This is a genomic window from Vibrio maritimus (assembly GCF_021441885.1).
Classification (GTDB): Bacteria; Pseudomonadota; Gammaproteobacteria; order Enterobacterales; family Vibrionaceae; genus Vibrio; species Vibrio maritimus_B.
Genome location: NZ_CP090438.1, coordinates 519,042 through 576,712 on the forward strand (window position 1 = coordinate 519,042; position 57,671 = coordinate 576,712).

General features: G+C 47.1%; 53 protein-coding genes (2 of these 53 cut by a window edge). 26 read left to right on the forward strand and 27 right to left on the reverse strand.

The genetic code is table 11. The features are described 5' to 3' along the window. A protein-coding gene (locus tag LY387_RS02360) for a PhoH family protein (protein ID WP_042473421.1) crosses the window boundary here: on the reverse strand, window positions 1-394 show its 5' end (the start). Its footprint begins 983 nt before the window's first position; 394 of the gene's 1,377 nt are visible here — the first part of the coding sequence; the start codon lies at window positions 392-394; its stop codon lies beyond the left edge, outside the window. A gap of 565 nt (window positions 395-959) precedes the next feature. Between LY387_RS02360 and rapA the strand changes: the two genes are divergently transcribed. The 3 genes from rapA to LY387_RS02375 all read left to right on the forward strand — a co-directional run bounded on the left by rapA (window position 960) and on the right by LY387_RS02375 (window position 5,708). Next, a complete protein-coding gene (gene rapA / locus LY387_RS02365; protein ID WP_234495190.1) occupies window positions 960-3,869 on the forward strand; it encodes an RNA polymerase-associated protein RapA in 2,910 nt (969 codons plus the stop codon). A gap of 103 nt (window positions 3,870-3,972) precedes the next feature. After that, on the forward strand, window positions 3,973-4,710 hold the full coding sequence (rluA, locus tag LY387_RS02370; protein ID WP_234495191.1) for a bifunctional tRNA pseudouridine(32) synthase/23S rRNA pseudouridine(746) synthase RluA: 738 nt from the start codon (window positions 3,973-3,975) through the stop codon (window positions 4,708-4,710). 35 nt (window positions 4,711-4,745) lie between these two features. Next, a complete protein-coding gene (locus LY387_RS02375) occupies window positions 4,746-5,708 on the forward strand; it encodes a D-2-hydroxyacid dehydrogenase (protein WP_234495192.1) in 963 nt (320 codons plus the stop codon). A 97-nt stretch (window positions 5,709-5,805) separates the two neighbouring features. On the opposite strand, the gene LY387_RS02380 is transcribed toward LY387_RS02375, so the two are convergent. From LY387_RS02380 to argR, 4 genes are all read right to left on the reverse strand, one after another. Then, on the reverse strand, window positions 5,806-6,246 hold the full coding sequence (locus LY387_RS02380; protein ID WP_042473429.1) for a universal stress protein: 441 nt from the start codon (window positions 6,244-6,246) through the stop codon (window positions 5,806-5,808). A gap of 121 nt (window positions 6,247-6,367) precedes the next feature. Then, window positions 6,368-8,947, reverse strand: a complete 2,580-nt coding sequence (locus LY387_RS02385) for a TRAP transporter permease (RefSeq protein ID WP_234495193.1) — start codon at window positions 8,945-8,947, stop codon at window positions 6,368-6,370. A gap of 251 nt (window positions 8,948-9,198) precedes the next feature. Then, window positions 9,199-10,167 carry a TAXI family TRAP transporter solute-binding subunit gene (locus LY387_RS02390; RefSeq protein WP_042473432.1) on the reverse strand — a complete coding sequence of 323 codons (969 nt, stop codon included), beginning with the start codon at window positions 10,165-10,167 and terminating at the stop codon, window positions 9,199-9,201. Window positions 10,168-10,501: 334 nt separating this feature from the next. Beyond that, window positions 10,502-10,972, reverse strand: coding sequence for a transcriptional regulator ArgR (gene argR / locus LY387_RS02395; RefSeq protein WP_042473435.1), 471 nt, complete (start codon window positions 10,970-10,972; stop codon window positions 10,502-10,504). Window positions 10,973-11,310: 338 nt separating this feature from the next. Here argR and mdh point away from each other — a divergent pair, with 338 nt between their 5' ends. Together mdh and LY387_RS02405 are read left to right on the forward strand one after the other, a co-directional pair. Continuing rightward, window positions 11,311-12,246, forward strand: a complete 936-nt coding sequence (mdh, locus tag LY387_RS02400; protein ID WP_042473438.1) for a malate dehydrogenase — start codon at window positions 11,311-11,313, stop codon at window positions 12,244-12,246. A gap of 126 nt (window positions 12,247-12,372) precedes the next feature. Continuing rightward, entirely contained in the window at window positions 12,373-12,564 is a 192-nt protein-coding gene (locus tag LY387_RS02405) for a hypothetical protein (protein ID WP_128648801.1), read from the forward strand. Window positions 12,565-12,621: 57 nt separating this feature from the next. Here LY387_RS02405 and ispB read toward each other — a convergent pair whose 3' ends face one another. Continuing rightward, complete coding sequence (gene ispB / locus LY387_RS02410; protein WP_234495194.1) at window positions 12,622-13,593, reverse strand: octaprenyl diphosphate synthase; 972 nt, start codon at window positions 13,591-13,593, stop codon at window positions 12,622-12,624. A 272-nt stretch (window positions 13,594-13,865) separates the two neighbouring features. Here ispB and rplU point away from each other — a divergent pair, with 272 nt between their 5' ends. The 6 genes from rplU (at window position 13,866) to folA (ending at window position 17,807) form a co-directional block, all read left to right on the forward strand. Then, window positions 13,866-14,177 carry a 50S ribosomal protein L21 gene (rplU, locus tag LY387_RS02415; protein WP_006074830.1) on the forward strand — a complete coding sequence of 104 codons (312 nt, stop codon included), beginning with the start codon at window positions 13,866-13,868 and terminating at the stop codon, window positions 14,175-14,177. A 20-nt stretch (window positions 14,178-14,197) separates the two neighbouring features. Beyond that, window positions 14,198-14,455, forward strand: a complete 258-nt coding sequence (gene rpmA / locus LY387_RS02420; RefSeq protein ID WP_004409945.1) for a 50S ribosomal protein L27 — start codon at window positions 14,198-14,200, stop codon at window positions 14,453-14,455. 256 nt (window positions 14,456-14,711) lie between these two features. Then, window positions 14,712-15,881, forward strand: coding sequence for an Obg family GTPase CgtA (gene cgtA, locus LY387_RS02425; protein WP_234495195.1), 1,170 nt, complete (start codon window positions 14,712-14,714; stop codon window positions 15,879-15,881). A 189-nt stretch (window positions 15,882-16,070) separates the two neighbouring features. Further along, complete coding sequence (locus LY387_RS02430) at window positions 16,071-16,838, forward strand: threonine/serine exporter family protein (protein WP_234495196.1); 768 nt, start codon at window positions 16,071-16,073, stop codon at window positions 16,836-16,838. Next, entirely contained in the window at window positions 16,838-17,311 is a 474-nt protein-coding gene (locus tag LY387_RS02435; protein ID WP_042473450.1) for a threonine/serine exporter family protein, read from the forward strand. The genes LY387_RS02430 and LY387_RS02435 overlap by 1 nt, the downstream gene beginning before the upstream one ends. Window positions 17,312-17,327: 16 nt before the next feature. Then, complete coding sequence (gene folA / locus LY387_RS02440) at window positions 17,328-17,807, forward strand: type 3 dihydrofolate reductase (RefSeq protein ID WP_234495197.1); 480 nt, start codon at window positions 17,328-17,330, stop codon at window positions 17,805-17,807. Window positions 17,808-17,870: 63 nt separating this feature from the next. Here folA and LY387_RS02445 read toward each other — a convergent pair whose 3' ends face one another. From LY387_RS02445 to lptD, 6 genes are all read right to left on the reverse strand, one after another. Beyond that, window positions 17,871-18,674, reverse strand: a complete 804-nt coding sequence (locus LY387_RS02445; RefSeq protein WP_234495198.1) for a symmetrical bis(5'-nucleosyl)-tetraphosphatase — start codon at window positions 18,672-18,674, stop codon at window positions 17,871-17,873. Window positions 18,675-18,682: 8 nt separating this feature from the next. Next, entirely contained in the window at window positions 18,683-19,063 is a 381-nt protein-coding gene (gene apaG, locus LY387_RS02450; RefSeq protein WP_234495199.1) for a Co2+/Mg2+ efflux protein ApaG, read from the reverse strand. 98 nt (window positions 19,064-19,161) lie between these two features. Next, window positions 19,162-19,968: a 16S rRNA (adenine(1518)-N(6)/adenine(1519)-N(6))-dimethyltransferase RsmA gene (gene rsmA, locus LY387_RS02455; RefSeq protein WP_234495200.1), complete on the reverse strand. Its 807-nt coding sequence runs from the start codon at window positions 19,966-19,968 to the stop codon at window positions 19,162-19,164. Continuing rightward, window positions 19,965-20,954 (reverse strand): 4-hydroxythreonine-4-phosphate dehydrogenase PdxA, encoded by a 990-nt coding sequence (pdxA, locus tag LY387_RS02460; RefSeq protein ID WP_234495201.1) that lies wholly within the window; start codon window positions 20,952-20,954, stop codon window positions 19,965-19,967. Before pdxA ends, rsmA begins: the two co-directional genes overlap by 4 nt. Next, window positions 20,941-22,245: a peptidylprolyl isomerase SurA gene (gene surA, locus LY387_RS02465; protein ID WP_128648796.1), complete on the reverse strand. Its 1,305-nt coding sequence runs from the start codon at window positions 22,243-22,245 to the stop codon at window positions 20,941-20,943. The genes pdxA and surA overlap by 14 nt, the downstream gene beginning before the upstream one ends. Window positions 22,246-22,335: 90 nt before the next feature. Further along, complete coding sequence (gene lptD, locus LY387_RS02470) at window positions 22,336-24,657, reverse strand: LPS assembly protein LptD (RefSeq protein WP_234495202.1); 2,322 nt, start codon at window positions 24,655-24,657, stop codon at window positions 22,336-22,338. Between the two features lie 159 nt (window positions 24,658-24,816). Between lptD and djlA the strand changes: the two genes are divergently transcribed. Together djlA and LY387_RS02480 are read left to right on the forward strand one after the other, a co-directional pair. Next, window positions 24,817-25,671 carry a co-chaperone DjlA gene (gene djlA, locus LY387_RS02475; protein ID WP_128648797.1) on the forward strand — a complete coding sequence of 285 codons (855 nt, stop codon included), beginning with the start codon at window positions 24,817-24,819 and terminating at the stop codon, window positions 25,669-25,671. Further along, window positions 25,671-26,213: a DUF924 family protein gene (locus LY387_RS02480; RefSeq protein WP_234495203.1), complete on the forward strand. Its 543-nt coding sequence runs from the start codon at window positions 25,671-25,673 to the stop codon at window positions 26,211-26,213. Before djlA ends, LY387_RS02480 begins: the two co-directional genes overlap by 1 nt. Before the next feature lie 3 nt (window positions 26,214-26,216). Here the strand turns inward: LY387_RS02480 and LY387_RS02485 are convergent, their stop codons facing one another. The 5 genes from LY387_RS02485 to leuA form a co-directional block, all read right to left on the reverse strand. Beyond that, window positions 26,217-26,996 (reverse strand): DUF547 domain-containing protein, encoded by a 780-nt coding sequence (locus LY387_RS02485; protein WP_234495204.1) that lies wholly within the window; start codon window positions 26,994-26,996, stop codon window positions 26,217-26,219. A 150-nt stretch (window positions 26,997-27,146) separates the two neighbouring features. After that, window positions 27,147-27,749, reverse strand: a complete 603-nt coding sequence (gene leuD, locus LY387_RS02490) for a 3-isopropylmalate dehydratase small subunit (protein WP_042473468.1) — start codon at window positions 27,747-27,749, stop codon at window positions 27,147-27,149. A 13-nt stretch (window positions 27,750-27,762) separates the two neighbouring features. Beyond that, window positions 27,763-29,163: a 3-isopropylmalate dehydratase large subunit gene (gene leuC, locus LY387_RS02495; RefSeq protein ID WP_234495205.1), complete on the reverse strand. Its 1,401-nt coding sequence runs from the start codon at window positions 29,161-29,163 to the stop codon at window positions 27,763-27,765. 61 nt (window positions 29,164-29,224) lie between these two features. Beyond that, the gene (gene leuB / locus LY387_RS02500) at window positions 29,225-30,313 is read right to left on the reverse strand and encodes a 3-isopropylmalate dehydrogenase (RefSeq protein WP_234495206.1); all 1,089 of its coding nucleotides are present in this window, start codon (window positions 30,311-30,313) and stop codon (window positions 29,225-29,227) included. A gap of 115 nt (window positions 30,314-30,428) precedes the next feature. After that, window positions 30,429-31,976, reverse strand: coding sequence for a 2-isopropylmalate synthase (gene leuA, locus LY387_RS02505; protein ID WP_128648798.1), 1,548 nt, complete (start codon window positions 31,974-31,976; stop codon window positions 30,429-30,431). 405 nt (window positions 31,977-32,381) lie between these two features. Here leuA and LY387_RS02510 point away from each other — a divergent pair, with 405 nt between their 5' ends. The 7 genes from LY387_RS02510 (at window position 32,382) to LY387_RS02540 (ending at window position 42,727) form a co-directional block, all read left to right on the forward strand. Continuing rightward, window positions 32,382-33,032 (forward strand): TetR/AcrR family transcriptional regulator, encoded by a 651-nt coding sequence (locus LY387_RS02510; protein WP_042473471.1) that lies wholly within the window; start codon window positions 32,382-32,384, stop codon window positions 33,030-33,032. Between the two features lie 17 nt (window positions 33,033-33,049). Then, complete coding sequence (locus LY387_RS02515; protein ID WP_234495207.1) at window positions 33,050-34,369, forward strand: efflux RND transporter periplasmic adaptor subunit; 1,320 nt, start codon at window positions 33,050-33,052, stop codon at window positions 34,367-34,369. Next, window positions 34,366-37,467 (forward strand): efflux RND transporter permease subunit, encoded by a 3,102-nt coding sequence (locus tag LY387_RS02520; protein ID WP_234495208.1) that lies wholly within the window; start codon window positions 34,366-34,368, stop codon window positions 37,465-37,467. The genes LY387_RS02515 and LY387_RS02520 overlap by 4 nt, the downstream gene beginning before the upstream one ends. Before the next feature lie 153 nt (window positions 37,468-37,620). After that, entirely contained in the window at window positions 37,621-38,154 is a 534-nt protein-coding gene (locus LY387_RS02525; RefSeq protein WP_042473476.1) for a phosphatase PAP2 family protein, read from the forward strand. Between the two features lie 14 nt (window positions 38,155-38,168). Continuing rightward, on the forward strand, window positions 38,169-39,212 hold the full coding sequence (locus LY387_RS02530) for an MJ1255/VC2487 family glycosyltransferase (RefSeq protein ID WP_234495209.1): 1,044 nt from the start codon (window positions 38,169-38,171) through the stop codon (window positions 39,210-39,212). Between the two features lie 545 nt (window positions 39,213-39,757). Beyond that, complete coding sequence (leuO, locus tag LY387_RS02535; protein WP_042473481.1) at window positions 39,758-40,717, forward strand: transcriptional regulator LeuO; 960 nt, start codon at window positions 39,758-39,760, stop codon at window positions 40,715-40,717. A gap of 204 nt (window positions 40,718-40,921) precedes the next feature. Beyond that, a complete protein-coding gene (locus tag LY387_RS02540; protein ID WP_234495210.1) occupies window positions 40,922-42,727 on the forward strand; it encodes an AMP-dependent synthetase/ligase in 1,806 nt (601 codons plus the stop codon). A 61-nt stretch (window positions 42,728-42,788) separates the two neighbouring features. Here LY387_RS02540 and LY387_RS02545 read toward each other — a convergent pair whose 3' ends face one another. Next, window positions 42,789-44,078 carry a peptidoglycan DD-metalloendopeptidase family protein gene (locus LY387_RS02545; RefSeq protein WP_234495211.1) on the reverse strand — a complete coding sequence of 430 codons (1,290 nt, stop codon included), beginning with the start codon at window positions 44,076-44,078 and terminating at the stop codon, window positions 42,789-42,791. Window positions 44,079-44,206: 128 nt separating this feature from the next. Between LY387_RS02545 and tyrS the strand changes: the two genes are divergently transcribed. Beyond that, entirely contained in the window at window positions 44,207-45,394 is a 1,188-nt protein-coding gene (gene tyrS / locus LY387_RS02550) for a tyrosine--tRNA ligase (protein WP_234495212.1), read from the forward strand. Window positions 45,395-45,593: 199 nt separating this feature from the next. On the opposite strand, the gene grcA is transcribed toward tyrS, so the two are convergent. Beyond that, window positions 45,594-45,971 carry an autonomous glycyl radical cofactor GrcA gene (gene grcA / locus LY387_RS02555; RefSeq protein ID WP_112459559.1) on the reverse strand — a complete coding sequence of 126 codons (378 nt, stop codon included), beginning with the start codon at window positions 45,969-45,971 and terminating at the stop codon, window positions 45,594-45,596. Window positions 45,972-46,343: 372 nt separating this feature from the next. Between grcA and nfo the strand changes: the two genes are divergently transcribed. The 3 genes from nfo (at window position 46,344) to LY387_RS02570 (ending at window position 48,875) form a co-directional block, all read left to right on the forward strand. Continuing rightward, window positions 46,344-47,192, forward strand: a complete 849-nt coding sequence (nfo, locus tag LY387_RS02560; protein ID WP_234495213.1) for a deoxyribonuclease IV — start codon at window positions 46,344-46,346, stop codon at window positions 47,190-47,192. 356 nt (window positions 47,193-47,548) lie between these two features. Next, window positions 47,549-48,226, forward strand: coding sequence for a uracil-DNA glycosylase (gene ung / locus LY387_RS02565; RefSeq protein ID WP_234496039.1), 678 nt, complete (start codon window positions 47,549-47,551; stop codon window positions 48,224-48,226). 97 nt (window positions 48,227-48,323) lie between these two features. After that, window positions 48,324-48,875: a hemerythrin domain-containing protein gene (locus LY387_RS02570; protein WP_234495214.1), complete on the forward strand. Its 552-nt coding sequence runs from the start codon at window positions 48,324-48,326 to the stop codon at window positions 48,873-48,875. A gap of 80 nt (window positions 48,876-48,955) precedes the next feature. On the opposite strand, the gene LY387_RS02575 is transcribed toward LY387_RS02570, so the two are convergent. The 7 genes from LY387_RS02575 to LY387_RS02605 all read right to left on the reverse strand — a co-directional run bounded on the left by LY387_RS02575 (window position 48,956) and on the right by LY387_RS02605 (window position 54,339). Then, window positions 48,956-50,140: a tetratricopeptide repeat protein gene (locus LY387_RS02575; RefSeq protein WP_234495215.1), complete on the reverse strand. Its 1,185-nt coding sequence runs from the start codon at window positions 50,138-50,140 to the stop codon at window positions 48,956-48,958. After that, complete coding sequence (locus LY387_RS02580; RefSeq protein ID WP_234495216.1) at window positions 50,137-50,763, reverse strand: energy transducer TonB; 627 nt, start codon at window positions 50,761-50,763, stop codon at window positions 50,137-50,139. The genes LY387_RS02575 and LY387_RS02580 overlap by 4 nt, the downstream gene beginning before the upstream one ends. Further along, complete coding sequence (locus tag LY387_RS02585; RefSeq protein ID WP_042473501.1) at window positions 50,764-51,168, reverse strand: ExbD/TolR family protein; 405 nt, start codon at window positions 51,166-51,168, stop codon at window positions 50,764-50,766. Beyond that, window positions 51,165-51,752 (reverse strand): MotA/TolQ/ExbB proton channel family protein, encoded by a 588-nt coding sequence (locus tag LY387_RS02590; protein ID WP_042473504.1) that lies wholly within the window; start codon window positions 51,750-51,752, stop codon window positions 51,165-51,167. The genes LY387_RS02585 and LY387_RS02590 overlap by 4 nt, the downstream gene beginning before the upstream one ends. Beyond that, the gene (locus LY387_RS02595) at window positions 51,742-53,085 is read right to left on the reverse strand and encodes a MotA/TolQ/ExbB proton channel family protein (RefSeq protein ID WP_234495217.1); all 1,344 of its coding nucleotides are present in this window, start codon (window positions 53,083-53,085) and stop codon (window positions 51,742-51,744) included. The genes LY387_RS02590 and LY387_RS02595 overlap by 11 nt, the downstream gene beginning before the upstream one ends. Further along, on the reverse strand, window positions 53,085-53,852 hold the full coding sequence (locus LY387_RS02600; protein ID WP_234495218.1) for a DUF3450 domain-containing protein: 768 nt from the start codon (window positions 53,850-53,852) through the stop codon (window positions 53,085-53,087). Before LY387_RS02600 ends, LY387_RS02595 begins: the two co-directional genes overlap by 1 nt. A gap of 301 nt (window positions 53,853-54,153) precedes the next feature. Then, window positions 54,154-54,339, reverse strand: a complete 186-nt coding sequence (locus tag LY387_RS02605) for a DUF3545 family protein (RefSeq protein ID WP_234495219.1) — start codon at window positions 54,337-54,339, stop codon at window positions 54,154-54,156. 705 nt (window positions 54,340-55,044) lie between these two features. Here LY387_RS02605 and LY387_RS02610 point away from each other — a divergent pair. Together LY387_RS02610 and yaaA are read left to right on the forward strand one after the other, a co-directional pair. Then, the gene (locus LY387_RS02610; RefSeq protein ID WP_234495220.1) at window positions 55,045-56,484 is read left to right on the forward strand and encodes an alanine/glycine:cation symporter family protein; all 1,440 of its coding nucleotides are present in this window, start codon (window positions 55,045-55,047) and stop codon (window positions 56,482-56,484) included. A 106-nt stretch (window positions 56,485-56,590) separates the two neighbouring features. Further along, the gene (gene yaaA, locus LY387_RS02615) at window positions 56,591-57,364 is read left to right on the forward strand and encodes a peroxide stress protein YaaA (RefSeq protein ID WP_234495221.1); all 774 of its coding nucleotides are present in this window, start codon (window positions 56,591-56,593) and stop codon (window positions 57,362-57,364) included. A gap of 246 nt (window positions 57,365-57,610) precedes the next feature. On the opposite strand, the gene srmB is transcribed toward yaaA, so the two are convergent. After that, window positions 57,611-57,671: the 3' portion of an ATP-dependent RNA helicase SrmB gene (srmB, locus tag LY387_RS02620; RefSeq protein WP_234495222.1), read on the reverse strand. 1,169 nt of this gene lie beyond the right edge of the window; 61 of the gene's 1,230 nt are visible here — the last part of the coding sequence; its start codon lies beyond the right edge, outside the window — the gene reads right to left on this strand; its stop codon occupies window positions 57,611-57,613.

Here is a 57,671-nt window from a genome sequence, read left to right on the forward strand (position 1 = left end):
ACACGACTTCACGTGGTGAGCGCTTGTTCTGTAGGTACAATACGGCATTAAGAATGCGGTTATCACCCTCTTTGTCGGCAAATGCTTTGACCGTTTCTTGCAAGACATAGTCTGCCAAGATAGAGATGGTTCCAGTTGCATCTAAATTACTCGAAAAAGGAATGCCCTCAGAAATTTCATCTGGGGTGGCGTCTTTGAAAATATCTTCAAGTGCTCGTATGGCGACTCGAGCATCTCGCGCTACGTCTCGCTTACTGTCTTTTATGCGATCGAGCTCTTCGAGTACCGTCATTGGAATGACGACGTCGTGTTCTTTGAATGAAAAAATGGCGTGAGGTTCGTGGAGAAGAATATTGGTGTCGAGAACGAAAATTTTACGGTCGGTATCGCCCATAGAGTCTCCTTGCCGCAACTGGCGCTGGTCCTTTGCGGTTAACTCGGATGGGGATCGAGTCAGACTGTCCTTCCGTGTTGCATTCATTTACTGCGCTAATCGCTCGTAAACGGTGCAGGGGATCTACGCTGGCTCTGATTTCCTATCCTAGTGAGTCAACCGTGATGCGTTCAATCTGACAAAGTCGATTGAACCTGATTCCCTGTAAACCATGCGAGAGATGCCACTATCAGGGCTTGGCGAGTAGTGGCATATCGCTTAGGTTCACAATTTGAGTATAAGTGAAAAATCTCACTTAGGTTCTCAGAAATGACACTCTTTTTTTGCAGTTTGATGTCAACCACGACAATTCAAAAAAAACTCAGGTTTTCCTTGTAATTGGCGTGACCTGTATCACGCCTTCGAGTAAGATTAGCGACCTTTCATCCAAGGGATGGCGCGAGCAAAATTTGCGCGATCACCTACTATTATTTGGGCGGAGTTTTGAGCGCAGTTTGTAGGCAATTGCAAGCTGAGTTACCGCCGAAATAAAAAAGAAATCGATACGAATTGAGGTAGTCTCTCTATGACATTTGCTTTAGGGCAGCGCTGGATTAGCGATACGGAAAGTGATTTAGGTTTAGGTACGGTCGTCGCATTGGATGCGAGAACAGTATCACTTATGTTTGCAGCATCAGAAGAGAATCGCGTTTACGCACGTAATGATGCGCCTGTTACCCGAGTTACGTTTAATGTCGGTGATGTCATAGAGTGCCAAGAAGGTTGGTCACTAGAGGTTGAAGAGGTCATTGAAGACCAGGGTGTGTTTACTTATATAGGTACACGTCAGGATACTGAAGAGACCAATGTCGCGCTGCGCGAGATTTTCTTAAGCCACCAAATTCGTTTTAACAAACCTCAGGACAAGTTGTTCGCTGGTCAGATTGATCGTATGGACAACTTTGTGCTGCGTTATCGAGCCCTCAGTAACCAGTATGAGCAGCACAAGAGTCCAATGCGTGGACTATGTGGTATGCGTGCTGGTCTGATTCCGCATCAGTTATTCATCGCACACGAAGTCGGTCGCCGTTTTGCGCCTCGCGTACTGCTAGCGGATGAAGTGGGTCTGGGTAAGACCATTGAAGCGGGTATGATCATTCACCAACAAGTACTTTCAGGACGTGCTCAGCGCATTTTGATTGTGGTACCAGAGACGCTTCAGCATCAATGGTTAGTTGAGATGATGCGCCGCTTTAACCTGCATTTCTCTATCTTTGATGAAGAGCGCTGTATTGAAGCCTACGCCGAGTCAGACAATCCATTTGATACTCAGCAACTTGTATTGTGTTCACTGGACTTCCTACGTAAGAGCCGCAAGCGTTTCGAGCAAGCGCTAGAAGGGGAATGGGACCTATTGGTTGTCGATGAAGCGCACCACCTAGAATGGAGCCAAGAGCAGCCAAGCCGACAATATCAAGTTGTTGAAGCACTAGCGGAAAAGACACCTGGTGTCCTTCTACTGACTGCAACGCCAGAGCAACTTGGTCGCGAAAGTCACTTTGCCCGTTTGCGTCTTCTCGATGCTGACCGATTCTTTGATTACGAAGCTTTTGTTAAAGAAGAAGACCAGTACGCACCCGTCGCAGATGCAGTAACGGCTTTGTTCTCTGGTCAAGCCTTGGTTGATGATGCGAAAAACCAGATCACTGAACTGCTTTCAGAGCAAGACGTTGAGCCACTGTTCAATGTGCTTGAGAGCAACGCAAGTGATGAAGAGAAAGCGACGGCGCGCCAAGAGCTTATCGATAACCTGATGGATCGCCACGGTACGGGGCGTGTTTTGTTCAGAAACACACGAGCAGCAATCAAAGGGTTTCCTACCCGTAACGTGAATCTGATTCCGATGCCGATCCCTCAGCAGTACACAACGTCAATGCGTGTCTCTGGCATGATCGGTGGCAAGATGACGCCTGAAGCGCGCGCGATGAAAATGCTCTATCCAGAGGAGATCTTCCAAGAATTTGAAGGGGAAGATTCAAGCTGGTGGCAATTCGATTCTCGTGTGAATTGGTTGATTGAAAAGATTACCGCGAAGCGCAGTGAAAAGGTATTGGTGATTGCTTCACGCGCTAGTACTGCGCTGCAGCTCGAACAGGCTCTACGTGAGCGTGAAGGTATTCGTGCCACTGTGTTCCACGAAGGCATGTCTATTCTTGAACGTGATAAAGCCGCGGCTTACTTTGCGCAGGAAGAGGGCGGTGCTCAGGTGCTGATCTGTAGTGAAATTGGCTCTGAAGGTCGTAACTTCCAATTTGCTAACCAGTTGGTCATGTTCGATCTCCCATTTAACCCAGATCTACTGGAGCAGCGCATTGGTCGTTTGGACCGTATTGGTCAAAAACGTGATATTGATGTGCATGTTCCTTATCTTGAAGGCACCTCTCAGGGCATTCTTGCGCGCTGGTTCAATGAGGGGCTCAATGCGTTCGCAGAAACCTGCCCAACGGGGCGTATGGTGTATGACCGCTATGAAGAGAGCATCATTAACATGCTGGCAAGCGGTGATACAAGCGAGCTCGATGATGTCATTGAGGGCTCACGACAGTACAACCAAGAACTCAAGCATGAGTTGGAGCAAGGTCGTGACCGCCTGCTCGAAATGCATTCTAACGGTGGTGAGGCCGCGCAAGAAATTGTTGAGAAGATCTCGGCAACGGATGGCGACACTAACCTAGTGACTTTTGCCCTTAGCTTATTTGACACCATAGGTCTTAACCAAGACGACAAAGGTGAGAATGCCCTCGTTGTGACGCCATCTGAGCATATGATGGTACCAAGTTATCCAGGTCTTCCATATGAGGGGGCAACCATCACCTTTGACCGTGATACTGCCTTATCTCGCGAAGATATGAACTTTATCAGCTGGGAACACCCAATGATTCAAGGTGGTATCGACTTGGTGATGAGCGAAGGCGTTGGTACCTGTGCGGTATCGCTTTTAAAGAACAAAGCACTGCCAGTAGGAACCATCTTGCTTGAGTTGGTTTACGTTGTCGATGCTCAGGCACCAAAGAAGAGCGGTATTAGCCGCTTCCTGCCACCAACACCAATTCGCATGATGATGGACGGGCGTGGTAATGACCTCTCGGCACAGGTCGAGTTTGAAGGCTTTAATCGCCAGCTAAGCCCAGTAAACCGCCATCTAGCAAGTAAGCTCGTTACCTCGGTTCAAGCGGATGTACATCGTTTGATTGAAGCGGGTAATGGTGCCGTGGAAGAGAAGCTAACCGTGGTTCGTGAAGAGGCTCATAAAGCCATGTATGCGAGCCTAAATGGTGAGCTTGAGCGTCTACAAGCCCTCAAGGCGGTTAACCCAAATATTCGTGATGAAGAGATTGATGCCATTGAATCTCAAATCTCTGAGCTAGATGAGTACATCAACAAGGCTCAGGTTCAGCTGGATTCACTTCGCTTGATTGTGGTCAGTCATAATTAAGCGTTTCGCTGACACATTATTTAACTGATAGAATGGCGCAGCGAAAGTTGCGCCTTTTGTTTTTCCTACTTTTTTACCCAGCTATACAGCGCGAGACCTATATATGGCCATGCTAAGTTACACTCCGCCAACTGATCCTTGGATTGATATCGTCTATGAGGATGAGACCATCCTTGCGGTTAACAAGCCATCAGGGCTTTTATCCGTGCCAGGGAAAGCGGCTGAGCATTACGACAGTATGTGGAGTCGACTGGTGGTCGACTATCCGGAGATTCAGGTGGTACATAGATTAGACATGTCGACCTCTGGACTTATGCTTTTAGCCAAGACGAAGGAAGCCGAGCGTTCACTCAAAAAGCAGTTCCAATACCGCCTGACTCATAAGATCTACTACGCGCGAGTGTGGGGGACGCCTTCCGAGCGCGAAGGGCTTATCGATTTACCCTTGATCTGTGATTGGCCAAACCGTCCACGTCAAAAGGTATGTTACGAGCATGGCAAACCCTCGCAGACTTATTATCAGGTCGTTAAGCAAGAAGAGAAAACCAGTGTTGTTCGATTGTTTCCTATCACGGGGCGCTCACATCAACTGCGAGTGCATTTGCTTGAGTTAGGGCACCCTATTGTTGGCGATGAATTTTACGCTCATGAAGACGCGATGAATTATTCTCAGCGACTTGAGCTGCATGCTTCAGAGCTGTGTTTCTATCATCCGCAATCAGAGCAGTTACAATCGGTTTTTGTTCCTTGTGATTTCTACGAGCAGACTGAACAACTTGTGATTGAGCACTTTGACCCCGCGCCGCATTTACCCGATTATAAGAGCCTGCCTCGGCCATAAATTGTTTGTCGGCCGTGAATATCAAAGGAGACATCATGGCCGCCAAAAAGATTGTGTTTTTAGACCGAGACACGATTCCAGCACATATTCTTATTCCCCAGCCTACTTTTGAGCACCAATGGGTCAATTACCCTGAGACAGCACCTCACGAGGTCGCGCAACGGATCTCCGATGCCGATATTGTGATCAGCAATAAGGTGTATCTTGGAGAAGATGCGCTAAATACTGCGTCTCGACTGGAGCACATCGCCGTTGCTGCGACTGGAGTCAATAATGTTGATTTAGACTACTGCCGAAAACATCAGATCCGAGTCACTAATATCCAAGGTTACGCGACCCAATCGGTCCCGGAGCACATCATCGGGCTGCTATTTGCCCTTAAACGTAACCTGTTTGCTTATCACAAAGACATTGCTGATGGGGAATGGCAGCGTCAGAAAAAGTTTTGCTTCTTTACTCATCCTATACAAGATATGGCGGGATCGACTCTCGGCATCATTGGCAGTGGCACACTAGGTCAAGCTACCGCCGCGCTAGCACGCGCTATTGGTGTTAAGGTGCAGTTTGCTGAGCGTCGGGGCGTAAGCGAGTGCAGATCAGGGTATGTTTCATTTGAGGACTGCCTTGAGACGAGTGATGCGATAGCTCTGCTGTGTCCGTTAACGGATGAAACCCGCAACCTTATTGATGCGAATGCACTTAGTAAGATGAAATCAACGGCTTTGCTCATCAACACGGGTCGAGGTGGTTTAGTTGATGAGAGCGCATTGGTCAGTGCATTGGAACGTGGCGAAATTGCTGGTGCTGGTGTCGATGTATTTACAAAAGAGCCGGCACCGATGGATAACCCATTGGTTGCGAATCAACACCTGCCAAACTTGATTCTAACGCCTCATGTCGCGTGGGGGAGTGATTCATCGATTACTAGACTGTGTGAGATATTGGTCAGTAATCTAGAGGCGACTAGCCAAGGTGTTGAGCAGAATCGAGTTGTATAGAACATTCCAAGCTAGTGCGTTAAAAGTAAAAAGTCCCACGTAAGGTGGGACTTGTCTAACAGAGCTAACTCGAAGCACGCAGAGGTAGCCGCAATGTCTAATTGGCTTGTGGTTTCACAACGAGCACATTGATTGGGGAGTTCTGCACTACCTTACTTGCCACTGAACCCAAGACCACTTTATCTATCTTCGAACGTTTATGGCTTGGCATGACAATAAGATCAGCGCCAAGACGCTCAGCGTAGTCTAGGATGGTCGCGTACGGCTTGCCTTCTGCGACATGCACCTTATACACCACGTCGTCAGAGATGTGTTGTTCGGCGAACGCTTTAAGCTGCGCCTTAACATCATTCTTCATTTGCGCAGCAGCGTCCTTAGGAAAGTAGGTCGCGACCATAGACATGTGAATGCCAGGCAGCACATTCAGTAGATGGACTTCTGCGTTTGAGTGTTTGGCGTGCCAAACCGCAATTTCGACGGCTTTGTCAGAAAAGCCTTTGTCATTCAGATCGACAGGAACAAGGATTTGCTTGTACATGTTATTTCTCTTTTTGGTTCCTACCCTACTAGCATAGGGTAAAGCATAAGCTTGGCTAGTATTATCCGTTCCGTTTTAAGGTAGAGGGCCCCAAGTTTAAATACTTGGAGCCAAAATTACCTTAGGCGCTCAAACTCTCACGACGAGCGCGGCGCTTTTGATTCATCGCCATAACGAGAAGCAAAAGTAGGGCAGGTACAAAGACCCACTCTTTCATTGGTCTATCTGCTTCCTGCACGATAGATTTGATTTCCCAGTCGAAGTCCAAACCAGATGCTTCAGCAGGGCTACCAAACTCAACCATATCGACAATCATCTTGCCGTCGGTCTCGTTAAGCATTAGACCCATAGAAGCAATACGGTCGTCTGCGCTGACAGCATCATCCTCAAATGGTAGGCGAACTGTTTTCTCAACGTATTTGCCTTCAAGGGTTTCGCCAGCGACTCTCAACTCGAGGGATTGTCCAACATTTAAGTTTTCAGTAACTTGAGCTATCTCAACCCCAGGTGAAAGAACTTTCGCTGGATAGACCATATCCCACCAGAAACCTGGTCGGAAGAAGGTGAACGTTAGCGCGAGTAGCAGCACGGTTTCCCACCATTTGTTCTTAGTGAACCACCACCCTTGCGTCGCTGCAGAGAAGATCAACATCGCGATGACCGCAGAGATAACGGTGAGAGCTAAGTGCCACCATGAGTCGATGCCCATCATCAACAACTGAGTGTTAAAGATAAACATAAACGGCAGAATCGCGGTACGAATATCGTAGGTGAAGCCTTGGATACCAGTACGGATAGGGTCTGATTTAGCAATGGCTGCCGCAGCGAAGGCTGCAAGACCTACCGGTGGCGTATCATCCGCCAGAATACCGAAATAGAATACGAACAGGTGAACGGCAATCAGAGGAATAATCAGACCGTGTGCTGCGCCAAGTGTCACAATAACAGGTGCCATCAAGGTTGATACCACGATGTAGTTCGCTGTCGTCGGCAGGCCCATACCTAAGATAAGCGAGATAACGGCCGTAAATAGCAGCATCAAGATGATGCTTCCGCCTGAGATGAACTCAACAAAGTCGGTCATTACAAGGCCGATACCCGTGAGGGTAACAACACCCACAACCGTGCCCGCTGCAGCAGTAGCTACACCGATACCAATCATGTTTCGAGCGCCGGAAACAAGACTTTCGGCTAGGTCCACAAAACCCGCTTTGAGCTCCTCAGTGACGTCACTGGTTTTTGCCATCAAGGCAATGAGCGGACGTTGGGTGATTAGGATGAAGATCATAAACACCGTTGCCCAGAATGCAGATAGACCTGGAGAGAAGCGCTCAACAGTCAAACACCAAACAAGGACGACGATAGGCAGTAGGAAGTGCAGACCAGATTTAATGGTTGGACCTGGATCAGGGACTTCATTGAGTTCAGCATCGATCTCCATACCACCTTCTTTGGCGTATTTAGCGGAGACGCGTAATAAACCTATGTATGAAAGTAGTAGAGCTACACTAACGATTGGGGTGGCGGCATCACCAAACACATCTTTAGTCCAACCGATACCGTAGTAAACCACAGCACTAATCACGCAAAGCCCTAAGATGGTGCCTGTAAACGACAGCAGACTTTGTACTAGCGTTGGGTTATGGCGACGCGGCAGTCCCGTCATGCCCGCTTTACAGGCTTCAAGGTGCACGATGTAAATAAGCGCTATGTATGAGATAAGCGCAGGCAGCAAGGCCGCTTTGATAACCTCAACATAAGAGATACCCACGTACTCAACCATCAAGAAGGCCGCGGCACCCATGATTGGTGGAGTGAGCTGACCGTTAGTTGATGCTGCGACCTCTACTGCACCAGCCTTGGTGCCAGGGAAGCCTACTCGTTTCATCAGCGGGATTGTAAATGTACCGGTCGTTACTACGTTAGCGATGGAAGAACCAGAAACAAGTCCAGACAGGCCTGATGCGACAACTGCAGCTTTTGCTGGGCCGCCACGCATGTGACCAAGTAGTGAGAACGCTACTTTGATGAAGTAAGCCCCCGCACCGGCACGTTCAAGCATGGCGCCGAATAGTACGAACAGGAATACAAATGAGGTGGATACGCCTAGAGCCACACCAAACACACCCTCTGTGGTGAGCCATAGGTGTGACATCGCTTTGTTAAGGCTAGCGCCTTTGTGAGCGATGACATCCGGCATATAAGGACCACCGAACGTATATAGCAGGAATACTGCTGCAACGACCATTAGCGGTGGACCGAGTGCACGGCGTGTTGCTTCTAATAAAAGAATCATACCCGTTACGGCAACGACGATATCCATTGTCGTTGGTGCGCCAGATCGACCAGCGAGCTGGGTATAGAATAGATAGATATAAGCGGCAGAAAAACTGCCCGCAAGCGCTAAAATCCAGTCAATGGCAGGAATTCGGTCACGAGGAGAATTCTTCATTGCTGGGTAAGCAGTAAACGCTAAAAAGATAGCAAATGTCAGGTGGATAGAACGCGCTTCAGTGTCGTTCAGTACGCCAAAATTGAACACAAATGGTAGTGGTGATGCGTACCAAAGTTGAAATAGCGACCAACAAAGCGGAACAAACCAAAGGATCTTGGCGGGTATCCCTTTCGGGCTTCTTGCTCCAGTGTCAGCTTGTGCGACCATGTCTTGCACATCTTGCGACGGTTGTGTTGTCTGCGTCATGTACGTTGTCCTTTATTATTTTTAGGTCTGTGACTTTAGAACAAAGGCACAGAACCGTATTTCGCATTTAACATTGTAGTCAATGGATGCAAACGTGTAGTTTTCGTTGTGTTTTTTTAGGGCTCTAAATGACGGGCTTGGAAAGAGAGCCCAAATAGCCACACCAGTCGGGTGTACTAGTGTTTGTTGTTCTGAGTGTTACTCATGATAGAAAGAGGCAGGGGAAGCGCTGCTTCCCCTGCGAAGTGGTCTTATTTTAGAAGGCCAACTTCTTTGTAGTACTTCTCAGCACCTGGGTGAAGAGGGATTGAAAGACCAGCTTTCACCATGTCTTCTTTCTTCAGGTTTGCAAATGCTGGGTGTAGACGTTTGAATGTGTCGAAGTTTTCAAACACAGCCTTGGCAACGTTGTAAGCTGTTTCGTCAGAAACGTCTGACGTGGTTACCATAGTTGCTGCTACACCGAAGCTGTTTACGTCACCCTCTGTACCACGGTACATGCCAGCAGGTACTGTGCTGTAAGCGTAGTATGGGTTTGCTGATACGATGCCATCGATTTTCTCACCAGTCGCTGAGATTAGCTTCGCGTCACAAGACGTTGTTGCTTCTTTGATTGATCCGTTTGGATGACCAACAACATACACAAATGCGTCGATTTTGTTGTCACAAAGTGCTTGAGAACGTTCAGAACCTTTTAGCTCAGAAGCCAGTTTGAAGTCGTCGTTGGTCCAGCCCATTGCATCCATAACCACGCCCATAGTTGCGCGGTCACCAGAGCCTGGGTTACCGATATTGACGCGCTTACCTTTAAGGTCTGTTACGTTTTCAATACCTGCATCAGCACGAGCGATGATGTTGAACGGTTCGGTGTGTAGAGAGAACATTGCACGAAGCTTTTTGTAAGGGCCTTGCTCTTCAAATTTGCTTGTGCCGTTGTAGCCGTGATATTGCCAGTCAGATTGAACGATACCGAAATCTAACTCACCAGCACGGATAGTGTTGACATTGTAGATAGAACCACCAGTGGACTCTACTGAACAACGAATGTTGTGTTCCTTACGGCCTTTATTCACAAGTTTACAGATTGCGCCACCTGTCGGGTAATAAACACCCGTAACAGAACCAGTACCAATTGTGATGAACTCTTGAGCATTAACAGCGCCCGCGCCCATTACTGCAGCGGCAATAGCACCGATTTTAACAAGTTTCTTAAATGCCATGAATTTCCCTTCCTTATTCATTATTAGCCCTGAATAACTATAGTTGTCTTCAGAGGTTTCCTATGTGGAAACGGCATCTTTTTCAATCCATATGTTGAAAAAGTGGCGCAATCATACCAAATAATTTGGAAGAAAATTACTGGATTGTTAATAGAAATAGGGGAATTGTCTGTGCTAGAGATGAAAGGGGATGTATATATTTTGGAATATAAATCAACAAAAACAAACAATTAAGGTTTATTTTTGGCCAATTCTTTGATTTTTCAAGATGTGATTCAAATCACGGAACACTGAGGTTCCGTGATAGATTGTTCTAAATGTTAATGTTTAAAACTTAACCAGCGTATTCAAATAGGTCGCACACTGAATCAAACAACTGCTTGGTCGAAACGGTTAACGTTGGAGTGATGAAGATAGTGTCATCACCAGCTACGACCCCAAGAATGCCCTCTGCCTTACCTAGGGAGTCCAACAGTCGAGCAATGAGCTGTGCAGCGCCAGGTCCCGTGTGAATGACAACGAGCGCATTATTATGGTCAATATCAAGAACCAACTCTCGAAGTGAGCTTGAGACAGTTGGGACGCCAAGTTCTGCTGGTAGGCAGTAAACCATCTCCATTTTGGCGTTGCGGGTTCTCACTGCGCCAAACTTAGTCAACATACGTGACACTTTGGATTGGTTAATATTTTCAAACCCTTCGTGTTTTAATGCATCGACAATCTCACCTTGAGAACCAAATCGTTCTTCTTTTAATAGCGCTTTAAAGGCGCGAACCAGATTGTCTTGTTTGTCGTTATTGCGCATATACGCCTCTTATTCTTCGTTCTACTCGCAGTGATCGCCGTATTGTGGCACAGAACCCGTATCTTAACCAACTTATCCATGGTTTCTGCCAACGATATCACTTTAAACCATACTTGTTGTAGGTGCTATAACCTCATAATTACCAAGGGGAAAAGTGGGTTTTATCGGCGGACTTTACGTGCTAGTTTAGTGGCACGTATTTGGCGAGTTGCGCGAGCTCGCAAAGCTGAGGTTAATTGATTGTAATCGATTAGTGATTACTATAGCTTTTTACTAACTGATGAAAAATTACCCTACAAGACTATTAATAAGAGATACCAATCTCAAGGAGAACTACCATGAAAGTAGCTGTTATTGGTGCCGCGGGTGGCATCGGTCAAGCCCTAGCTCTACTACTTAAAAACCGTCTTCCTGCCGGTTCTGATTTAGCCCTATATGATATTGCCCCTGTGACTCCTGGTGTTGCTGCTGACCTAAGTCACATCCCGACACCTGTCTCTATTAAGGGATATGCAGGTGAAGACCCAACACCGGCACTAGAAGGTGCAGATGTTGTGCTTATCTCTGCTGGCGTTGCTCGTAAGCCTGGCATGGATCGTTCAGATCTATTCAATGTTAACGCGGGTATCGTAAAATCATTAGCAGAAAGAATCGCGGTAGTTTGTCCAACAGCGTGTATCGGTATTATCACTAACCCAGTAAACACGACTGTGCCAATTGCAGCCGAAGTTCTGAAAAAAGCGGGCGTTTATGACAAGCGCAAGCTATTCGGTGTCACTACGCTTGATGTTATCCGTTCAGAAACTTTCGTTGCTGACCTAAAAGCAAAAGATCCAGGTGACATTCGTGTACCAGTGATCGGTGGTCACTCAGGTGTGACAATTCTTCCACTGCTATCCCAAGTTGAAGGTGTTGAGTTCACTGCTGAAGAAGTTGAAGCTCTGACTAAACGTATTCAAAATGCTGGTACAGAAGTCGTTGAAGCTAAAGCGGGTGGCGGCTCTGCAACGTTATCTATGGGTCAAGCAGCCTGCCGCTTTGGTCTTGCTCTTGTTAAGGGCCTACAAGGCGAAGAGAGCGTTATTGAATGTGCTTACGTTGAAGGTGACGGTGAACATGCCCCATTCTTCGCTCAGCCTGTGAAGCTTGGTAAAGACGGCGCAGAAGCTATTCTTAGCTATGGTGAGTTAAGCGACTACGAGAAAGCGGCGCTTGATGGCATGCTAGAAACGCTAAACAAAGATATCGAAATCGGTGTCGAGTTCGCTAAATAATTTCGCCTAGACGCATTAAGCGTCGTTAGAACGTGATTAAAAGACAAACCCAGCTTTCATAAGCTGGGTTTTTTGATCTATACCCTATATAAGCGCGTAAGCATTGGCGTTAGGGGAGGGGATAAAATGGAAATTAAAAACGTTCGTAAAGGCATGTGGGTCGAGTCTCAGCATGGCGTCGGAAAAGTGTTGGTGGTTGACGAAGTGTCAAACTCCGTGCTTGTGGAGCCGCTAGGCAGCGACATTCAGTGGGCGCTCGGCGCTGAGGAAATTGAGGAAGACCAGCAATTGCACAACGGATGCGAACAGTACTATTGAGTCGCATCCGACCGGTAACTGCAAAAAGGGGTAGCAACTCGAGCCGCTACCTCTTTTTTATGCGGTACGTTTAACAGCCATGTAAGCAAGAGCAACTAGCGCTTCTTTATAGTCACTCTCGGGAAGGATAGAAATCGCCTCTACGGCTTTATCCGCTTCTCTAAATGCGATGTCTTCAGTGTATTTAAGCGAGCCGACACGCTTCATTGTGGCCATGATATCTTCTATCTTATCGAGACCATTGCCTTTCTCAATCGCTTCACGAATCATTTCAGCCTCATGGGCTTCACCATGTTGCATCGCGTGGATAAGCGGAAGTGTTGGCTTACCTTCTGCCAAATCATCACCGACGTTTTTGCCCATGTCCTCACCTGATGAGGTGTAGTCCATCACGTCGTCGATGAGCTGGAACGCAGTGCCTAAGAACTTGCCGTAGTTTTGTAGTGCGGCTTCTACTTCTGGCTCGGCATCATTGAGAATGGCACCTACCTGAGTTGCCGCTTCAAACAGGCGGGCGGTTTTAGAGTAGATGACCTGCATGTAACTCTCTTCAGTGGTGTCTGGATCATTACAGTTCATTAACTGCTGAACTTCACCTTCTGCGATTACGTTAACGGCGTCACTCATGAGCTCTAAAATGCGCAAAGAGCCAAGACCAGTCATCATTTGGAAAGAACGAGTATAGATGTAATCTCCGACCAGAACGCTCGCTGCATTGCCAAATGCTGCGTTTGCGGTCGCTTTACCACGGCGCATGTCAGACTCATCAACGACGTCATCGTGCAGTAGGGTTGCCGTGTGAATAAACTCAATAAAGGCTGCAGCAGTCGTATGAGCGTTTCCTTGGTAGCCGAGCGCTTTGGCCGACAAAAGAGCAAGTAGTGGTCTTATGCGCTTTCCACCACTGTTCACGATATAAAAACCAAGTTGATTGATTAGACTAACTTCTGAGTTTAATTGTGCTTGTATTGTTTCATTCACTTTTGCCATATCGTCGGCAGTCAGTGCTTGGATAGCTTTAAAATCCATTACATACCCGGTTGAGCTTAGAGCCAGTAAGGCTTAGTCATTAGTTATAATCTGTGAATAATACACTAAAAAACGTTGATTAATACATGGTGAAAGGGCATTATTGCCGCACTTTTCATTGGCGATTAGTGTTTCGCCAATTTTTTCAAAATATGGCTTGTCATAGGGTAATCATTCGCGTAGAATCTGCGCCCTATTGATGATTAGTTTAGCGCACACCCTATTTGTTGAAATAACAATCAAAAGGCTGTGCGGAAAAAGCGGAGTAAAATATGTACGCTGTTTTCCAATCTGGTGGTAAACAACACCGTGTAAGCGAAGGTCAAACTCTTCGTTTAGAGAAATTAGACGTTGAAACTGGTGCAACTGTTGAATTTGATAAAGTTCTACTTGTTGCTAACGGTGAAGACATTCAAGTTGGCGCTCCTCTAGTAGAGGGCGGCAAGGTTGTTGCTGAAGTAGTACAACACGGTCGTGGCGATAAAGTTAAAATCGTTAAGTTCCGTCGTCGTAAGCACTCTCGTAAGCAACAAGGTCACCGTCAGTGGTTCACGGAAGTGAAAATCACTGGCATCAACGCTTAATCGATTAGGAGAGTTTAACAATGGCACACAAAAAAGCTGGTGGTTCTACTCGTAACGGCCGCGATTCAGAAAGCAAACGTCTAGGTGTTAAGCGTTTCGGTGGTGAGTCTGTTCTTGCAGGTAACATCATCGTACGTCAACGTGGTACTAAGTTCCACGCTGGTACTAACGTTGGTATCGGTAAAGACCATACTCTTTTCGCTCTTACTGAAGGTAAAGTGAAATTCGAAGTTAAAGGTCCTAAGAACCGTAAATTCGTTAGCATCGAAGCTGAGTAATTAAGCGTTTAGCTAAATTACCCAATGCTTTCAAGCTGAATTCAAAAGCCCTGCCGAGTCGGCGGGGTTTTTTATTTGTATTGAAATGAAGGCAGTCGATAGAGACGAATCTCTAGGTTTAGATAAGGTCTAGCTTGGTGGGGAGTCGTCTCTGTCATCTGCTAAAATGTAGTGATAATCGAATGAAGCCATAAGGCGCGTCTGAACGACGCTTTATTCTTATGGTGGGTAAGCGAAGAAGTAGTCGGAGTAAGAGATGAAGTTCGTTGATGAAGCGGTAGTAAAAGTCCAAGCGGGCGACGGCGGTAGCGGCGTTGTCAGCTTTTGGCGTGAAAAATTTGTAGCTAAGGGTGGTCCTGATGGTGGTGACGGCGGCGATGGCGGCGACGTTTACATTGAGGCGGATGAAAACCTTAATACGTTGATCGACTACCGTTTCCAGCGCTTCTATGAAGCGGAGCGTGGTGAAAACGGTCGTGGCGGTAACTGTACAGGTAAGCGTGGCAAAGACAAAGTCATGAAGGTGCCAGTTGGTACTCGCGCGGTTGATATTCACACTAACGAAATCGTGGCAGAAGTAGCTGAACATGGCAAAAAAGTCATGGTAGCCAAAGGCGGTTGGCACGGTCTTGGTAACACGCGTTTTAAATCATCGGTTAACCGTGCGCCGCGTCAAAAGACGCTTGGTACCAAAGGTGAAATCCGCGAGCTGCGCCTAGAGCTACTTCTACTGGCTGACGTTGGTATGCTTGGTTTGCCAAACGCAGGTAAATCTACCTTTATTCGCGCGGTATCAGCGGCGAAACCTAAGGTTGCGGACTATCCGTTTACTACTCTGATCCCAAGTCTTGGTGTTGTGAGTGTAGTACCTGAGAAGAGCTTCGTCGTGGCTGACATCCCAGGTCTAATTGAAGGTGCTGCGGATGGTGCTGGCCTTGGTATTCGTTTCTTGAAGCACCTAGAGCGCTGTCGCGTGCTACTGCACATGATCGATATTATGCCTATTGATCAATCAAGCCCAGTTGAAAATGCACTGACTATCATTGATGAGCTTGAGCAGTACAGTGAAAAACTGGCGGATAAGCCGCGTTGGTTAGTGTTCAACAAAGTTGATCTGATGCCAGAAGACGAAGCCAATGAAGTGATCCAAGAGATCCTTGATGCGCTGGGCTGGGAAGATGAATACTTTAAGATCTCTGCGGTCAACAAGAACGGCACCAAAGAGCTTTGCTACAAGCTAGCAGACTTTATGGAGACCTTACCGCGTGCTGAAGAAGAGATCTCTGAAGAAGAAAAAGTCGACTTCATGTGGGATGACTACCATAAAGACGCTATGTCAGGTAAAGACGTTATCACTGAAGATGATGACTGGGATGATTGGGACGACGAAGAAGATGACGGTCACGTTGTCTACGTTCGCGACTAAATCGCCATTGATTTTGAAAAACCGCAATTGTTATTGCGGTTTTTTTGTGCCTAAATCATTTCTCTGATACGTAATCTGAGGCAAACTAACCCGCTTAAACGTTTGCATTGTTGTGATACAGAACCTTACAGGTACTAAGCACTGCAAGATACCAAGCAGTGCGATAAGAATTATCGCTAGGAAGGAAACATGGCACCAAATCAAAGAGCAGTCTCTCGACTGATCGCTCAAGCAGGTCAGATGCTGTTAGCCCATGGCGCTGAAAGCACCTTAGTTGGACACATTACTCACCGTATAGGGAAAGCGGCGGGAATGGATGAGATTGAAGTCTCGTTGTCAGCCAGTTCGCTGGTCGTGACCACGGTATACAAAGAACACTGTGTGACTACCGCGAGACGAAGTCCGGATCGTGGCTTGAACATGCGTGTTGTGACGCAGATACAGCGTATCTGCATCATGATGGAGAAGGGCATTCTAGACTATCAACTTGCTCAAAAGAAGATCGATCAAATTAGCCCCGAAAGATATAACCGCTGGCTAGTGGTGGTAATGATCGGACTGTCTTGCGCGGCATTTAGCCGGTTAGCAGGTGGTGATTGGGCGGTATTCGCCATGACCTTTCTTGCATCCGCGTGTGGCATGATCGTTAGGCAAGAGTTTGGTCACCGTCATTTCAACCCTCTGCTTAACTTTGCGATTACCGCGTTTGTGACCACGCTAATCTCCGCTCAAGCCGTGATTTATGGCATTGGCGCACAGCCGCAGCTCGTAATGGCCTCTTCGGTCCTTATGCTGGTTCCGGGTTTTCCGCTCATCAACTCTGTAGCAGATATGATCAAAGGTTACGTCAATATGGGTATCGCTCGCTTTGTTATGGCGAGTCTGCTGACGCTCGCAACCTGTTTAGGGATCGTTGGCGCAATGAGTATTACCAATGTACTAGGGTGGGTGCAGTGATGTCCGTATTTGAACTTTTACTTGCACTGCTAAACGATATGTTTTTTGCGGCGATTCCTGCCGTGGGTTTTGCTTTGGTATTCAATGTTCCCCAGAATGCGTTAGCGTACTGTGCTATCGGCGGTGCAATTGGTCATGGCTCTCGCTTTCTCATGATGCATTATGGTGTGCCTATCGAGTGGGCGACCTTTTTTGCCGCAACCATAGTAGGGATGATTGGCGTGCATTGGTCTCATAAGTTTTTGGCGCATCCTAAGGTGTTTACCGTGGCCGCTTTAATTCCTATGGTGCCAGGTGTATTTGCCTTTAAAGCCATGATTGCTATGGTGGAAATCAACCATTTAGGGTACACGCCAGAGCTTTTAGCCACTCTGATGGAGAACTTTTTAAAGGCCATGTTCATTATCGCTGGTCTTGCCGTTGGTCTTGCCATGCCAGGGCTGCTATTCTACCGCCGACGACCAATTGTTTAACTAGGAACGTATTTTCATGATCATCAGTATGATAGCCGCGATGGCAAACAATCGAACTATTGGCAAAGACAATCAGATGCCTTGGCATTTGCCTGCGGATTTCGCTTGGTTCAAACGTTGTACCATGGGAAAGCCCGTCATCATGGGCCGTAAAACCTATGAGTCGATTGGTCGCCCACTACCTGGTCGTCGCAATATCGTGGTGAGTCGTAATGCTGAGCTTGAGATTGAAGGCGTCGATACTGTGACTTCATTGGATGAGGCACTATTGCTGGTTAGTGGTGTTGAAGAGGCCATGATCATTGGTGGAGGGAGCTTCTATACCCATTGCCTGCCAATGGCACATAAACTCTATCTAACCCATATTAATGCTGAGATTGATGGTGACACTCAGTTCCCGGAATGGGGAGAGGGCTGGAAACAGACTCATAGCGAGCACTATAGCTCTGATGAGAAAAACGCTTATGACATGGAGTTTGTCATTTTAGAGCGTTAATGCTGATATTGACTCCAAAGCTAGCAGGCTTTGGAGTCAATGGTTTTATATTCTATCGATAGATTAAAGAGCTTGTTGGCTGAATAGCTTTTTGTCTTCCCAACGAATCATGGTCAGTGCGCCACCCCAAACACATCCGGTATCTAGACCTATGACCTCATCGCTCACGTATCCTCCGAGCGCTGCCCAATGCCCGAATAAAACCGCTTTGCCGAGTGGTTGTCGCTCGGGCAATTGAAACCAAGGAATATACTCATTTGCGTTGACATCGTTTGGTGGCAGTTTACACCCCATATCCAAACGCCCGTCAGGGAAGCAAAATCGCATTCTAGTGAATGCATTAATGGTGTAACGAAAACGCTCTATGCCTGAGAGTGACTCTGACCACAGATCCGGTTCATTACTGTACATCTTTTTGATCAGCTTTTTCCAGTTAGCGCCTTTCAGTTCCGTCTCGACCTCTGCTGCACAGGCCCTCGCTTGCTCTAGCGTCCATTGTGGTGAGACACCAGCATGGCACACCACAAACTCATCGTGTTCGAGCAGAAGTGGATGATGTCTCAACCAATCAAGCAGCTCGTCACGGTCAAGAGCATCTAGAATAGGTAGGGTTTTGTCTTTTGGCTTCGCTTTGTGAATACCTAATGATACCGCTAGAAGGTGAAGGTCGTGGTTTCCAAGGCATACCTTTGCTGATAACCCTAAGGAGCGCACAAACCTCAAAGTCTCCAGTGACTTTGGTCCCCTAGCAACAAGGTCGCCAGCGAACCAAACAGTGTCGTGCTCGGGGTTGAATTGAGCGCTCGATAAAAGAAGGTGCAGTTCATCAAGACAGCCTTGAATGTCTCCGACAATATAATTTGCCACAGTGTTCCTTAATTCAAAATATTGGGGATAGCGAGGCGAAAGGGCTCGATCTCCGCGATAAACTCTTTGCCGGCTTCGTCAAGCATGATGTAGTGACCTTGCATGACGCCTAGCGGTGTTTCGATGGCCGTGCCACTGGTATAGGTGTATTCGTCATTTTTTTCGATTACAGGCTGCTGACCCACAACACCTTCACCTTCTACGGTAAGTTGTTTGCCGTTGGCGTCGGTAATGAGCCAGCGACGACTGATGAGTTGCACGGTTTCTTGGCTGAGATTTTTGATGGTAATGATGTAGGCAAACACATAACGATTGTTGTCTGGATCGGATTGCTCTTCTACGTACTTAGTATGTACTTGGCATTTTACGCATGGCGTAGTCGACTCCATGTCTCTCTCCTGGCAGCTTATGGTGTTCATCCATCAGATATGACAAAAAAAACGCTCAATAGCAAGCTAGTGAGCGTTTTTTCTATTATTGATTTGTATTAACCATGGTTGGCGTCGAGCCAGTTCGCCATGTCAACAAACTGTTGCAGTGTCAGGTTCTCTGGTCGCATTGATGGATTCACACCAAGCTCTTCCAAGATTTCTGCAGACATCAGTGCTTTATAACAGTTGCGCACGGTTTTACGACGTTGGTTAAAGCCTTCGCGACACACACGATCAAGCCACTTAAGGCTGGTTGCTGGGTAAGGCAGTTCTTCGTAAGGTACGAGACGCACAACTGCAGAGTCTACTTTTGGCGGCGGTACGAATGCCGTTGGCGGCACTTCAAGTACGGGGACCACTTTGCAGTAGTATTGTGCCATGACCGTCAGACGCCCATAAGCTTTGCTACCTGGCCCTGCAGCTAGACGGTTAACCACTTCTTTTTGAAGCATAAAGTGCATATCTTGAATGTCTTTATGGAATTCAAACAAGTGGAACATCAAAGGTGTAGAGATGTTATATGGCAGGTTACCGAAGATACGCAGTTTGTTGTTTGGCTTCACCAGCTGGGTGAAGTCAAAACGCATCGCGTCGCCTTCGTGAATCGTCAATTTATCGGCTAGATCTGGGTGATTACGCAGACGCTCCGCCAAGTCACGGTCTAGCTCGATTACCGTGAACTTATCGACTTCTTTGCCCACTGGCTCAGTGATAGCACCAAGACCAGGACCGATCTCAACGAGGTTTTGACCCGGTTTTGGGTTAATCGAGGATACGATGCCATCGATAATGTAAGGATCGTTCAGGAAGTTCTGACCAAAGCGTTTTCTGGCCTTGTGCCCTAAATGGACATCATTTCTCATTGTCTGCTCTCTACTAAGTCTATTGCGTACGCCAGCGCTGTCTCAAAGCTGCCAAAGTCTGCTTGGCCTGTGCCAGCAAGATCAATCGCGGTGCCATGATCAACCGATGTCCTTATAAAAGGTAGACCAAGTGTGATGTTTACTGAACGACCAAAGCCTTTGTATTTCAATACAGGGAGTACTTGATCGTGATACATGCCTAAGACAGCATCCGCTTCGCGTAAGTATTTGTCATTAAATATCGTGTCGGCGGGTAATGGGCCAACAAGCTGATAATTTTTCTCTGTGCGAAGTTTTTCTAGGGTAGGAGTGATGGTTTCAATCTCTTCCATTCCTAGGCAGCCATCTTCACCCGCGTGAGGGTTTAGGCCGCAGACATAGATGTTTGGTGTCTTGATACCAAACTTGGTGACCAAATCATGGTGCAGTATGTCGACGATTCGCGTTACGCGATCTTCGGTGATGGCATTAGGCACTTCCGATAAGGGAAGGTGAGTCGTAACCAGTGCAGTTCTTAACCCTTCCGTTGCGAGCATCATCACCACAAGTGGTGTATTTGATACCTCGGCAAAGAACTCTGTATGGCCACTAAAGCTAACGCCAGCGCGATTGATCACCCCTTTGTGCACAGGGCCGGTGACAATAGCATCAAATTCACCTTTCATACAGCCTTTTGCGGCTTTTTCTAGGGTATTTAATACGTATTGCCCGTTTCGCTCATCCAGAACACCTGCTTTCGCAGGCACTGCAAGTGGTTCATGCAAAATAACCAATCGACCAGGTGTATGAGAATCGAAATTCTGTGGATCGAAATCAGTGAGTTCGACGCTTATACCGAGCTGCTGTGCGCGTTCTGCGATCAAAGATTTGTCGGCGCAAATGACCACTTGATGTGGCCATTCCTTTTGCGATAGTGCGACCGCTAAGTCAGGACCTATTCCTGCAGGCTCGCCTGCCGTAACAATAACGCGCTTAATTGGTTGCATTCTCTTCGTCCTCATCGATCACCATTTCGACGAAGGCACTTGCTCGCAGTTCTTGGATCCAAGCAGACGCTTCCTCGTTAAACTTACGATTGAACAAGATACGATAAGCACGGTTTTGCATCGCAGAACCTGTCTTATCCACATCGCGTCGATCTAGGACTTCGACGATGTGCCAGCCGTGAACGGTCTTGAACGGTTCGCTGATCTGGTTAACGGGCAGTGTTTCGACCTGATGTTTGAACTCAGGAACATAAAGCTCTGGCGTTTGATAACCAAGCTCGCCGCCTTGCACTGCAGAACCCGGGTCTTGACTGAACTGCTCTGCCATTTCAGCAAAGCTTGCCTCACCAGACTGAACCTTTTGAATGATTTCGTTAAGTTGGCGCTTCACCCCTTCATCACTAAGAATGACAGTAGGCTTGATTAAGATATGACGAGCGTTAACTTCAGTGACAGAAACTGTCTCTAGTCCTTTAACATCTTCAATTTTCAGAATGTGGAAACCAACACCACTTCTGAATGGACCAATCACAGTGCCTTTGGTTTGCATATTGATTTGATCAGCGAAAATGGTTGGCATTTCCTCTTTACGCATCCAGCCCCAGTCACCACCTTCCAGTGCTTTAGGGCCTTTCGAGAAGGTATAAGCCAATGTTGCGAAGTCTTCACCTTTGTTCAGGCGATCGATAATCGTTTCGGCTTGCTTCTCTTGGACGCTCTTGTCTTCACCATCATTGAAGCGAAGCTGAATGTGGCGGATTTTGTAGGTCACCGTAGCGTCGCTCTCTTTAGCGAGAAGCTCAGATAGATTGTCCACTTCTGCTGGTAGAATATTGATGCGCTGTCTTACCATGGCATTGCGCGCTTCGCTTGCGGCAATTTCGTCACGAATCTGTTCACGGAACGCTTCCCAAGACAGCCCTTCAGCGGCAACCGTTTGACGAAGCTGATCGAGAGTTTGTTCATTGTTTGCTGCGATATCAGAAAGAGATTGAGAGAGACGGTTATCGTCGATACGAACACCAATACGATCAGCCTCTTGAAGCTGAAGTTTCTCTAGGATGAGTTTATCTAGAATTTGCTCTAGCAAGATATCATCAGACGGCAGCTCTTGATTGTTCTTACGAGCGTTCGCGGTCAGAGTTTTGGTCGCTGAGTCGATATCGCTCTGCAAAATCACCCCGTCATTAACAATAACGCGCACGCGATCGAGCTCAACAGGCTCGGCTGTGACTTGAAACGACAGTACGGCCAATAAACAGGTTGAAAAAAGTGTACTAATAAATTTCATCGATATTCCCAGTGAAAAACTTCACAGACTGAGAGTCTGTGAAGTGAATTAAGTTCCTTGCGTGATGTCTTGGTGTGAGCCACGTACGTTCTATTCGTTAAGTATAAACGGTCGACCGTATTTCAGCGCATTGCCATTTGGCGGCTCAGGTGCTTTCGAACTGCCACCTAGACCTGTGATACCAAAGTTAAATCGAACGTTGTCTTCAAAGTTGGCACCACCGATGCCGACGATCCCAGATTCCCAGCTACGCAGTTGGCGGCTGTAGTCGAGCCCAAAATACCAACAATCGGAGTGGTACTCCAGTTTTGCTAGCCATTCGATCGATACTCTTTCGGTCATGTCGTAATAGTATTGACCTGTGGCGATCCAGTTTCGGTTGATTTTATACCCACCCATTAGACCAACTTGGTTAATACCATTTCTTGTCAGCTTAGAAAGTTCATCATTGCTGTAGGCATTGATACTCTCGATGTATTCCTTGGTAACGTAGCGATAGTTGGCTTGAATGAAGTCATCGTCGACTCGATACTCAATGGCACTGTTTGCTAATGACACTGACGAGGAGTCGATATCGTACTGGATTCCGCCGTGATAAAAGACACGATCATCGTAGTTAAAATCGGTCTCAATAGCCCATGAAGAGTAATTTGACGAATCTGCGTCAGATACGTTGTTTGGATTCTTACTCGCCGGATCTAGGTAGTAGATCTGACCAAATGAGATTGCTAGGCGTTCTTTTTGTCCACCATCATAGAAACGAGACGTCGCACCGTAGCTTATTTGGTTGGCAGCAGCGATTTTATCTACGCCACTAAAACGACGACTTCGGAACAAGCCGTAGTAATCGGTCTGAAGTAGGGTTGTATCGTAATTATAGATGTTGCTTTGATCGACTTCTGGAACGTATAGATACTGAACCTGTGGCTCGAGAGTTTGAGTGTAGCCGTTGAAAAGCGCGGTATCACGCTCAAATACCATACCCGCATGAGTTCTAAATTCAGGCAGGGTCCTAGTGACGCGCTCCTCGAGTGGACCGAGTTCAGTTAGGTTTAAGCCATCAATGTTTTGATCGTATTGCGTTAGCATATAACGCGCTTCAGTCGTCCAGGTACCCCAAGTATTTGAGAGTGGCAAGACTACCCCAGGCTCTAAATGAAGGCGCGTTGCCGAAGGCTTGTCTTGGTCTTCGGTCTCAAAGCGTGAGACATGACTGATAAAGTCAAAGTTTAGATGCTTATATATCTCTGGTCGGTAGTAGTTGAATTCAAACTGAGGCATCAACTGATATGGGTTGGTATCATCAACCAAGATCTGGAAGTCTTGTACAGTAAGAGATGCATCCCAAAACTCTTCGCGATAGGCAACCGTTCCTTTTTGAGACAGCTGACCTTCAGAACGACTACCAATACTTGAGTCAAGATCTTGGAAGTAGTCATTATCGCTGACTTGTGAGTAGTCTAAGTCGAGTCTCCAGTGCTGATTAAAGGCACTGTTATTCTTGTACTGAAACGCCCAACGTTGATCTTTTTCAGGATATTTTTGGTCGTCAGCTAGATATTCGCCTTTAAAGGTTCCGCCGCTTGTCTCCGTCAAATAGCGGAAATCGCCCTTTAACTGCAAACCACGTGATTGCATGTAATGGAATGTGGTAAGCAAGTCATAATTAGGAGCAAGGTTCCAATAAACTGGAATTTGCAGTTCTAAACCGTTCTTTGAACCAAGCGACACTGAAGGGAATAAGACACCAGTTTTTCGTTTGTTGCTGGTCGGCATAGTCATATACGGCATATAAAAAATCGGCACGTCTTTGACTTCTACACGGCTTCCGTACAGTGTTGCAGTTTCTTTCTCTTGGTCAACTTTGATGTCATCGGCAAGGAAGCGCCAAGAGTTATCGTCTTCAGGACAAGTGGTAATCGAACCATCACTAATCTGGTACATGGATTTGCCAGTCTTAGAAATATACACCGCATCACCACGTCCGCCGCCACATAGCATCTTATACTGGGTGTTTTCGGCAGTGATCTCGTCTTTGTTTAGATCGTTGGTGATTTTGTCAGACACCGCATTAAACTGGCCGTCATCCAAGGTGACGTTGCCTTCTGCGACGACAACATTGTCGTCTTGGTGCAGGGTAACACTGTCCGCAGTAATGGTTTTGTTGCCCTGAATAACAACAACATCGCCTTTGTACGTGGCTCTTTGTCCATTGATCGCTTCTAAAGAGTCCGCTTCAATGTTGATTGGCTCTTGATTGGAATCTGAACTTTGTGCAGTATCAACGGAGCATTGCTCTGCTGGTGGCATAGGTTGCCCACTGTTTTTCGATGTTTCTTCGGCATGTGCGTAAGACGCTAGCAGCGCAGCACCAATAGAGGCCGCTAGATAGGTGCGGGAAAAACGTGACATCGAGTTGTACTATCCTGTTTAACTTGATTCATTCAGTTGAATTCGATTGATATTGAATCGTTTATAAGACGGTCTCTATCATAAAGGAAATTGACCTCAACGACACTAGTAGACTGCGAATCAGCGCAAAAATTCATAAATAAAGAGCACATACATCACATGATAGGTAAAATTTTAGGCGTATTTTTCGGCATGTTGTTTGGCGGACCGTTAGGGGCGCTGTTTGGCTTGTTTTTAGGGCATCAGTTTGACAAAGCTCGACGTTTAAATCAGTCCGGTTTCGCACGTGGCGGTTTTGGTGGCGCAGATCAGGCGCAGCGCCAAGAAGAGTTTCTTAATGCAGCGTACGCTGTAATGGGCCATGTGGCGAAGGCGAAAGGTCAGGTAACACGCGAAGAGATCCAGCTTGCCACCATCATGATGGATCGCATGAACCTCAACAGCGAGCAAAAACGTGCCGCACAAGAGGCCTTCCGTGAGGGTAAATCTGCGGATTTTCCGCTTGAGCGAGTTCTAGATAAAGTACGTATTTCATCTGGCGGTCGCCATGACCTTTTGCAGTTCTTTCTAGAGCTTCAAATCTCAGCTGCGTTCGCAGATGGCAGTGTTCACCCAACAGAGCGCGAAGTACTGCACCGCATAGCACAAGGCCTTGGTTTTTCGGCGCAACAACTCGAGCAGCGCCTGCGTATGCAAGAAGCTGCGTTTCGCTTCCAACAGGGCGGTGGCAACTTTGGTGGGGGTCACTATCAAGGTGGACAGCAAAGTGGTGGCAGTTGGCAACAAGCAAGCAGTGCGTCACAGCTCTCTGATGCCTATGATGTTCTCGGGATTTCTGAAGATGCGGATGCCAAAGCTGTTAAACGAGCTTATCGTAAGTTAATGAACGAGCACCACCCAGATAAACTCATGGCGAAAGGTCTGCCGCCAGAGATGATGAACATGGCGAAAGAGAAATCTCAAGAGATCCAAAACGCTTATGATCTCATCAAAAAAGTGAAAGGATTCAAGTAATGCTAACGGACAAGGATGTACTCGATTTTTGGTTTCAAGAGTTATCGCCAAAGGATTGGTTTTCTGGGGACAAAGCACTGGATGAGGTGATTGCTCAGAGGTTTGGAGCGCTTCATGAACAAGCGCGCCAAGGAGAGCTTTATCGCTGGCGCTCATCGGCTGAAGGCAGGCTTGCAGAAGTGATTGTGCTCGATCAGTTTTCTCGAAACCTGCATAGAGGTAGGCCCGAGTCTTTTGCTTCAGATCCTATGGCTTTGGCATTGGCACAAGAGGCTGTCTTGAGCGGCGCTGACGAAATACTTTCAGTTGAACAGCGCACCTTTCTTTATATGCCCTACATGCACAGCGAATCGTTGAAAATACATGAGGAAGCGGTACATCTGTTTAAAAGCAATGGAATCGAAAACAACCTGGAATTTGAGTATCGCCACAAAGCGATTATTGAACGCTTCGGACGATACCCTCACCGAAATGAGATTTTAGGTAGGGAGTCTACCGTAGAAGAGATTGAATTCTTAAAACAGCCAGGCTCAAGCTTTTAACCCTTACTTCTTGTTTAAGTCCCAATCGTAATCGTATTTGATCTTGCCATCGAAACTGGCAAGATCAGGGCGATACTTCGCCATATGCTTCAATGCACCACCATCCTGCACAAAGTCTGCCTCAAACCATTCATAAATCGACGACAAAGTGATGGTATTTCCTAAAATGCTAGCGCCTTTCGATGAGTTCACAAAAGTATTGGCAGCACTTTCTAGCAGTGCTTCGGTGTTATTGGCCGTGAATGCCTGGGTTTGCAGATTCGGGCAACCTAGGCTGGCACAGTTGACCGCATAATGTGTTCTAGGATCGTTCCAAATCGGGCGCAGGATGCGGTGCTCAATATCGTTCAAGGTAAGAGTTTGCCCTGTAATAGTAATCACCTCATCACCCCATGGGCCAAAGCTAAATAAGCCGCCAAGTTTAGTGATGGATTTCACAGGGTACTCATCTAGGATCAAATCAACCGTGATGGCGTTGTAGAGGTTCACCCAGTAGGCGTACTGCTCAGCGCGGCTAAGTTGTCTTGGGTCGATTCGAGCTAGATCACTAATATAGGTTTTGAGCGCTTGCTTATCGTTGGGAGAAACGCGGACATAGCGCACTAGGGTATTCTCGCCTTCAGTGACCAAGTATCGGTCTAGAAAGCTCTGCCATGCTTGGTGCGAAACACTTTGCGTGTTGCTGTCATTACTTTTATCCCAATACGACCAAAGCTCAGATTTTGGTGCCGCAAAAGCACTGGTGGCAAACATGAGAAAAACCAAAGAGAGAACACGTAGCATAGCGAATATCCATTCCGTTAAGTGATTAATCCAACAGACCCGACTCAGAGCCGAGTTCTTTCAGTGTAGTGACAAACGATATAAAAAAATCCCAGCCTTACTTAAGAAAGTAGGGCTGGGATTGGATAGTTCAACTAATTCGTTAGCAGATTATTTTAAGAAGCTTGGGATCTTCGCTTCATAAGCCGCAATCTTCTCTTCGTGCTGAAGCGTTAGACCGATGTTGTCTAGGCCGTTCAGTAGGCAATGACGGCGGAATTCATCGATCTCAAAGCTATAAGATTGACCATTTGCAGTCACTTTCATCGCTTCTAGATCGACGGTGATTTCCGCGCCCTCATTGGCCTCAACATAGCTAAATAGCTCATCAACTTCTTGTTCAGTTAGACGAACCGGTACCATTTGGTTATTGATAGAGTTGCCGTAGAAGATGTCAGCGAAACTTGGTGCAATCATGACTTGGATGCCATAGTCCGCCAGTGCCCAAGGGGCGTGCTCACGAGATGAACCACAACCGAAGTTTTCGCGAGCAAGCAGAATGCTGGCACCTTGGTAACGAGGCGCGTTCATGACAAATTCTGGGTTATCTTGTTTGCCCGCATCGTCTAGGAAGCGCCAGTCGTGAAATAGGTGCTGACCAAAACCCGTACGAGTTACCTTTTGCAGGAACTGCTTAGGGATAATTGCATCGGTATCGACGTTGGCTGCATCAAGAGGGACGACTAAGCCGGTGTGTTGTTTAAATCCTGACATGGTATGTTCCTCCTTAGTCTAACTCTCTGATATCAACGAAATGTCCAGCAATAGCGGCCGCAGCGGCCATCGCAGGGCTTACTAGGTGCGTACGACCATCACGACCTTGGCGACCTTCGAAGTTACGGTTACTGGTCGATGCACAGCGCTCTTGTGGACCTAAACGGTCGTTGTTCATCGCAAGACACATCGAGCAGCCCGGTAGGCGCCATTCAAAGCCAGCATCCTTAAAGATAGCGTCCAAACCTTCCGCTTCTGCCTGGGCTTTCACTTGCTCAGAGCCAGGTACGATCAACGCTTGAACGTGAGAAGCAACCTGACGGCCTTTGGCAATCTCTGCCGCTGCACGCATGTCTTCGATACGAGAGTTAGTACAAGAGCCAACAAATACCTTGTCTACCTTGTAATCTTTCAGTGATTTGCCCGCCTCTAGACCCATGTAAGCCAGCGCTTTTTCGGCTGATGCTTTCTCTACTGGATCGGCGAAACTTTCTGGTGCTGGAATTGGCTGATCAACCGCGATAACTTGACCTGGGTTGGTGCCCCAAGTGACTTGAGGTTTGATGTCAGCACCGTTTAGTGTGACTACTGCATCGAAGGTCGCGTCAGCATCGGTCTTGAACGTTTTCCAGTACTCAACCGCAGCATCCCATTCAGCACCTTGAGGTGCGAATTTACGGCCTTTTAGGTACTCAAAAGTGGTCTCATCGGGTGCGATAAGGCCTGCTTTCGCGCCCAGCTCGATAGCCATGTTACATACCGTCATACGACCTTCCATGGAAAGGTCAGTGATGGCTTCACCACAGAACTCAACGACGTATCCAGTGCCGCCCGCAGCTGTTGTTTCGCCGATGATCGCGAGAACGATGTCTTTCGCTGTCACGCCCGGTGCCACTTTGCCTTGCACTTCAATCTTCATGGTTTTGGCGCGAGATTGCTTAAGAGTTTGCGTCGCTAGAACGTGCTCAACCTCTGAAGTACCGATACCGAAGGCAAGTGAGCCAAATGCACCGTGAGTCGCGGTATGAGAATCACCACATACGATTGTCATTGCTGGCAGCGTAATGCCCAGCTCTGGGCCCATTACGTGTACGATGCCTTGGTATTTGTGGTTGATGTCATAAAGCGTCACACCAAACTCTTCACAGTTTTTCGATAGCGTTTCCATTTGGATGCGCGCCATCTCACCAGAGGCGTTGATGTCTTTGGTCGTGGTTGACACGTTGTGGTCCATAGTGGCAAACGTTTTGCCTACTTGGCGTACTTTACGACCTTTTTCACGCAGGCCATCAAAAGCCTGTGGTGAAGTCACTTCGTGAACCAAGTGACGGTCAATATAAAGAATTGGGTTTTCGCCCTCTGCTTCGACGGCAACATGAGCGTCGTAGACTTTTTCGTATAGAGTTTTAGACATTGCTTAATTCCTTGCTTCCCCTAGCCGAATTGAACGGCCATCGGCTAGGGCAGTGTTTTAATTATGAATTCAGTACGTACGCTGCGATCTTGTCACCCATCTCAGAGGTGCTCAGTGCTGGCTTGTCACCGGCTAGGTCGGCAGTAAGCTCACCTGCTGCTAGGGCTTTGCTCACGGCTGCTTCAATATCTTGCGCTGCCGCTTCTTCTCCTAAGCTGTAACGTAGCATTAGTGCAGCCGAAAGGATTTGAGCAACCGGGTTAGCGATGTTCTTGCCTGCGATATCTGGTGCACTGCCGCCAGCTGGCTCGTAAAGACCAAACTGACTTTCGTTTAGGCTTGCTGATGGCAACATGCCCATAGAGCCTGTGATCATCGCACATTCATCAGAGATGATATCGCCGAAGATGTTTGAGCAAAGCATAATGTCAAACTGCGCTGGGTCTTTAATCAGCTGCATGGTCGCGTTATCGATGTACATGTGGTTAAGCGTCACATCTGGGTAGTCCTTCGCAATTTCTTCAACCACTTCACGCCATAGGATAGAACTCTGTAGAACGTTCGCTTTGTCGATTGAATAAACGTTCTTGTTACGAAGGCGTGCAGATTCAAACGCGATCTTAGCGATACGCTCGATCTCGTAGCGGTGGTAAACCTCAGTATCAAACGCTTTCTCTGTCGGGCCTTCGCCTTCACGACCTTTTGGCTGACCGAAGTAGATGCCACCAGTGAGCTCGCGAACAACCACGATATCGAAGCCTTTTGCTGAGATATCAGCGCGCAGTGGAGAGAAGTCCTCCAGACCTGCGTGAATCTGTGCAGGGCGCAGGTTACAGAACAGTTGGAAGTGTTTACGAAGTGGAAGTAGCGCACCACGTTCAGGTTGATCATTTGGTGGAAGGTGTTCCCACTTAGGACCGCCAACCGAACCAAATAGAATCGCATTCGACTCTTCACAGCCTTTAACTGTGCTTTCTGGAAGCGGGCAGCCGTGGTTATCAATGGCAATACCACCTACATCAAACTCTTCACGCTCTAGGGTAATGTTGTGTTTCTCTGAAATTGCATCAAGCACTTTATGAGCCTGAGCCATTACTTCTGGACCAATACCGTCACCTGGTAGAACCGCAATCTTGTAAGTACCTGCCATGGGGCTAATTTCCTTAAATGTTGTATTTGCTTATATTTTTAGGTTTGCTCGCGGCTGTGCGAGCAAACGAATCTTTGGCTTGGCTCCACCGAGGAGCGGAGCCAAGTAATCTGTCTTATACCGTTTCGACTTTCTTCTGCTTCATCACTTCGATTTGATCAGCGCGATGGATACTATTGATAACATGAAGTAGTGCCTGACCTGAAGCCTCAACGATGTCGGTTGAGACACCCGTACCGTGATATTTGCGACCTTTGTAGTTCGCGATGATATCCGCTTGACCTAAACCATCTTCACCTTCGCCTTTCGCCGTCAAATCAAACTTGTCTAGCACAATGTCATAACCCGTTACGCGATAGATACATTGGTAAAGTGCGTCAACTGGACCATTGCCCACCGCTGCTTCGCATTTCTCTTCGTCACCGCACTGGATCTTGATACTAGTTGTTGCCATGATGCTGCCTGATTGCACGCTCAAGTAGTTCAACTTAAAGAAGTCGTCTTCTTCGCGCAAGTTTGCAAAGTGCATTAATGCTTCTAGGTCGTAGTCGAATACCTGACCTTTGCGATCCGCAAGCTTCAAGAAATCTTGATACAAAGTATCTAGGTTGTACTCATGCTCACTGTAACCCATTGCATCCATGTGGCTCTTAACGGCCGCGCGGCCAGAACGGCTGGTTAGGTTCAGTGCTTTGTTCTTCAGACCGATAGACTCAGGGGTCATGATCTCGTAAGTGTTCTTATTCTTTAGCATGCCATCTTGGTGGATGCCTGAGGAGTGGCTGAACGCGTTGGCACCAACAATCGCCTTGTTGTCTTGAATCGGCATATTACATAGCTGAGACACTAGCTTACTGGTGCGGTGGATCTCTTGGTGCTGAAGACCGGTGTGAACGCCTAAGAACTCTTGACGCGTCTTGATGATCATCGCAATTTCTTCTAGCGAGCAGTTACCTGCACGTTCACCGATACCATTGATGGTCCCTTCGATCTGACGAGCACCAGCTTGCACGGCTGCGATTGAGTTAGCCACTGACATCCCCAAATCATCGTGACAGTGCACAGAGATGATGGCTTTGTCGATGTTTGGAACGCGATTGAAAAGTGTCTGGATGATGCCACCGAACTCATTTGGGACGGTGTAGCCTACTGTGTCTGGGATGTTGATGGTGCGAGCGCCAGCATCGATAGCCGCTTCCACCATACGACACAAGTTATCTATAGGAGTGCGACCCGCATCTTCACATGAGAACTCAACATCGTCGGTGTAGTTACGCGCATGCTTAACCGCTTTAACGCCCATCTCAACTACATCGTCGTAGCTGCGGCGCAATTTGTCTTGAACGTGGACGGTCGATGTTGAAATGAAGGTATGGATACGGAATGCGTCCGCCACTTTTAAGGCTTCAGCTGCCGCATCAATGTCTTTCGCTACCGCTCGAGATAGAGCACACACTCGGCTATCTTTAATGTGTTTCGCTATGGTCTGCACCGATTCAAAATCACCCGGAGAGGAGATAGGGAAACCAGCTTCGATAACATCAACACCTAAACGTTCGAGCGCATAAGCAATTTGCAGCTTCTCTTTCACTGTTAGACTTGCTGAAAGTGCTTGTTCGCCGTCACGTAATGTGGTGTCGAATATAATCACCTGATCGTTCATATTTGCTTCCTCTTTTTCCAGGTTAATCGTTTACGTCCAGTTCAATCGATATAAAAAAACCCGCTTGTGTAAGCGGGTTTTTTGGAATTCTTTATGTGGTGTTTTTCGTCCACAACCTACCCGCGCGATGTTTTCACGATAAGGAGGAGGTTCAGGAGTAGAGAAAAACGTAATGACACTGTTATGCGTTCCACAAAAATAAGTTACAAGATTAGTACCGCACTCAGCTTCATGCGTCAAGGATTAATCTGAATTTTTATTGATATCGGAGCAGTTCGCTTTTTATTCAAGGTAAGAGGAGGGCTTAATTAATCACATGATTAATATTTGATGAATTTAACTGTTCGCCGATTGAGCAAGCTTTACTCTACAATTAATCAATGATTAATAAAAGTAAGGATTGGTATGACGAACGCTACTGAGACCACGCGTAAAGTCGGTCGCCCCAAAGAGCGCACGGATGCGAGGCACAAGCTCCTTACCCATGCGAGAGAACTGTTTGTCGTCATGCCTTATGACAAAGTCTCTACACGTCTGATTGCTCAAAAGGCGGGCGTCAATATTGCCATGATTCGCTACTACTTTGGTAACAAAGAAGGTCTTTTTGAGACTATGGTTCGCGAAACCATGATGCCGATGAAAAAGAAGATGGATGACATTTTCAACGAGAGCGATCATCGTAATCTGTTTGAGTTCATGCGTATTTACTACCATGAAATGAATAAAGTCCCTCAGTTTCCGAGATTGGTCGCTCAAGTCATGCACATGCCGCCTTCAGCGACGCAGCGACGATTGTTTGAAAAGGTGTTCACCGATATGGGAAGGCCAGACCATGATTTGATGTTTGGTAAGCTCAAAAAAGCGGGATATCTGCACAGCGATGTAAATCCAAAGCTCTGTAAAGTCTCTTTTATTGCTCTAATGGTGTTTCCGTTTGTGGCACCGCCCGCCATGCTACAACTGCACGGCATTGAGTTAACCGAATCTTTCCTTGATGAACTGTTAGAACACAACATTCGTCTGCTCTCACGTGGTTTACTGCGTGACCAAACCTAATTACAGAATGTAACTCTATGAAGTCTATAAACAAAAAACTCCTTTTCTTTCCAGCACTTGCAGTGGGCGTCGTGGCGTTAATCGCTGCTGTTAACCTACGTCCTGATGTGCCAACCAAACCGGCAGGCGATCGCTCACGTGTGGTGGATATTTTGCCGCTACAACCACAGATGTCAGCGCCAGTAGCGATTGGTTTTGGCCGTGCTGAGCCGAAGGTACAGTGGCAAGCCATTGCTGAAGTGACAGGCGCGGTTATCTATAAACATCCGAATCTCGAGAAAGGCACAGTGATAGCGGCGGGTACAGAAATTCTTCGAATTGACCCTTTAGATTATGAGCTCAAGCTATCTCAAGCCATTGCTGATCTGAAATCGAGCCAAACCCAGTTAGCGCGACTTGATCAAGAAGAGACCAACCTAAAGCAGACCCTGTCGATTGAGATGAATCGTTTGAAGCTGGCGGAAAACGAATATCAGCGCCGTGTTGACTTAAACAAGCGCGGGCTGACCTCACAGTCTGATGTTGATACTCAGCAGCAAAACATGTTGTCACAGAAGAAGCTAGTACAAGAGATTGAGAACCAACTGGCGCTGATGCCAGATGAGCGTGGCGTGTCTGAGGCATTGGTTAAGGTGAACCAAGCGAAAGCCGATGAAGCGCAGCGTTCGCTGGAGAAAACTCGTATTACAATGCCGATGACGATGCGCATCTCAGAGGTCGATGCTGAGATCAATCAGGTGGTTAACTTACAGCAAACCATGGTCACCGCACACCTCAATGATGTCATGGAAGTAGAAGCTCAGCTGTCCATCCATGATCTACAGCTGCTTTCAGACACGCTCTCATGGGATGAAAACCAAGCCGAGCGCGGCGAGCTTGATAAATTGCAAGCGACGGTTGAACTCAGTAGCGGCAACCTAACCGCGACTTGGCCTGCAAAAGTTGCGCGCGTTAGTGAAACGGTTGATGCCAACCAAGCCACCGCTGGGGTGATCCTAGAGGTGTCTCAACTACCAAGCAGCAATGGCTTGGCGGGTACACCTGTGCTGGTTAATGGCATGTTTGTGAAGGCAACAATTGAAGGGCAAAAACAGCAATCTTGGTCTGTCCCAGAGCGTGCTTTGCATGGTGACAAAATCTATTTAATGAACGCCGAAAATCGTTTGGAAATGCGCGATGTGAATGTCGAATATCGCCGTGACAATCAGGTGATCATTTCTGGTGATCTTGAAGCGGGTGAAAAAGTGATCCTCAACGATATCTTGCCTGCCATTGAGGGGATGCTACTGCGCGATAGTGAAAGTGATGATCACAGCGCTGAAGAGGTCACCCAATGATTCGATTTTTCTCCAAACACCCAACAGCGGCAAACCTATTGATGCTCGCGCTGCTGATACTGGGTATCAGCTCGCTGTCGACCATCAAGCGTGAGACCTTTCCTGAGTTCGATCCTCCCTACATCATGGCCGCGATCACTTACCCTGGCGCCTCTCCACAAGAAGTGGAAGAGAGCTTGTGTGTACGTATGGAAGATGCCGTTGACGGCCTTTCAAACATCGTCGAGACCAAGTGTGAAGCGATTGAAGGCTCCGCAAGACTGACCCTTAAGCTTGATGAAAAAGCCGACATTGGCCGAATGCTGGTGGATGTTCAAACCCAGATCAACGCGATTAACGACTTTCCTGATGAGATTGAATCACCTGTCGTGCAAGAGCTGGACTGGAACGAACCTGTGGTCGATGTGGCGATCACCGCTGAGACCAGTTGGCCAGAATTAAAAGCCTATGCGGAGCAGCTAAAACGCACGCTCAAGCTCGACTACGGTGTTTCGCTCGTTGATGTCAGTGGCTTTTCTGATCACCAGTACCGCGTTGAGCTGAATACTCAAATCATGCGTCAGCTTGGGTTAAGTATCGGTGATATTGCGACCCAGATTGGTAATCAAAACATTAAGCTGCCAAGCGGCAATGTCGAAACGGAAGATAAGAACTTTTTGATTCGCTTTGATGAGAGGCGCATTACACCTCAAGAATTAGAGTCGATCGTTGTCGGCTCTAGCTCAAGTGGTGCGTTAATTCGTCTCAAAGATGTCGCCACTATTACCGACAGATTCGAACTGGATGAGCAAAAAGTCCTGTTTAACGGTAAGCCTTCTGCCGTACTCAAAATCAGCAAGAACAAGGAAGACGACGCGCTACGTGTGAAAGAGAAGGTGACGGAGTTCGTTGAAGCGCAGCGCCTAATAGCCCCTGAAGGGGTCACACTTGAGATGACCAATGATATGTCATCTATACTGTGGGACCGCCTGACCATGATGGTGAAAAACGGCTGGCAAGGTATCTTGCTAGTGTTCGCGACCATGTGGCTGTTCTTTAGTTTCCGTTATTCATTCTGGGTGGCTGCGGGCTTGCCGGTGGCGTTCCTTGGTGGGCTGTTCTTGATGGCGAACCTCGGGCTCTCTATCAACATCATGTCTCTGGTGGGGCTGCTGATGGCGATTGGTATCATGATGGATGATGCCATCGTGATCGCAGAGTCTATTCAGGCGCACTTAGACCGTGGGCAGAAAATTGATGATGCGGTGATCAATGGCGTTAAGAAGGTGCTACCTGGTGTTATCTCATCTTTCTTAACCACAGTATGTATCTTCGGTAGTTTGCTGTTCTTGCAGGGAGAGATGGGGGCGGTACTTAGAGCTGTGCCTCAAGTGCTGATACTTGTCTTGTCTCTAAGTCTGGTCGAAGCCTTCTTGATTCTGCCAAATCACCTGTCTCACTCGCTGCATAAGCACAACCGTGATAAGCAGCCTGTGAAGTTTAAACGAGTGCTGCTGGAGCGCTTTGAGCACTTCAGAAATACCACGCTAGTGAATGCGGTAGATAAAGTCGTCTCTTATCGCTATGCCTTTATGGGTAGTGTGTTTGCAGCGCTGCTTATCTCGGTCAGCCTACTTGCTGGTGGTGTGGTGAAGTTCAATCCATTCCCTGCATTGGACGGTGACATTGCCGAAGCTCGTATTATTCTGCCGCCGGGAGCATCTTTATCTCAGACCGAGCGAGTGGTTGATAAAATCGTTCTATCCGCTGAGAAGCTTAATAAGCAGTGGAGTGAAGAGATGGAAGGGGGTGAAACCCTAGTCAAGCAGATCACCAGCCAGTTCAACACCAACCAAGATGCCAACGAGTCGGGTCCTCATATAGCGACGGTTAGACTGGATCTGCTGAGTGCAGAGATCCGAAACACGCTTATCGATGAGTTTATAGACGCTTGGCGTGAGGATGTGGGAGAGCTTGCTGACCCAATCTCTATGGTCTTCAAGCAGCCTACGATGGGGCCGGGTGGTCGAGCGATTGAAGTGCGCATTGCACATGACGATCTGGACATGCTGAAAGCCGCATCGGTGGAGATCCAACAATACCTGAATGAATTTGATGGTGTGAGCGGCGTGCTCGATGACATGCGCCTCGGTAAAGAAGAGATCTTAGTGAAACTGCGCCCGGGTGCTGAGAGCTTTGGGGTGAACGGTCAGATGATCGCAAGTCAGTTGCGTGCGGCCTTCTTTGGTCAAACCGCCGATGAGATCCAAGTGGGCGTTGAGAACATCAAGATTGAAGTGAAACTCGACAAGCAAGATATCGGCGACATTCAGCAGTTGTCGAACTTCCCGATTTTCTTAGCAGACGGCTCGCAAGTACCGCTGGCATCGGTCGCGACTCTGGATTTTCAGCGAAATTACGTTCGCATCCAGCGCGTCAATGGCCTGAGAACGGTCAGCGTGTTTGGTGACGTTGATACCAGCAAGGCGAGCTCCACCGATATCATTAGACAGTTCCAAGCCGAAGAAGTCGCTAAGCTCCAGAAAGAGTATCCTGGATTGCGTTTTGATTTTGAGGGTGAAACCAAAGACAGCGCAGAGACGGGCGCGTCGATGGCTAAAGGATTTTTGTTAGGGCTATTTGGCGTCTTCACCATTCTTAGCTACCAGTTCAGAAGCTACCTAGAGCCGTTTGTGGTGATGCTGGCAATACCGCTTGCGTTTATCGGCGTGGTTTGGGGACACTTACTTCTAGGGCACTCGATGAGTATGCCAAGTATTATGGGCTTTGTGTCTTTGGCGGGGATTGTTGTGAATGACTCAATCTTGCTGGTGCAGTACATACGTCACCACGTTGATGAAGGCGACTCTGTACATGACTCTGTGGTGAAAGCGAGTCGTGAGCGCTTTAGAGCCGTATTCTTGACATCAATGACCACAGCTGCCGGTTTGCTGCCTTTGTTAACCGAGACCAGCCTGCAGGCTCAGGTTATTCAGCCTCTGGTTATCTCCATTGTGTTTGGTATTTTTGCATCCACAGCGTTGGTGCTATTCATGATTCCTTCGGCCTACGCCATCCTCGCGGATTGGGGATTGGTTCATAAGCACGAAGAGCTTTAACACGCCATCAATCCTCTCTCAATCAAATGAAAGTTAGTGACTAGGGTTCCTCTAGCGCTAACTTTCATCATTTCTCCAATAAACCGTCACCGAATTGTCATTGTTGCTGACTACTTTTTGATCATGAACTGCGCGTCTAACAAGGAGTAGGTTGTGCGAACGATTGAACCGATTGCAAGAATGGATTTGGCATTTTCATTGTTTTGTTTGGGGCACCGATTTAACGCTCAGGTGGCTCGAGTGAGTCGCTGGGTATCCCGCACCGGCGATGGGCACTTATACCTCTTACTCGGCGTTTCGGTTTGGCTTTTTGATGACACAGTAGGCAAGCTGTTTTTTGCTGCTGCTCTGCTGGCATTTGCGATTGAGCTACCGATTTATTGGCTGGCCAAAAATAGCTTCAAGCGCCGCAGACCCGAAGAGTTCTCCAACCTTTTACATGCCTTTATTACACCGTCGGATCGCTACAGTCTGCCATCCGGGCACACGGCGGCAGCATTTTTAATGGCGACCATCATTGGTCATTTCTATCCAGGTTGGCACGATGCTGCATTGATGTGGGCTGCCTTTATCGGAGCGTCACGCATCTTACTCGGGGTTCACTTTCTTACCGATGTCGTCATTGGCGCAGCGCTTGGTCTTTCGTCGGCTCAGATCGCGCTTAACTACGTTCTAGACAAGTTTTAAAAGGAACCGCATTAATGAAAATACTTTACGGTGTTCAGGGGACGGGAAATGGGCATATTGCACGTGCAAGGGCGATGTGTCATGCGCTGAAGTCTCATGATGTAGACGTCGATTTTCTTTTTTCTGGGCGAGCGAAAGACAAATACTTCTCGATGGAACAGTTTGGTGACTATCAAACCCGCAGAGGTTTTAGCTTTGTCACAGAAAACGGTCGGGTGAATTACATGAAAACCGCGCTAGAAAACAGTTTGCCTTCGTTTCTTGGAGAGGTGCGAGAGTTAGATGTCAGTGGTTATGATCTTGTCGTGAACGATTTTGAGCCGGTTTCTGCATGGGCGGCGAAAAGGCAAAAAGTCCCCACAGTCAGTATAAGTCATCAGAACGCGTTTCTTTTCGACGTTCCTCAAAAAGGAGCGAACTGGCTAGATGACTCTGTGATACAGCATTTCGCACCGTCGCAGTATCAACTGGGACTTCACTGGTATCATTTTGGTCAGCCGATTTTGCCTCCCATCGTTCACACCCTTGAGCAGGATGTTACCTTGGAAGATTTTATTTTGGTCTACCTGCCATTTGAAAACACCGATGCCATCATTGACCTTCTTCTTCGCTTTGCTAGGCATAACTTTGTTTGTTATCACCCTGACAATATCGAACACGCGCAAGTTGAGAATATCTTGATGAAGCCGCTTAGCCATGAAAGCTTTCAATGCGATTTGCATCGCTGCTCTGGTGTGATTGCTAACGGAGGCTTTGAACTGCCTTCAGAAGCACTTAGCCTGGGTAAAAAGCTGTTGGTGAAACCGTTAGATGGTCAGTTTGAGCAGCAAAGTAATGCGGCGACGTTAGAAAGTTTAGGGTTGGCTCAGTCTATGGACTTCTTAGATGCCGGTGTTATCCGAGACTGGTTGGATGAAAAGCAGGCGGAGCGCGTGTTCTACCCCGACGTCGCAGAAGGTATTGCTAACTGGCTCGTTAGCGGCAATTGGTCATGCAGTGCGAATTTGCGTGAGAGTTTGTGGGAGAAAGTAGACTTCCCAAGTTACGCTTCTATCTGACCATTACCATCCTTACCGATTTACAACGAAGCCCAACCTGATTCTAGGTTGGGCTTTGTTGTTATTATCATACAGTTCATTCGGTTACATACATCGAGCTCTCGATATTGGATTTTCGTCCGTGTAGGGTATGGCGATGATGAATACTAACTATATACAATGCGAATAGTAGTGGCTGAAGTTTAATCGTGTATCAAATAGACTATAAGGAACAGCTTTACACCTTGTTATAGTGCCTAGTTATGATTTGGCATGCTAACTTGGACAAAAGTTATTAAAAATGTAATTTATCTTTTTTTATATATGATTTAAATTATTGTTATTAAAGGTTATTGTAATTAACCTGATAAAATTTGATGATTCTTTGTCAATCTTGTTGGTGTTGAGTTAATTATTGGTGGATAGTTGGTTTCGTCCTCGAAGTATGCAGAGGATTAATAGAATGATGTAGGGTACCCCTGAGGCGATGACGCTGTTCTCATTGCTCTCTTTTATTGGTTACCTGTTCCCCATAGTCGAGATTGAAATTACACGAGGCTTACTAAATGTTAGACAAAAAAGATGCTATGAGCGCAATCGCTAGTTACCGCATGGAAAGCACATTACGCGGCGTAGATCTAAACCTATTGACTGTTTTCGACGCAGTGATGCAAGAGCAGAATATCACTCGCGCGGCGCACAATTTGGGTATGTCGCAACCTGCAGTAAGTAACGCAGTAGCGCGTCTAAAAGTGATGTTTAATGACGAGCTATTTATGCGTCAGGGCCGTGGTATTCAACCTACACAACGAGCACGTCAATTGTTTGGTCCTGTTCGTCAAGCGCTACAATTGATCCGCAACGAGCTTCCAAGCTCTATCTTCACACCAGAGACATCAACTCGTCTATTTAAGATGGCGATTTGCTCTCCATGTGACATGCGTTTTGCTCCAAAAATCATGCAAACTATCTCTGAGCAAGCGCCGCACGTGCAGCTTCACTTAGACGCAGAAGCGGATCGTCAGCTCGCTGATCGTATGCGCTACCAAGAGATCGATTTTGTTATCGACTACGCTCGTTACGATGCGCAAGGTTTCTCAAGCACAGAGATCTTCCAAGATGAGTTGGTTGTGGTTGCAGCGAAAAACCACCCACGTATCCATGGTGCAGTAAGCACAGCGCAACTAGCCAATGAAAAGCACGCTAAGCTGTCTAAAGTTCACGGTGTACGCAGCTTCTCAGAGCAGGCTTATCGCGACCTTGAGTGTCAAGCGTCTTACGAAGGCACTAGCCTTAGCAATGTGCTGTATGTGGTAGGTCAGTCGGAGCTAGTGACGATCGCTCCACGTTGGTTAGTTGAAAACGCTGTTAATAAAGAGCAGCTACAAGTACTTACTCTGCCAACAGAAAACAACAAAATCAGCGGTTTCCTAAGCTGGCACGAGTCGAGCGAAAAAGACAAAGGTCACATTTGGCTGCGTGATCAGCTAATGGTTATCTGCGGCGAAGTTGTTGCTTTGTCATAATCCATTACAACTTTAGTCATCGAGCCCCAAGCACGCTGTGCTTGGGGCTTTTTTATTGGTTTCAGCGCTTTATTATCATCGCACGGTAATTCGGGTAGGAATTATTGATAACTTTGATATGGGTCTGTTGCCTTTTTCAGCGGCAGATGTACACTTGTGCGCTCAAAAGGCTTACATGTGTAAGCTAAAAGGTAAAGATAGAACATGGCTAATTTAGATTTCCATATTGTAAAGAAGATTCGTGACCGAATCGCACAAGGTGGCGACAAGATCGCCTTACGACATAAAATCAACAATGTGTGGCAAGGGATTAGCTGGAAGGAGTTTGGAGTCAACATTGATGCGTTGTCTCTGGCTCTGATCGGAAAAGGAATCCAACCTCAAGATAAGATTGGTATCATTTCGAACAACATGCCGAAATGGACCATCGCTGATTTGGCTGCATTACAAGTGCGCGCAGTGACTGTGCCGCTATACCCTACCAATACGCCAGCTCAAACCAGTTATATCGTTCAAAATGCGGATGTACGTATTCTCTTCGTTGGTGAACAGGAGCAATACGATGCAGCGCTATCTATTTTCCAAGAATGCGAGCAGCTAGAACTCATCGTTGCGATGAGTGAAGAGATCGTGGTTGAAGACAACAGCTTCTCGGTAAGCTGGCAGCAGTTTATTGCTGATGCCAGTATCGAGAATCAGTCAGAACTCACAGAGCGTTTGTCACAAGCCAACTACGACGATTTACTGACGCTGATCTATACCTCTGGAACAACGGGTCAGCCAAAAGGTGTCATGCTTGACTATGCAAACATTGCAGCGCAGCTTCGTGGACACGATGAGAGACTAAGCTTAAGTGAGAGCGATGTGTCTCTTTGTTTCCTTCCGCTCTCTCATGTATTTGAGCGCGCGTGGACATTTTACGTCTTGTATAAAGGTGGCACGAACTGCTACTTGCAAGACACAATGCAGGTACGTGACGCATTGGGCGAAATCCGCCCAACGGTAATGAGTGCAGTGCCACGCTTCTACGAGAAGATTTTCTCTGCAATTCATGAACGCGTATCTAAAGCGCCAGTTCATCGCAAGATCCTGTTTACCTGGGCGGTAAACATGGGTGCGAAAATGGCGCAATGCCGCCAAGATAATGTCGAGCCATCCTTCTTGCTTAAGAAAAGCTACGCGCTGGCAGACAAGATCGTGCTTGCTAAACTGCGTGAGCTGCTCGGTGGTCGCATTAACTTTATGCCATGTGGCGGCGCTAAACTTGACGAAACTATTGGTCGCTTTTTCCAAGCAATCGGTATTAACGTCAAGCTAGGCTACGGCATGACCGAAACCACAGCGACGGTTTCTTGCTGGGATGATACCTGCTATAACCCAGGCTCTATCGGGATGCCAATGCCAGGTGCTGAGGTTAAGATTGGCGACAACAATGAGATCCTCGTCCGTGGTCCTATGGTCATGCGTGGCTATTACAAGCTTCCTGAAGAGACCGCGAAGACCTTTGATGCTGACGGCTTCTTGAAGACGGGTGATGCGGGTGAGTTTGATGCGCAGGGTAATCTGTTTATCACTGATCGCATCAAGGAGCTAATGAAGACCTCAAATGGTAAGTACATTGCGCCGCAAGCTATTGAAGGCGCTATTGGTAAAGACCATTACATTGAGCAGATTGCGGTTATCGCTGATACACGTAAGTTCGTTTCTGCCTTGATCGTACCGTGCTTTGACACGCTAGAAGAGTATGCCAAAGAGCTCAATATTAAATATCAAGACCGTCTGGAGCTGATTAAGCATCATGAAGTGGTTGAGATGTTTGAGAAACGCATTACCGAGCTGCAAAAAGAGTTGGCTAAGTTTGAGCAGGTGAAAAAGTTTAAATTGCTACCAACAGGCTTTTCTATGGATAAGGGTGAGCTGACACCAACGCAGAAACTGCGTCGTAAAGTCATCAACGACCGTTACCAGGACGAAATTGAAGAGATGTATCGCGACGTACCAAGCAAGTAATACACTCTAAGTAAACGAAAGCCCCGAGCAATGCTCGGGGCTTTTTTGTAGTTTTGATTTTTTAATTGTTGGCGTAAAGCAGTTCGCTGTATCGGTCTAACGTATTGAGACGGTTCTGCGCATTGGCCAAGAAGGTTTGCTTTGCTTTGCCTGTTAAAGACTTAGACTGTGGAAGCTTGACCGTTCTTGGGTTCTTATGAACGCCATTAACCAAGAATTCATAATGGAGGTGAGGGCCGGTCACTCGACCTGTGCCCCCCAGTGTTCCCACCGTCTGGCCTTGCTTTACACGCTGCCCAGTTTTTACCTTACGTTTCTGTAGGTGCAAGTACTTGGTAATAAAGGTGTTACTGTGCTTGATGAACACGTAGTTACCATTGAACTGGTTATAGCTAGATTTGATTACCGTACCATCGCCTGCAGCCCAGATAGGTGTACCAACTGGAGCGGCATAATCGGTGCCTCTATGTGGACGTACTTTACCGGTCACTGGATGTCGTCTTACTGGGTTGAAGTTTGACGTCACACGCCTAAAGTCGAGTGGTGCTCGTAAGAACGCCTTTTTCATCGCTCGACCGTTCTCGTCGTAATAGTTGCCTGTTTTGTCATCAAAGATGGCGGTAAACGTGTCATTTTGGTTTTTAAAGATAGCGGCGATGATTTTGCCGCGGCCAATCACTTCGCCTTCGACGACTTTCTCTTGATAGAGTAGTTTAAAGTAGTCGCCAGAGCGGATATCTAATGCAAAGTCGATATCCCAACCAAAAATACCAGCGAGCTCCATGATTTGGTTGGCCGTCAATCCTGCACCGATTCCGGCATTCCAGAAGTTTGAGCTGATCTCTGCTTGCGCATAGTTGTATTGGTAATCGACCTGTTTTTTGTCCCAGCTAGAGGCAAAGCCTTTATCGGTTTTGGTGACCTTGAAGGTCTCATAGTCATTGATGCGGCGCTTTAGCTGTACGAAGTCGCTGTTCTCGTCAAAACCAAAAGTCAGCTTATCACCGGGGCGCAGACGCGAAAGCTGCTGTTTAATGTCGTCGTTGGTATAGATAAGATCGTGAAGTAGGCGAGGGGAAAGTCCAAGACGTTGAAATAGAATTGCCGCACTCTCACCGGAGCGAACGGTATGCTCTTCCCACTTTAGCACCACGGTCGGCGGTGCAGCATTACCAATTGGAAATGCATCGCTGTCTATGGAGAGCGCGTAGTGCTTGCCAATTTCGAGTCGGTCGTTTCTATCATCCAGCTCAGAGATATCCGGCAGAAACAGTGCAACGACGATAATGGCACTAAAAAAGGCGATGAGCGCGCGATGGAGCCAAGGCAAGCGCTTAAAAACAGAGACCATGAGCGTTTAAATCAACATTATTTTGAAATTTCCTAAACCAAATAGTCTAACTGGTTTCAAAAAACATCGCTATTCAAGTAAGATGTCCAACTATTATATTTTTGCCAAATCTGTGGGAGTGAACAAGAATGGCGAACCTTGAAGCAGCGTTGGCTGAAATCAAACGCGGTGTTGACGAGCTAATTCCAGAAGAAGAACTGATTGCGAAGCTGAAAGAGAACCGTCCTCTTCGCATTAAACTGGGTGCCGATCCAACTGCGCCGGATATTCACCTAGGCCATACCGTAATTTTGAACAAACTACGTGCATTCCAAGACCTAGGCCACGACGTGACGTTCCTGATCGGTGACTTCACCGGTATGGTTGGTGACCCAACGGGTAAAAACACGACTCGCCCACCGCTAACTCGTGAAGACGTACTGCGTAACGCAGAAACCTATAAAGAGCAGGTATTCAAAATCCTAGATCCTGCAAAGACTAAGATTGCATTTAACTCTGAGTGGCTATCTGAGTTGGGTGCAGAGGGCATGATTCGCCTTGCTGCAAACCAAACTGTTGCTCGTATGCTTGAGCGTGATGACTTTAAAAAGCGTTACGGCAACAACCAGCCAATCGCAATCCACGAATTTATGTATCCACTGCTTCAAGGTTACGACTCAGTCGCGATGGAGACGGATGTAGAGCTTGGTGGTACAGACCAGAAGTTCAACCTACTTATGGGTCGTGAACTGCAAAAGTCGCACGGTCAAAAACCACAAGTTGTGCTAACTATGCCACTACTAGTTGGTCTAGACGGCGTGAAGAAGATGTCTAAGTCTGCTCACAACTACATCGGTGTAAGTGAAGCGCCATCAGAAATGTTCGGTAAGATCATGTCTATCTCTGATGATTTGATGTGGAGCTACTACGAGCTACTTTCATTCCGTCCATTAGGCGAGATTGCCCAGTTCAAGGCAGACGTTGAAGGTGGTGCAAACCCTCGTGACGTTAAGATCTTGCTGGCGAAAGAAATCATCGCACGTTTCCACTCAGAAGCAGATGCTGACGCGGCGGAAAAAGAGTTCATCAACCGTTTCCAAAAAGGTGCGATGCCAGAAGAGATGCCTGAGTTCGATTTCGGTGCGGGCCTTCCAATTGGTAACCTACTAAAAGAAGCGGGCCTTGTGAGCTCAACGTCTGACGCTATGCGTATGATCCGCCAAGGTGCGGTGAAGATTGACGGCGAGAAGGTTGAAGATACTAAGCTAGTGCCAGCAGCAGGCCAAGCGGTTTACCAAGTGGGTAAACGTAAGTTTGCTCGCGTTACATTGAAGTAATCTTCGATACTCTGAGCGCGCTTTGAGAAGATCCCTGCCTGCGCAGGGATGACACAGCACAGACTACAGTGCCTATTCAATGCGCATCAAAAACCTCCTTCGGGAGGTTTTTTTGTATCGCTGAATGCTGATTTACAGGCATAAAAAAACAGACGCTTGTGCGTCTGTTTTTTAGTATCTGTTTACTTAGTGTCTCTAATTATAGAGACTCAGTAAAGGTACGAGCGATAACGTCACGTTGCTGTTCTGGCGTTAGTGAGTTGAAACGCACTGCGTAACCAGAAACACGGATCGTTAGCTGTGGGTAGTTCTCTGGGTTAGCTACTGCGTCTTCTAGAGTTTCGCGCTTAAGAACGTTCACGTTAAGGTGCTGGCCACCTTCGATCTTTGGAGCAGCTTCGATAGCAACTTCACGGCTTTCGTACTCACCTAGATCGCTAACTGCGATAACTTGGTCAGCTTCAAAACCAGCGTTTGCTGCAACACAACGTGCTTCGTTTTTCTCGCCGTCGATCAACCAGATTGAGTTCAGTAGATCGTCGTTTGCTGCTTTAGTAATTTGGATACCTTGAATCATCACTATCTCCTAATCCACTTTCAGAGTGGCATTTATATGGTGTTAATTTTCAAATTTTGTTGAGCTGGCTTATGTATAACTCGTTGTGGGTATTTTAGTATTGATTTAGATCAAAATACAACAAAAAACATTAAAAACTTCATGGTTAAATTTTTGATTAAGGTCAATTAAACCTTTAAAAATGGTGCTTTAAAATGATATTTTAATATTTAAAATTTATTTGAATGCGTATTTTGTTGTAATAAAACTACAAAATACGTTTATTTGTTCATCGCTATACCTAAAATCAAGGGTTTCCATAGCTCAAACTGAAAGTATAAGATCGCTAAATAACAGTTCTAAAAATGTGATCTCGATCGGGTATCAAACGACATGAAAAAATTTATAGGAGCGCATGTTTCGGCAGCGGGTGGTGTGGACAATGTGCCACAAAGGGCAAGTGACATTGGCGCCAATGCCTTTGCACTTTTTACCAAGAATCAGCGTCAGTGGGTGGCAAAGCCACTGGATGAAAAAGTGATTCAAAGCTTTAAAGCGGAATGTCGAAAATACGGCTTCCGAGCGGAACAAATTCTTCCGCATGATTCATATTTGATAAACCTAGGCGCACCAGAGCAAGAGAAACTTGAAAAGTCACGCGCCGCCTTTATTGATGAAATGGAACGCTGTCATCAGCTCGGGCTGACCTTATTGAACTTCCATCCAGGTAGTCACTTGAAGAAGATCTCAGAAGAAGAGTGTCTGGACAGGATTGCAGAATCGATCAATCTTGCTCACCAAGCGGTACCTGAGGTGATTGCCGTGATTGAAAATACGGCGGGGCAGGGTACGAACCTAGGTTGGCGCTTTGAGCATCTCGCACACATTATCAATAAGGTAGAAGATAAGTCGCGGGTTGGTGTTTGCATTGATACTTGCCACACGTTTACGGCGGGATATGACCTTAGAACCAAAGAGGCGTGTGAGGCGACGTTTGCTGAGTTCGATCGTGTTGTTGGTATGCACTATTTAAGGGCTATGCACCTAAACGACTCAAAGATACCTTTAGCAGGTAAGGTCGATCGCCATCAATCACTGGGTAAAGGTGAGATTGGATGGGACTGTTTTGAGTATATCGCAAAAGATCCTAGGTTTGACTCTATGCCATTGATTTTAGAGACAATAGAGCCTGAAATCTGGGCCGATGAGATCCAGCAATTGAGACTATTTGCAATTAATTGATCTTTTTTTGCTGTTCTATTAAGCATTTTGGCATCTTTCTTTCATAATGAATTACATGCATGTTGCATAATTCTGTGACTTTATAAGGTAGGTGCCATATGACTCGTCCAGCTGCTCCAAGACCAAGTACAACACGTTCATCACGTTATCCAAGTCCTAACCGTCATATTCATTGTCACGGGCACTACCGAACGCCACAGATGAAGAATCAGCACCATTGATAAACTGACGAATTAGATAACAGCACCGACGTTCAAAAAACGCGTCAAAGGTGCGTGGCATAAAGCCAAATGACAGTAGTGGTGACCCTCCATTGAGTGATAGACTACACCCCAGATTTCACCATCTTGGGGACGATAATGACAACACTCACCTGGCAAGACGTCATCGGTAAAGAGAAACAGCAAGCATACCTTCAACAAACCCTTGAGTTTGTGGAGCAGCAGCGCGACGCGGGTAAAATCATCTATCCACCAGCAAGCGATGTGTTCAATGCATTTCAATTTACTGAATTTGCCGATGTGAATGTGGTGATTCTTGGTCAAGATCCTTATCACGGTCCCAATCAGGCGCATGGTCTCTGTTTCTCGGTCCTTCCGGGTGTGAAGACGCCGCCGTCGCTCGTCAATATGTACAAGGAACTCGCTCAAGATATTCCTGAGTTCGAGATCCCAGGGCATGGTTATCTCAAAAGTTGGGCCGACCAGGGCGTACTGCTTCTAAACACTGTGCTCACGGTCGAGCAGGGGCAAGCACACTCTCACGCCAAGTTGGGTTGGGAAACCTTTACTGACAGAGTGATAGAAGCGCTAAATCAAAACAGTGAGAACATCATATTCTTGCTTTGGGGTGCGCATGCTCAAAAGAAAGGATCGATGATCGATCGTCAAAGACATCATGTATTGACGGCGCCGCATCCATCGCCGCTTTCGGCGCGTCGAGGTTTCTTTGGCTGTGGTCATTTTTCCAAGACGAACCAATTGCTAGAAGAGCTTGGTAAACCGGCTATCAATTGGCAGCCAGTACTCGACTAGCATTATCTTTAAGTTGACGATTTTTCGAGCACCATCAAAACACGTCTCCTGATTCTCTTATACACTTATAAAGAGTATGGAAATTGGGAGCAGGATTATGATGATCGAAAGGATTAGGCGCGAGCACGGCTATATGGTGCGATTGCTCGCGATTTTAAATCGAAAATTGCACTTACTCGAAAAAGAGCAACCTATCAATTATGGGGTGATCAAAGAGATCGTTGATTACCTCGCAAATCACTCTGAAAAAATCCACCACCCGAAAGAAGACATTCTTTATCATTACTTTATCGAAAAGTATGGCTCGCAGGAGCAGATCGATAACTTAGAGTCAGACCATCAAGCTTTATCAGCCAAGACCCATTCGTTTCTCGATATTGTCGAGATGATTTTGCACGATGCGGTGGTACCTCAAGAGCTGTTTATTGGCAGGCTGTCAGAGTTTATTCAAGATCAGAAACGGCATTTAGACCTTGAAGAGCAGTCTGTTTTGCCTTTGATAGAGAAGCGATTTACCACTCATGATTGGCAAGCAGTAGAGAGTCAGTGGACGATAGTGGAAGATGATCCCGTGTTTGGTGAGACCATTGCAGACCGCTATAAACAGCTGGCTCAGCGAGTAAGACAAAACGAATTCGAGAGTGTTTAGCTGTTCTAAAAACGACGATTCCCTCATAAAGAGGGAATCAAGCATCGTAAGGTGCGATTAGCGACTAATTTTGGCCACCATTAGTGAGCTTGGCTCATCTGTTGTAGGTATTGCAGCCAATCTGCACTCTGTGTTGTTGGCTTGACTCTGTGTGCCTGTTCGGCAACCTTGGTCGCTTTCGCGTAGTCTTTCAAGCCCACATAGGCTCGCGCTTCTAAGAGTAATCTTTCCTGTTCAGGCATGCCCTGAACTTTGGCTAGTGAGCTCAAAGCTTGCTTAAAATCCCCTTGTTGCAACTCAAGACGTGACACTTCTTCGTAGTATTTGGCGTTGAGTCTCGCCGCAGCGAGCCAAGCGGTTTGCGCGTTTGACCACTCACGCGCCATCTGCCAATGTCTCGCCTGTTTGATAATCGTATCGATGTCCGTCTCTTTCACCTGCAGGTTGGCATAAGCCTGCGCAGCTTTCTCTGGAATACCTTGCTGAGAATAAAGCTGTGCCTTGCTCAGTTGCAGGTTGTCAGGTACTTCAATGCCTGCGCGCTCTGCTGATACAAGTGTTGCGAGCGCCAGCTTGTATTGCTTAGTCTGCATGTATAGAGAGCTTAGTTGCTGCCACCACATCAGATTATCAGGCTGTAACGCGAGTAGCTTCTGGGTGGTTAGGATTGCACTCTTTAGATGATTCAGCTGCATTTCTGCGGTGAGCTGTAGACTCAGTGGTTGCAGTTTCGGTGTGCTGTCTAACTGGTGGTAATGTTTGATTGCAGCAAGCAGCGTTCTCCACTGTTGAAGCAGGTAGTGAGCGCGAGCTTTGTTTAACCATACTCCCGTTATCTGCTCTTTCGATAGTTTTTCGTAGCTCTTGGCTGTCTTAGTGAGGTTGTCAAAATGAACTAATGCCTTTTCTGGCATATCTTCGGAGAGCATAAGCTCAGCAAGCATACGCTCTGTTTGCCAGCCTTGTTCGTCTTTAAAGGCTTTGGTGTCGACGGCTATTTGTAGCTGAGTGATGGCTTTGTCTGGTTGCTCTGCTTGCCAGTAGTAGATACCGAGCATACGAGCAACATAAGCACGGTCGAAACTTGCGTTTGGCTGCAAACCTTCAAGCAAGGTGATTGCCTCGCCAAGTTTCTCTTCTTGCTCTAATTCATAAGCTTTAGATACCTGAGCAGCAGTTCGCATACCGAGTTCTTGGTTGGCGAATACACTGCCTGTTATAACACTAAGAAATACGGCTGAGAGCGCCAATAAACGTTTACTCATTGATTTAACTTAAACTCTAGTTTCACAGTCTGACCAACACGAGGCGTCGCCTCGCCATTGACCACCATAGGCTGGTATTTCCATTGCTTAAGAGCAACCATAGCTTCACGCTCAAACATACGTTTCGGATTGGCTTCCAACACTTCAATATCGGTTGGACGACCGCGTTCATCGATAGTGAATGACATCACGACGTAGCCTTGAATGTTTCGCTGCAAAGCTCGACGTGGATAACGCGGCTCTTTACGGTGTAGCGGCATGACCTGTTGGTTCTGACCAATGTCAGGAACGGTCGGCGCATTCAAGGAAACACCAGCAACCGAGGTTGATACCGAGATGTTTGGTAACTGGGGCGTGCTTGGCGTTTGTACACTGGATACCTGCGAGCTTTGCTCTACGACAGCTGCGGAAGGCGGTGTCGATGGCATTTTGGGTGGCTCAGGCAGTGTACGTTGGCGTCTCGCGGTTTCACTGTCGGGTTCTACCATGACCAAGTCATAGCTTAGCCTTGGCTTTTCATCCGGCTTGGACTTAGGACCGATATCGATCATCCAGCTCATAAACGAGAACAGGGCAATCGCGAGCGCCGCTGCGAGCGGTATGCTCGCAAGAACTCGAATCATCTATGGACTCTCCGTTGCCAAGGCGATCTTAGTGACACCTGCACCTTTCGCGCTATCCATCACTTCGACGACTGTGCCGTTGAAGGCGTGTTTGTCAGCTTGAATCACCATCGAGGCATTAGGCTGCTCGAGTAGTAGCTTCTCGATAGTCGCTTGGACACGTTCTACATCCACACGACGTTTGTCGATGTAGATGTCATTGGCAGATGTAATGGCAACGAATATCCCCGCGTCTTTCTGGCTCACAGCGTGGCTTGCTTGCGGGCGATTCACATCAACACCCGACTCACGCACAAATGAACTTGTTACGATAAAGAAGATCAGCATGATAAAGACGATATCCAGCATGGACGTCATATCGATATTGGCTTCTTCATTTTGTTTTCTTCGGTGACCTAATCTCATTGTGAGTCTCCATCCGCAGCCTTGCTAGCGTGAACATGGCTATTTTGGCGTTCACTTCTTAACAACTGCTCAAGTTGAAGCAGGCTTTTGCTGCTCCATTTTTGAATACGGGAAAAGGCAAGCATACCTGACAGTGCTGCAACCATACCTGCCATAGTAGGGATGGTTGCCATTGAAATACCTGCAGCCATTAGTCTTGGTTGCGCGCTGCCCTGCGCTGCGAGCGTATCAAACACAGTGATCATGCCGGTTACAGTACCAAGCAGACCTAGCATCGGGCAGAGGCTGAGCAAGCACTTCAGGAAGTTTATGTTTTGCTTGAGTTTGTTTTCTGCCTCGCTGAGCATGGCATTACGTTGTGATTGTGCGTACCAAGAGTAATGATCTTGGCGCGCAGCCCATTGATTGACCCAGAGCTTGCGCTCTGACGGGAAAATCTTGGCAAAGTAAATCACGCGCTCAATCGCGACCACCCAGAATATGAACACTACGGCGGCCAGCCACCATAGTACTGGCCCACCTTGCGTCATAAATTGGTTGAGGTGTTCGCTTCCTGGCAACCAACTGAAGAGGTTATGCGGCATACGCTTGCTTGCTCTCCGTGGTTTGCGCTTCAGCTTGCTGTGCAACCAGACCGACACTCTGTCTTTCTAAAACGTTGCGAATGGCTTCTGCTTTTGAGCTCAGTAGGTTGTGAGCAAGTAGCAGTGGCATTGCCGTGATAAGACCCAGCACCGTAGTGACCAGCGCCATTGAGATGCCGCCTGCCATGACTCTCGGCTCTGCATTACCAAACTGAGTGATCACCTGGAAGGTTTCAATCATGCCCGTTACTGTACCTAGCAGACCTAACATTGGCGCGAGGGCCGCGAGAAGTTTTAGCATGCTTAAACCGCGTTCTAAGTGCTGTTGTTCATCCATGATGGATTCAAGCAGTCTTAGCTCAAGTGCTTCTACGTGCAGTTGTTTTTCGCTGTTGTAGACGCCTAGTACACGACCTAACGGGTTATCGGTTGGCGCTTCTGGTGACTTAAGCTGTTTCTTGATTTTTTGTTCGGTCGTAGTAAGAACTACAGCACGATACAGAGCGATGATCATGCCAATCGCGAACAGACCCGCGATGATTTTGCCGACGATACCACCGTGAGCGAATCGCTCACTAAGTGTTGGGTTATCAGCAAGTTGCTTGTAAATATCGCCGCGACTCGGGTCGATAACAGCAGGTGCTTGACCTGTGACTATGCCCGCTGTATCCGCTGAAGTCGGGACTTCTTTCGGTAAGCGAGGGAAATCACTGGCAAGTTTGCCATCCCAATCAACCGGACCGTGCTCTGCAAGCAGGGCAAAGTTGCCTAAGCGGGTGGCGTTAATCGTGGTAATTTCACCGGCGCCGTTAACAAATGGGACTTTCACGTCAGCGTAGGTCGCGCTTGAGGCGATTTGCGCTTGGTAAGCATTCCAAAGGCCGGTCAGCTCCTTAATTGAAGGCAGTTTTTTAGCGGCAACAATATCGTCTATCGCTTTGATTTGTTCAGGCTGTTCGGTATTAGCGACAGATTGCTCTAGCTCAACTTGAAGTTCTTTCGCTGATTGGCGAACGACGCCGAACAGTTCACCTAAGCTGCCGGTTTCAAGGTGAAGTTTCTTTTGCTGCTCAGCCAGCGTGCGCTCATTGTCAGAAAACGCATTGCTAAGTGATTCAATGCTTGCTTCAAGTTGCGCTTTACGGCTTTCTAGCTCCGCTTTGCGTGCCGCTAGCGTTTGTTCTTCTTGTTTGAACTTTGCTTCACGTTCGCTGTTGTGGGCTTTTTCTTGTTGCTGTGCAGTTTGTGCTTTCGACGTCAGTGAGTCGGCAGCAATAATTGGTTGAGAGAAGCCAAATGCGATCAGCGCGGCCATCAATACTGTGTTACGCATTAGCTTGGATCCTTCTGTAGAGAAACCGGTAGCTCAATCAGAGCTGGCGAGGCTTGTTTGTTTGCAATTGCAAAGGCTTTATCGATTTGCGGAGCAAGCGCAGCGTCAACCACAACCCAACTATTTTGATTGCTGTCCCATGTCCAGTATTGGTTTCTATCAAGGCTGCGAGCAACCAGTGACAGTCTGCCTAGGTATAGCTGCTCAGCTTCAATTTCACTGCCTACATTAATAAGCGAACGGTAGCTGCCTAACTTGATACCGTAGTCCATTTCAATTTGGTAGGCTTCAAGGATGCGACGATATTTTTCTGCATCGCTGACATCAGCTTGAGGCATGAGTGCTTTAAGCTCCTCCAGTCTTGCAAGACGTACATCTAGGCGAATTGGCTTGTCGCTCGAAATGTGCTGCTCAAGTCCTTCAAGCATTTGATACATCAAAGGCACAACGCCTTGGCGCGTGTCGCTGATTTGCTCGAGCTGAACATTGATGCTCGCCATCTCTTCTTCTTGGTTGCCAACAACGGCTTTTAGGTGACGCTCGTAGACTTCTAGGTTGGCAACTTCTTGCTCAAGCATGGCAATGTCAGACTTCAGTTCGAATGCCTTATCGCTGCTTTTGTTGATGCGAGCTTGGCTTTGCGCGCTCTGTGTGATGGTTTGTGCTTCGACATTGCGAGCACTATTAAGATCGTTGGCGCTCGTCATATGGCTGATGGTCAGCAATGGTAGCGAGCATAAAGTGAGACGAAGAGCCGTCTTGTTCATTTCTATAGCCTTCTGCTGTTACTAGAAAGTACCGATAATGTGTTGGGGTGATGTCCAAAGCGAAGCGATGCTGTCGTTCGAAACGAGGGCGTATTGTAGGTCAATAGCGAGCAGAAATACAGAGTAAATGATATTGATATGAGTTATCATTTGACTTTCGTCAATTAGTTATCTTTTTTACGTAAGAAAAAGAGGACCTGTATAAAAGACAAAACCCTCGCTGTGGAGGGCTTTGGTTGTCATCAGCAGCGACGTTTCAGGCTCGCCGTTACCGAAAATTCTATGGTGAATGTGGGATAGGTTATAGGTCTACATCATCCAATGAGAAGTCCAAACCGATATCCATATCGTTGAGCTCTTTTTGCAGACGCTGTCTGTCTTTTATGGCTTCAATTTCGCGCCACTTTCTTTTGACAGGTTTCGAGCGACCCGCGCGGGCTCTCGGTGCATCCATTTCCGCAATGTCTTCCAGTTCAAAGCCGTCCATAAGCTACCTCTACTTTTGTTGTTCTCCCTACGGAGACCTTTAAGTACCATATTCTTACGCAGACTAACTTTGATATGTTTCTCATTTGTTTCGTGATTATGAATCTTTTATGCCATTTTGAACGCAATCTCACACTTTTGAGCCAAACGGTTGCGCAAAAAATAACCGCTTGAATCACAAAACGAAAAAGAGTTGGTGGTGCTATGTTGTTAAAACCGTGTGCAAGTGGAGCCGTAGGGCGGAGAGTTCGTGCTACGAGAAACGTTCTCATTGCCTGAGAGTGAGTAAAAAGTATTCCGTTTTGTAAAATAAGCGCTAGCCGTTGTGGTAACAAGGTTTGCTCGCGTTTTCTCAGCAGAGTGACTTGTCGCTGACTATGCTTGTTAGTTGTTGGTGAAATGTTGTGTTTTTGGAACGGCTTTGAAAGTTAATTGCTTTGCTAACTGTTAACTTTTCGTGATTTTATGGTGAAAAATAACAATTATATACATATCATTGCGTATTGATTTTTATGTGGCATGCCTGCAAAATCCGCCCCGTCAAAAAATACGCCGACTTGTATGCCGTTCTCAAGTGGTAAGAAATACAAGCTAAGTTGCCGTGAAAAACAGAGAAACTAACAAAACTTCACGGATGGAGATAACCATGGCACTTAGGACGCACTTGGAAGTGCAGCTCGGACTCTAACTTTAAGTGAGGTTTAAAGTGACAGACGTTATCAATTTAATGAACGATCTACTTTGGGGATCGATTCTGGTTTATCTACTCGTAGGTGTGGGGATTTACTTTACAGTACGCCTCGGGTTTATTCAGTTCCGCCATTTCGGTCACATGTTCAGTGTGCTGAAAAACAGCCGCAAAGCTGACACAGCAGGCATCTCTTCTTTCCAAGCTCTTTGTACAAGCCTAGCTGCACGTGTTGGTACTGGTAACATGGCTGGTGTTGCGGTCGCACTAACCGCTGGTGGTCCGGGTGCTATTTTCTGGATGTGGCTAATTGCTATGCTCGGTATGGCAACCTCGTTCGCTGAGAGTACCCTAGCACAGCTATACAAAACCAAAGACGATGATGGTAACTACCGTGGTGGTCCTGCTTACTACATGGAAAAGGGTCTGGGCATGCGCTGGATGGGCGTGCTGTTCTCTATCTTCCTAATCATCGCTTTTGGTTTGGTATTTAACGCAGTACAAGCAAATGCGATCGCTAATGCGATGAACACTGCATTTGGTTTTGACCCAATGATTGTCGGTGTGGTGATTGTACTTATCTCTGCATTCGTCATCTTTGGTGGTGTACGTAAGATCGCTCGCACGGCAGAGCTTATCGTTCCTGTGATGGCGTTGGCTTACCTTGTTCTTGCTTTCGTAGTGATGTTTATGAACATCGAGAAGGTGCCTGAAGTCCTTGCCTACATCTTCAAGAGTGCGTTCGGTCTGCAAGAAGCAGCGGCTGGTGGTCTGGGTTACGCAATTGCTCAAGCCATGATTCAAGGTATCAAGCGCGGTCTATTCTCGAACGAAGCGGGTATGGGCTCTGCGCCAAACGCGGCAGCATCTGCAACGCCATATCCGCCGCACCCGGCATCTCAAGGTTACGTTCAGATGCTAGGCGTATTCACGGATACCATTGTTATCTGTACCGCAACTGTGGCGATTATCCTGATGTCAGGTGAGTATGTACCACATGGTGAGGTGACGGGTATCGAGCTGACCCAACGAGCGCTGAGCTCTCAGGTTGGTGATTGGGGCGGTATCTTTGTTGCGGTTGCGATTTTCTTCTTCGCATTTACCTCTATCATTGCTAACTACTCGTACGCAGAAACCAACCTGATTTTCCTAGAGCACAACCACAAAGCGGGTCTTGGTGTGTTCCGTATTATTGTACTGGGTATGGTGATGTTCGGTTCGATGGCAACGCTACCAATAGTTTGGGCGCTAGCCGATGTGTCGATGGGTCTGATGGCGATTGTTAACTTGATCGCGATTATCTTGCTGTCAGGTATCGTGATTAAGCTGGCGAAAGACTACAACCAGCAACTGAAAGCAGGTAAGGTTCCGACCTTTGATGCGAATGACTACCCTGAGCTGAAATCTCAGCTTGAAGAAGGTATTTGGGATAACACTAAGGAAACGGCGAACAAGTAATCGCTTTTACCTATCTCAAAAATAGATTAAGCCATGCACTATTTCGTTGATGAAAGTGCATGGCTTTTTTTATACTGAAGCAAATCAATATTAAAAGAGTAAAGTCATGCTTATTGTTGTTTCACCTGCTAAGACCTTAGATTATGAGTCACCCCTTGCGACTGAGCGATTCACTCAACCAGAGTTGATTGAACATTCTGCTGAGCTTATTAAAGAGTGTCGCAAGCTCACCCCTGCCGATGTCTCTGCATTGATGAAGGTGAGCGATAAAATTGCAGGTTTGAACGTGGCGCGTTTTGAAGAGTGGTCCGAAACGTTTACGACAGAGAATGCTCGTCAGGCTATCCTTGCATTTAAAGGCGATGTTTACACCGGACTGGAAGCAGAAAGCTTGTCTGAAGATGACTTTGATTATGCTCAGCAGCACTTACGCATGCTTTCTGGCCTTTATGGTCTGCTTAAGCCATTGGACTTGATGCAGCCTTATCGTTTAGAAATGGGCACTAAGCTTGCCAACGAGCGTGGCACTAACCTGTACCAATTCTGGGGCGACATAATCACCAATAAACTCAATGATGCACTTAATGCACAGGGTGACAATGTACTGATCAACCTAGCATCGAATGAGTACTTCAAGGCAGTTAAGCCAAAGCAGCTCGATGGCAAGGTGATCACGCCGGTATTCAAAGACTGTAAGAACGGCCAATACAAGGTTATCAGTTTTTACGCTAAAAAAGCGCGCGGTATGATGGCACGTTACATCATCGAGAACCGTGTTGATTCGATTGATAAACTGACGGCATTCGATGTTGCGGGCTACTACTTTGTTGAAGAAGAATCGACGGCGACGGAACTGGTGTTTAAGCGCGAAGAGCAGTGATTAGTGGAGTCGAGATAAAGCAGAAGTAACTAGCTAATGCTCGCGGTATATCTCGTCATTCTCAAATTATACTTCGTCATCCTCACGAAAGTGAGGATCTCTGGCCGCGAGTGTCGCTCTCAAATTAAGTGAGTCACTTGCGGTGAAAGATCCCCTTTTTCAAGGGGATGACGCATATTAGGGACTACAACATACCTAGTTGTGTAGTTATTATTTGATAGAGCTATATCTAGAGTAGCGCGCTCGTTATTTCTTCTTAGCGCTTTTCTTTTTCTTCACCGCTTTTTTCTTGTCGTCTTTTTTCGGC

Bases quoted from the DNA above. Each gene is read 5' to 3' on its own strand.
- rapA (WP_234495190.1), top strand. From the start codon at position 960: ATGACATTTGCTTTAGGGCAGCGCTGGATTAGCGATACGGAAAGTGAT.
- rluA (WP_234495191.1), top strand. From the start codon at position 3,973: ATGGCCATGCTAAGTTACACTCCGCCAACTGATCCTTGGATTGATATC.
- LY387_RS02375 (WP_234495192.1), top strand. From the start codon at position 4,746: ATGGCCGCCAAAAAGATTGTGTTTTTAGACCGAGACACGATTCCAGCA.
- LY387_RS02380 (WP_042473429.1), bottom strand. From the start codon at position 6,246: ATGTACAAGCAAATCCTTGTTCCTGTCGATCTGAATGACAAAGGCTTT.
- LY387_RS02385 (WP_234495193.1), bottom strand. From the start codon at position 8,947: ATGACGCAGACAACACAACCGTCGCAAGATGTGCAAGACATGGTCGCA.
- LY387_RS02390 (WP_042473432.1), bottom strand. From the start codon at position 10,167: ATGGCATTTAAGAAACTTGTTAAAATCGGTGCTATTGCCGCTGCAGTA.
- argR (WP_042473435.1), bottom strand. From the start codon at position 10,972: ATGCGCAATAACGACAAACAAGACAATCTGGTTCGCGCCTTTAAAGCG.
- mdh (WP_042473438.1), top strand. From the start codon at position 11,311: ATGAAAGTAGCTGTTATTGGTGCCGCGGGTGGCATCGGTCAAGCCCTA.
- LY387_RS02405 (WP_128648801.1), top strand. From the start codon at position 12,373: ATGGAAATTAAAAACGTTCGTAAAGGCATGTGGGTCGAGTCTCAGCAT.
- ispB (WP_234495194.1), bottom strand. From the start codon at position 13,593: ATGGATTTTAAAGCTATCCAAGCACTGACTGCCGACGATATGGCAAAA.
- rplU (WP_006074830.1), top strand. From the start codon at position 13,866: ATGTACGCTGTTTTCCAATCTGGTGGTAAACAACACCGTGTAAGCGAA.
- rpmA (WP_004409945.1), top strand. From the start codon at position 14,198: ATGGCACACAAAAAAGCTGGTGGTTCTACTCGTAACGGCCGCGATTCA.
- cgtA (WP_234495195.1), top strand. From the start codon at position 14,712: ATGAAGTTCGTTGATGAAGCGGTAGTAAAAGTCCAAGCGGGCGACGGC.
- LY387_RS02430 (WP_234495196.1), top strand. From the start codon at position 16,071: ATGGCACCAAATCAAAGAGCAGTCTCTCGACTGATCGCTCAAGCAGGT.
- LY387_RS02435 (WP_042473450.1), top strand. From the start codon at position 16,838: ATGTCCGTATTTGAACTTTTACTTGCACTGCTAAACGATATGTTTTTT.
- folA (WP_234495197.1), top strand. From the start codon at position 17,328: ATGATCATCAGTATGATAGCCGCGATGGCAAACAATCGAACTATTGGC.
- apaG (WP_234495199.1), bottom strand. From the start codon at position 19,063: ATGGAGTCGACTACGCCATGCGTAAAATGCCAAGTACATACTAAGTAC.
- rsmA (WP_234495200.1), bottom strand. From the start codon at position 19,968: ATGAGAAATGATGTCCATTTAGGGCACAAGGCCAGAAAACGCTTTGGT.
- pdxA (WP_234495201.1), bottom strand. From the start codon at position 20,954: ATGCAACCAATTAAGCGCGTTATTGTTACGGCAGGCGAGCCTGCAGGA.
- surA (WP_128648796.1), bottom strand. From the start codon at position 22,245: ATGAAATTTATTAGTACACTTTTTTCAACCTGTTTATTGGCCGTACTG.
- lptD (WP_234495202.1), bottom strand. From the start codon at position 24,657: ATGTCACGTTTTTCCCGCACCTATCTAGCGGCCTCTATTGGTGCTGCG.
- djlA (WP_128648797.1), top strand. From the start codon at position 24,817: ATGATAGGTAAAATTTTAGGCGTATTTTTCGGCATGTTGTTTGGCGGA.
- LY387_RS02480 (WP_234495203.1), top strand. From the start codon at position 25,671: ATGCTAACGGACAAGGATGTACTCGATTTTTGGTTTCAAGAGTTATCG.
- LY387_RS02485 (WP_234495204.1), bottom strand. From the start codon at position 26,996: ATGCTACGTGTTCTCTCTTTGGTTTTTCTCATGTTTGCCACCAGTGCT.
- leuD (WP_042473468.1), bottom strand. From the start codon at position 27,749: ATGTCAGGATTTAAACAACACACCGGCTTAGTCGTCCCTCTTGATGCA.
- leuC (WP_234495205.1), bottom strand. From the start codon at position 29,163: ATGTCTAAAACTCTATACGAAAAAGTCTACGACGCTCATGTTGCCGTC.
- leuB (WP_234495206.1), bottom strand. From the start codon at position 30,313: ATGGCAGGTACTTACAAGATTGCGGTTCTACCAGGTGACGGTATTGGT.
- leuA (WP_128648798.1), bottom strand. From the start codon at position 31,976: ATGAACGATCAGGTGATTATATTCGACACCACATTACGTGACGGCGAA.
- LY387_RS02510 (WP_042473471.1), top strand. From the start codon at position 32,382: ATGACGAACGCTACTGAGACCACGCGTAAAGTCGGTCGCCCCAAAGAG.
- LY387_RS02515 (WP_234495207.1), top strand. From the start codon at position 33,050: ATGAAGTCTATAAACAAAAAACTCCTTTTCTTTCCAGCACTTGCAGTG.
- LY387_RS02520 (WP_234495208.1), top strand. From the start codon at position 34,366: ATGATTCGATTTTTCTCCAAACACCCAACAGCGGCAAACCTATTGATG.
- LY387_RS02530 (WP_234495209.1), top strand. From the start codon at position 38,169: ATGAAAATACTTTACGGTGTTCAGGGGACGGGAAATGGGCATATTGCA.
- leuO (WP_042473481.1), top strand. From the start codon at position 39,758: ATGTTAGACAAAAAAGATGCTATGAGCGCAATCGCTAGTTACCGCATG.
- LY387_RS02540 (WP_234495210.1), top strand. From the start codon at position 40,922: ATGGCTAATTTAGATTTCCATATTGTAAAGAAGATTCGTGACCGAATC.
- LY387_RS02545 (WP_234495211.1), bottom strand. From the start codon at position 44,078: ATGGTCTCTGTTTTTAAGCGCTTGCCTTGGCTCCATCGCGCGCTCATC.
- tyrS (WP_234495212.1), top strand. From the start codon at position 44,207: ATGGCGAACCTTGAAGCAGCGTTGGCTGAAATCAAACGCGGTGTTGAC.
- grcA (WP_112459559.1), bottom strand. From the start codon at position 45,971: ATGATTCAAGGTATCCAAATTACTAAAGCAGCAAACGACGATCTACTG.
- nfo (WP_234495213.1), top strand. From the start codon at position 46,344: ATGAAAAAATTTATAGGAGCGCATGTTTCGGCAGCGGGTGGTGTGGAC.
- LY387_RS02570 (WP_234495214.1), top strand. From the start codon at position 48,324: ATGATGATCGAAAGGATTAGGCGCGAGCACGGCTATATGGTGCGATTG.
- LY387_RS02575 (WP_234495215.1), bottom strand. From the start codon at position 50,140: ATGAGTAAACGTTTATTGGCGCTCTCAGCCGTATTTCTTAGTGTTATA.
- LY387_RS02580 (WP_234495216.1), bottom strand. From the start codon at position 50,763: ATGATTCGAGTTCTTGCGAGCATACCGCTCGCAGCGGCGCTCGCGATT.
- LY387_RS02585 (WP_042473501.1), bottom strand. From the start codon at position 51,168: ATGAGATTAGGTCACCGAAGAAAACAAAATGAAGAAGCCAATATCGAT.
- LY387_RS02590 (WP_042473504.1), bottom strand. From the start codon at position 51,752: ATGCCGCATAACCTCTTCAGTTGGTTGCCAGGAAGCGAACACCTCAAC.
- LY387_RS02595 (WP_234495217.1), bottom strand. From the start codon at position 53,085: ATGCGTAACACAGTATTGATGGCCGCGCTGATCGCATTTGGCTTCTCT.
- LY387_RS02600 (WP_234495218.1), bottom strand. From the start codon at position 53,852: ATGAACAAGACGGCTCTTCGTCTCACTTTATGCTCGCTACCATTGCTG.
- LY387_RS02605 (WP_234495219.1), bottom strand. From the start codon at position 54,339: ATGGACGGCTTTGAACTGGAAGACATTGCGGAAATGGATGCACCGAGA.
- yaaA (WP_234495221.1), top strand. From the start codon at position 56,591: ATGCTTATTGTTGTTTCACCTGCTAAGACCTTAGATTATGAGTCACCC.